General features: G+C 46.7%; 40 protein-coding genes. 9 read left to right on the forward strand and 31 right to left on the reverse strand.

The annotated features are described in order from the left end of the window. The 4 genes from RDW05_RS07795 to RDW05_RS07810 all read right to left on the reverse strand — a co-directional run. Positions 1-5,467, reverse strand: a 5,467-nt coding sequence (locus tag RDW05_RS07795; RefSeq protein WP_307978553.1) for a filamentous hemagglutinin N-terminal domain-containing protein, incomplete at its 3' end; no start/stop codon positions are given. A 48-nt stretch (positions 5,468-5,515) separates the two neighbouring features. Then, positions 5,516-7,231 carry a ShlB/FhaC/HecB family hemolysin secretion/activation protein gene (locus RDW05_RS07800; RefSeq protein WP_293808067.1) on the reverse strand — a complete coding sequence of 572 codons (1,716 nt, stop codon included), beginning with the start codon at positions 7,229-7,231 and terminating at the stop codon, positions 5,516-5,518. Between the two features lie 277 nt (positions 7,232-7,508). Then, on the reverse strand, positions 7,509-8,924 hold the full coding sequence (gene hydG, locus RDW05_RS07805; RefSeq protein ID WP_021720037.1) for a [FeFe] hydrogenase H-cluster radical SAM maturase HydG: 1,416 nt from the start codon (positions 8,922-8,924) through the stop codon (positions 7,509-7,511). A gap of 60 nt (positions 8,925-8,984) precedes the next feature. Then, a complete protein-coding gene (locus RDW05_RS07810) occupies positions 8,985-9,242 on the reverse strand; it encodes a TM1266 family iron-only hydrogenase system putative regulator (protein WP_293388986.1) in 258 nt (85 codons plus the stop codon). 161 nt (positions 9,243-9,403) lie between these two features. Between RDW05_RS07810 and RDW05_RS07815 the strand changes: the two genes are divergently transcribed. Beyond that, positions 9,404-9,604, forward strand: coding sequence for a hypothetical protein (locus RDW05_RS07815; protein ID WP_021720039.1), 201 nt, complete (start codon positions 9,404-9,406; stop codon positions 9,602-9,604). A gap of 182 nt (positions 9,605-9,786) precedes the next feature. On the opposite strand, the gene rbr is transcribed toward RDW05_RS07815, so the two are convergent. From rbr to RDW05_RS07850, 7 genes are all read right to left on the reverse strand, one after another. Next, a complete protein-coding gene (rbr, locus tag RDW05_RS07820; RefSeq protein WP_303711470.1) occupies positions 9,787-10,326 on the reverse strand; it encodes a rubrerythrin in 540 nt (179 codons plus the stop codon). A gap of 66 nt (positions 10,327-10,392) precedes the next feature. Further along, positions 10,393-10,827, reverse strand: coding sequence for a Fur family transcriptional regulator (locus RDW05_RS07825; RefSeq protein ID WP_246869331.1), 435 nt, complete (start codon positions 10,825-10,827; stop codon positions 10,393-10,395). A 279-nt stretch (positions 10,828-11,106) separates the two neighbouring features. Beyond that, entirely contained in the window at positions 11,107-12,171 is a 1,065-nt protein-coding gene (locus RDW05_RS07830) for a copper amine oxidase (RefSeq protein WP_307978555.1), read from the reverse strand. Between the two features lie 95 nt (positions 12,172-12,266). Then, positions 12,267-12,911: a fructose-6-phosphate aldolase gene (gene fsa, locus RDW05_RS07835; RefSeq protein ID WP_303707427.1), complete on the reverse strand. Its 645-nt coding sequence runs from the start codon at positions 12,909-12,911 to the stop codon at positions 12,267-12,269. Positions 12,912-12,982: 71 nt separating this feature from the next. After that, positions 12,983-13,600 carry a hypothetical protein gene (locus RDW05_RS07840; protein WP_307978557.1) on the reverse strand — a complete coding sequence of 206 codons (618 nt, stop codon included), beginning with the start codon at positions 13,598-13,600 and terminating at the stop codon, positions 12,983-12,985. Positions 13,601-13,688: 88 nt separating this feature from the next. After that, positions 13,689-14,990, reverse strand: a complete 1,302-nt coding sequence (locus RDW05_RS07845) for an amidohydrolase (protein ID WP_303711473.1) — start codon at positions 14,988-14,990, stop codon at positions 13,689-13,691. Positions 14,991-15,004: 14 nt separating this feature from the next. Beyond that, positions 15,005-15,196, reverse strand: a complete 192-nt coding sequence (locus tag RDW05_RS07850; protein WP_021720046.1) for a hypothetical protein — start codon at positions 15,194-15,196, stop codon at positions 15,005-15,007. A 233-nt stretch (positions 15,197-15,429) separates the two neighbouring features. On the opposite strand from RDW05_RS07850, the gene RDW05_RS07855 reads away from it, so the two are divergent. Beyond that, positions 15,430-16,143 carry an SIMPL domain-containing protein gene (locus tag RDW05_RS07855; protein WP_307978559.1) on the forward strand — a complete coding sequence of 238 codons (714 nt, stop codon included), beginning with the start codon at positions 15,430-15,432 and terminating at the stop codon, positions 16,141-16,143. 89 nt (positions 16,144-16,232) lie between these two features. On the opposite strand, the gene RDW05_RS07860 is transcribed toward RDW05_RS07855, so the two are convergent. Further along, positions 16,233-16,535: a hypothetical protein gene (locus tag RDW05_RS07860; RefSeq protein ID WP_307770296.1), complete on the reverse strand. Its 303-nt coding sequence runs from the start codon at positions 16,533-16,535 to the stop codon at positions 16,233-16,235. A gap of 369 nt (positions 16,536-16,904) precedes the next feature. On the opposite strand from RDW05_RS07860, the gene RDW05_RS07865 reads away from it, so the two are divergent. From RDW05_RS07865 to trpS, 4 genes are all read left to right on the forward strand, one after another. Then, positions 16,905-17,267, forward strand: coding sequence for a helix-turn-helix transcriptional regulator (locus RDW05_RS07865; protein ID WP_303711475.1), 363 nt, complete (start codon positions 16,905-16,907; stop codon positions 17,265-17,267). Positions 17,268-17,397: 130 nt separating this feature from the next. After that, complete coding sequence (locus tag RDW05_RS07870; protein WP_293808049.1) at positions 17,398-17,832, forward strand: DUF3887 domain-containing protein; 435 nt, start codon at positions 17,398-17,400, stop codon at positions 17,830-17,832. A 115-nt stretch (positions 17,833-17,947) separates the two neighbouring features. Beyond that, positions 17,948-19,318, forward strand: a complete 1,371-nt coding sequence (locus tag RDW05_RS07875; RefSeq protein WP_293808047.1) for a sodium-dependent transporter — start codon at positions 17,948-17,950, stop codon at positions 19,316-19,318. 75 nt (positions 19,319-19,393) lie between these two features. Next, a complete protein-coding gene (gene trpS, locus RDW05_RS07880) occupies positions 19,394-20,476 on the forward strand; it encodes a tryptophan--tRNA ligase (protein WP_210684014.1) in 1,083 nt (360 codons plus the stop codon). Positions 20,477-20,608: 132 nt separating this feature from the next. Here the strand turns inward: trpS and rnc are convergent, their stop codons facing one another. From rnc to RDW05_RS07940, 12 genes are all read right to left on the reverse strand, one after another. Next, complete coding sequence (gene rnc, locus RDW05_RS07885; RefSeq protein ID WP_210684013.1) at positions 20,609-21,328, reverse strand: ribonuclease III; 720 nt, start codon at positions 21,326-21,328, stop codon at positions 20,609-20,611. A gap of 18 nt (positions 21,329-21,346) precedes the next feature. Further along, positions 21,347-22,606, reverse strand: a complete 1,260-nt coding sequence (gene fabF / locus RDW05_RS07890; protein ID WP_293390382.1) for a beta-ketoacyl-ACP synthase II — start codon at positions 22,604-22,606, stop codon at positions 21,347-21,349. Positions 22,607-22,623: 17 nt separating this feature from the next. After that, entirely contained in the window at positions 22,624-23,574 is a 951-nt protein-coding gene (locus RDW05_RS07895) for a nitronate monooxygenase family protein (RefSeq protein WP_021720056.1), read from the reverse strand. Positions 23,575-23,660: 86 nt separating this feature from the next. Then, positions 23,661-23,891, reverse strand: a complete 231-nt coding sequence (locus RDW05_RS07900) for an acyl carrier protein (RefSeq protein ID WP_021720057.1) — start codon at positions 23,889-23,891, stop codon at positions 23,661-23,663. A 56-nt stretch (positions 23,892-23,947) separates the two neighbouring features. Beyond that, positions 23,948-24,691 (reverse strand): 3-oxoacyl-[acyl-carrier-protein] reductase, encoded by a 744-nt coding sequence (fabG, locus tag RDW05_RS07905; protein ID WP_021720058.1) that lies wholly within the window; start codon positions 24,689-24,691, stop codon positions 23,948-23,950. 109 nt (positions 24,692-24,800) lie between these two features. Then, entirely contained in the window at positions 24,801-25,742 is a 942-nt protein-coding gene (gene fabD, locus RDW05_RS07910) for an ACP S-malonyltransferase (protein WP_307978562.1), read from the reverse strand. Between the two features lie 64 nt (positions 25,743-25,806). After that, entirely contained in the window at positions 25,807-26,796 is a 990-nt protein-coding gene (locus RDW05_RS07915; RefSeq protein ID WP_307978564.1) for a beta-ketoacyl-ACP synthase III, read from the reverse strand. Positions 26,797-26,800: 4 nt separating this feature from the next. Continuing rightward, complete coding sequence (gene plsX / locus RDW05_RS07920) at positions 26,801-27,814, reverse strand: phosphate acyltransferase PlsX (protein ID WP_210684008.1); 1,014 nt, start codon at positions 27,812-27,814, stop codon at positions 26,801-26,803. Further along, positions 27,811-28,398, reverse strand: a complete 588-nt coding sequence (gene fapR / locus RDW05_RS07925) for a transcription factor FapR (protein ID WP_210684007.1) — start codon at positions 28,396-28,398, stop codon at positions 27,811-27,813. Before fapR ends, plsX begins: the two co-directional genes overlap by 4 nt. A gap of 221 nt (positions 28,399-28,619) precedes the next feature. After that, positions 28,620-28,799, reverse strand: a complete 180-nt coding sequence (rpmF, locus tag RDW05_RS07930) for a 50S ribosomal protein L32 (RefSeq protein ID WP_021720064.1) — start codon at positions 28,797-28,799, stop codon at positions 28,620-28,622. Between the two features lie 35 nt (positions 28,800-28,834). Continuing rightward, positions 28,835-29,338 carry a DUF177 domain-containing protein gene (locus RDW05_RS07935; protein WP_021720065.1) on the reverse strand — a complete coding sequence of 168 codons (504 nt, stop codon included), beginning with the start codon at positions 29,336-29,338 and terminating at the stop codon, positions 28,835-28,837. A 106-nt stretch (positions 29,339-29,444) separates the two neighbouring features. Beyond that, entirely contained in the window at positions 29,445-30,653 is a 1,209-nt protein-coding gene (locus RDW05_RS07940) for an acetate/propionate family kinase (protein WP_021720066.1), read from the reverse strand. A 159-nt stretch (positions 30,654-30,812) separates the two neighbouring features. Here RDW05_RS07940 and RDW05_RS07945 point away from each other — a divergent pair, with 159 nt between their 5' ends. After that, entirely contained in the window at positions 30,813-31,991 is a 1,179-nt protein-coding gene (locus tag RDW05_RS07945; RefSeq protein ID WP_307978565.1) for a nucleotidyltransferase family protein, read from the forward strand. A 104-nt stretch (positions 31,992-32,095) separates the two neighbouring features. Here the strand turns inward: RDW05_RS07945 and RDW05_RS07950 are convergent, their stop codons facing one another. The 3 genes from RDW05_RS07950 to rsmD all read right to left on the reverse strand — a co-directional run bounded on the left by RDW05_RS07950 (position 32,096) and on the right by rsmD (position 33,884). Further along, a complete protein-coding gene (locus RDW05_RS07950) occupies positions 32,096-32,695 on the reverse strand; it encodes a hypothetical protein (RefSeq protein ID WP_304258558.1) in 600 nt (199 codons plus the stop codon). Between the two features lie 20 nt (positions 32,696-32,715). Then, positions 32,716-33,207, reverse strand: coding sequence for a pantetheine-phosphate adenylyltransferase (gene coaD, locus RDW05_RS07955; protein WP_021720069.1), 492 nt, complete (start codon positions 33,205-33,207; stop codon positions 32,716-32,718). A 119-nt stretch (positions 33,208-33,326) separates the two neighbouring features. Beyond that, positions 33,327-33,884, reverse strand: coding sequence for a 16S rRNA (guanine(966)-N(2))-methyltransferase RsmD (gene rsmD, locus RDW05_RS07960; RefSeq protein ID WP_307978567.1), 558 nt, complete (start codon positions 33,882-33,884; stop codon positions 33,327-33,329). A gap of 540 nt (positions 33,885-34,424) precedes the next feature. On the opposite strand from rsmD, the gene RDW05_RS07965 reads away from it, so the two are divergent. Beyond that, positions 34,425-36,083 (forward strand): DUF4127 family protein, encoded by a 1,659-nt coding sequence (locus tag RDW05_RS07965; RefSeq protein WP_307978568.1) that lies wholly within the window; start codon positions 34,425-34,427, stop codon positions 36,081-36,083. Positions 36,084-36,301: 218 nt separating this feature from the next. On the opposite strand, the gene thrS is transcribed toward RDW05_RS07965, so the two are convergent. Next, the gene (gene thrS, locus RDW05_RS07970; protein WP_307978569.1) at positions 36,302-38,095 is read right to left on the reverse strand and encodes a threonine--tRNA ligase; all 1,794 of its coding nucleotides are present in this window, start codon (positions 38,093-38,095) and stop codon (positions 36,302-36,304) included. Positions 38,096-38,590: 495 nt separating this feature from the next. Between thrS and RDW05_RS07975 the strand changes: the two genes are divergently transcribed. After that, a complete protein-coding gene (locus RDW05_RS07975) occupies positions 38,591-40,165 on the forward strand; it encodes a DUF4127 family protein (RefSeq protein WP_307978570.1) in 1,575 nt (524 codons plus the stop codon). 411 nt (positions 40,166-40,576) lie between these two features. On the opposite strand, the gene RDW05_RS07980 is transcribed toward RDW05_RS07975, so the two are convergent. The 3 genes from RDW05_RS07980 to RDW05_RS07990 form a co-directional block, all read right to left on the reverse strand. Continuing rightward, positions 40,577-41,851, reverse strand: coding sequence for an SLC13 family permease (locus RDW05_RS07980; RefSeq protein WP_307978571.1), 1,275 nt, complete (start codon positions 41,849-41,851; stop codon positions 40,577-40,579). A gap of 65 nt (positions 41,852-41,916) precedes the next feature. After that, positions 41,917-42,066 carry a hypothetical protein gene (locus tag RDW05_RS07985; protein ID WP_307978573.1) on the reverse strand — a complete coding sequence of 50 codons (150 nt, stop codon included), beginning with the start codon at positions 42,064-42,066 and terminating at the stop codon, positions 41,917-41,919. A 213-nt stretch (positions 42,067-42,279) separates the two neighbouring features. Next, entirely contained in the window at positions 42,280-43,554 is a 1,275-nt protein-coding gene (locus tag RDW05_RS07990) for an SLC13 family permease (protein WP_210683997.1), read from the reverse strand. Between the last annotated feature and the right edge of the window lie 139 nt (positions 43,555-43,693).

The following is a 43,693-nucleotide window of genomic DNA, read 5'->3' on the forward strand; positions in this document are numbered from 1 at the left end:
ACTCATGCTTCTCCTGCGCATTATAAACGCTGTTGCTGTTTTCAATGCTGACATTTTCACCAGTTATATTTATATCCTTACCCGCAACAACACTGCTGCCTTTAATATTAGCGTCTTTTTGAGCTTCAAGGTCTACGCTGCCCTTAACGCTGCCAACTGTGCTTCCCACCTGTTCAACGTTCTGATTAGCGTACTGATCCTTCTGCTTTTCCTTGCCAATAGTAAAGCCTAAGCCGCCTCCGCTAAGAAGTCCGCTTTTCTTTACAGATTTTATGTGTTCGCTTCCGCTTGTCTGCTCCGCACTGCCGATATTCAGATTGCCGCCGGTTTTTACGCTTACGTCATTATCTGCAACTACGTTGCTACCTTTGACGTTTGTATCCTTGCCACTTTGAATATCTACGCTGCCTGCGGAAACATTACTGCTTACTACGCCGTTTACATTGCTGTAGTCATAAATATCAGTAGTCTTGGAGGACAGGAAACCATTGGATTTCTCGTGGGATTCGTGGAGCTTTTCGTGGTATTCATTCTCATTGGTAATATTGACGTTGCCACCTGCAGCAAGGCTGGCCTTGCCTTCCTCACTAGTAAGGCTGCTGCCCTTGATGTTAATATCACTGCCTGCCAAGACAGATATATCCTCTTTGCCTGCTATATTGGTTCCTTTTACCTTTTCATCCACTACCTTGTCATGGTAGTAGTTGCTGCCACCACGGCTGCCTACCTGTGTTTCCTCACTATAGCTGTCCTTTACGGCGTTGATATTGACATTGCCACCTGCCTGGATAGCAGTGTCTTTATCTACAGCAATGAGTCCACCTTGGATATTGACATCACTGCCTGCGTTGATATTCACATTTCCACCGGTCATCACGCTCTGCTGGTTCTCAACGCTATGGATTTTCGCAGAGGAACCTGGGCATACTACGCCTACGTGCTTTTCGTTGGCTACTGTTACTATATCAACATTTTGTCCTGCATTCAAGTCAAGGTTCTTATCTGCTGCAAGCACGCTGCCTTTATTTATAATATCCTTTTCAGCTTTGATGCTGAGATTTTGCCCAGCACTAATAGAACCAGCGTTACCTACAGTTTTCTGGTTCAGTCCTTTATACTGGCTTTCTTTCACATTGGCCTCATTAATGATGTTTTCACCTTTGAGGATTGCATCCACTCTGGCACGGATGCTGCCGCCCTTGTTGGTGATTTTCTTGTCCGCATCCAGCTTGACGTTTTCACCATCTATACGGCCACCAATGTTATTGATGTTCTCACCTTTAAGGTCTACTGTTCCGTCAGCCCTGATGGTGCCAATGTTTTCTATATTCTCTTTGGAGTAGATGGCTACATCTCCACCTACGATAAGTGCTCCGTCATTAGTAAGGTCCGCTGCTCTTACAGAAGCAAGGAATACTTCTGGTACAAGCACCTTCTGTCCGTTTACCTCTTCTTCTACCAGCCATACTATATCACTGGTCAGGGATGCCATCTGCTCTGCTGTCAGTGCTACGCCTATTTCAAGGTTCAGCTCCTCAGCTGCTACGGCACCTGCTTCCATGAGAGCCGCAAACTGCTCCATGTCGCTTCCATAGTCACCAAGATACGGTCTTCCTGTGAGCTTTGCAATCTGTTCGATGACAAATTTCTGCTCAAAATAACCGTCACCTAAGCGCTTGCTTATTTTTTCAGGGTCAGACTTCACCCTTTCAAACAGATAGTCGCTGGAAAGGAATTCGTGGTAGTCTGCATACTTCTTGTTGGTTTCAATAAGGTAATTAGCACTGGGGTCATTATTAAGCTTATAAATCTTGCTGTTGATATTAAGGCTTTCAATACCTAAAAGCTTGTCCTGATTCAAAGGATTGTTTTCTGCAGCACTGTTGCCAGAAAGCTTGTCCTCAACATCTGTAGGAACAGTCTTTTCCCTGTCGTCATACTGCTTGCCGTCTGCTTCCAGTGTCTTGTTGACGGTTTTTGCTGCATTGATTTTCACGCTGCCTGTAGCACCAAGCACTGCAAGACGTTCGCTGTACGCACCTGGCTCCTGGTCATATACATTATGATCTTCATAAGGTATGACTGTAGTTCCATATACCCAGTGGCAACCCATATGCCACCTTTTATGCTTCTTATACTTCCAATAATGGTTATCCTGTCCCAGATCATCGTGATGGATTGTACCCTGATAACCAATATTTTCTACTATTCCGCCTGCATTAATGGTCAAATCCTTGCCGGCCATGATCTTGCTGTAATGGTTGGTTACATTATTATCTGCATTGATAGTGATATTGCCACTGGCAATAATGTTGGCATCATTGGTTTCTTCCTTAATGACGCCTGTATGGATTGTCCTTGTAAATTCACGCATAGCATCATAATAACGTGAACCTTCAAGATGGGGAATCTTGTAGGAGATGTATTCATAGGTAACATCCCAGTCAGTAACAAACTTGTCCTTGACGTTTTCTACATTGCCTGCGTTTATAGTGATATTCTTCTCGCTCTCAATATCACTGGAACGGTTGAGAAGAGTATTTTCTGCATTCAAAGTAAGGTCTCCTGCTGCACTTATTACGGAGCCCTGCTTATAATTACTATTATTCCTGTTGTAGATATTATCTGCGCTTATCTCACCGCTGCCGCCTACAGCAATCAGTCCGTCCTCATTAACGAAATCCTTGTCTGTTCTTTCTTTGAGGTTTCCGGATACAAAAATGCTGCCCAGGCTTTGGTTGGTAAAGCTGCCTGCAGAAATATCCGCATCTTTTCCAATACCAATATAGCTACTGTCTTCGTTGGTAAAACGGCCGACTTCAGCTGTCAAATTGCCCTGTACGTCCATGGCAGATCTGGTATTTAGCATATTATCTGCTACGATGATACTGTCATTGCCTATATGGATGCTGCCCATATCCTTATTGACAAGGCTGCCAGCAGTAATCTTGCTGTTGCCGTCAAAATAGATATTTGCTGCAGTATTAGTTACAGTGTGTTTACCATTAAGCTCCAGATCCTGCCCTGTCATAAGGGCAGTATTGGCATTAGTAATATCCATACCACTGACCTTCATGGTCTGGCCTGCAAGCATGGTGGATTTATTGTTGTCTAAGGATGCATCTACTTTTACATCCATATTCTCTGCTGCAGAGATAAGGGAATTCGCTTCATTTACAATGCTTCCTGCAACGATATTGGCATCTGCACCTGATTTTAAGGTAGACTTCTCCTGATGCAGCCTGCCTGCTACAGTAATGTCCATATCCTTGCCGGATTCTATATAGCCATTTGCAGTATTCTCCAAGGTTCCTGCATAGATAGCAACGTTTTCCTTACCGCCTATCTTGCTGGTATTCTCTAAAAGCCCGCCTGCAGAAATATGCAGCTCATTGCCCCACAGCTCGCTGCGGTCTACAGTAAGATTATTGGTAACTATATCAAGCCTTTTAGGATTACGCCCGTTAAGTCCATCTCCGTTTACCAGCATGTCTCCCTTAGAGCTGCTGAACTTCATATTGCCATCTGCCCAGTTAGTTACTTTGCCGGTAGAGATGATTACATTATCCGTATTGATAAAGCCTAAGCCATTAACACTGATGCCATTGGCATTAGCGATTACTACACTGGCCTTGTTGCCTGCCACTTCAAGATAGCCGTTCAGGGTACTTGCCTTGGAGCTGGTTACTTCATTTAGGATTACCCTTGCGCCCTTACCTGCAAGGAACATATTACGGTCTATGTACCCGCCCAGCTCTGTCTTGACGTACTTGGTAGCATTATTAAGGATAAGTCCGCTGGACTTGATATTAAAATCGCTGTACAGGTTGCATGATACGCCATTGGCGTTTACTTCAGCAATCTGGACAAGGTCTACACCGTTTGCGGCATGGTCAATTATGGGCTTGTATTTTCCGTCCGCATTTGCGTCGGCTACAAGTCCTAAGCTTTCATCTTTTACCTTGTTCTGCTTCACTGTACCAGCTACGCCTGAAATATCTGCTATTTCAGGATTTGTAAGCTCATCCGGTGTTCTAGGCGGTTCAGGCTCTGGAGGCTCTACAGGCTTATCGGGGTCTGTTTCCTTTATGGATATACTGCTCTCATCCTTGGCCAGCAGGTTTTCCTTGCTGTATTTTACCTTCTCACCTGCAATTGCGATGCTGCCGTTAGCAGTATAGATACTGCCTTTCACATCCACAATGTTTTTGGCCGCTATATCTATGCTGCTCATAGCATTTATGCTGCCGCCTAGGGTAGCTGCACCTTCATTTACACGAATGGTAAGGTTATTGGAAGCATCTAATGCACCTGTATTATTCAGTCCCTTGGCTGCATTTATAGACAGGTTGGCAGGATTACGTTTAAAATTACCGCTGCCTTCTGCCTCTTCATATTCCTCACCAGCTATAAGCTTACCACTGTTGTCTAAAGTACCACCCAACTCAATATCTACCTTGCCACGGGCAGAAAGAGCCGCCTTGTTTTCTATATCACTGTTATTGGCATCTATGATGATATCGCCACCAGATGTTATGCTTGTCATGACATCTGCCTGAGCACCATCTATTTCTATAGTCTCACGTTTGTTTTCCTCAAATACTATCTTGCCGTTATTGGTGATGCTGAGATTCTTTTGGGCAGCAAGATTGCCACCTATCTTCATTCCCAGTCCCTGATTAGTGCCAACAAGACTGATTTTGCCGGCATACATTCCGCCCAATGCCCCAATATCCAGATTTACCCCGCTGCCCTCGCTATGCAGCGGTGCCGCAGGATTGCCGTTGGCGTCTATCTGATTCTTGCCTGCGATTACGTTTATCTCATCCTGTGCCCAGATTTCTGCGTTAATATCTGCTGCATAGGCATAGATATCCAATTTGCTGGCAGGTGCATATTTGTACTGACCGGTTGCCTCGTCCAATACAGGCATGATACCTGCACCAGCTACATTTATCTTTCCTTTTTCTACAGTAAAGCCATTAAGAGTTCCGTCCGTGTTGATATTAGGCTTACCTGTAGTAAGGACTGCACGATCAACGTTGATAAAGCCTGCTCCATTGACATTAATGCCGTTGGGGTTGGCTATGATAAGGTTCGCCTTGCTGCCTGCTATTTCCATAAAACCGTTAAGGCTTGTAGCACCAGTGCCAGTTACCTCCTGCAGAATGGTCTTGGCTGCATTACCTGCCAGCTTAGCATTGACATTGACCTTGCCTGCAAGAGCTGTATCTACAGGCGCCTTTCCAGCATTATTATTGAATACAAGGCCTTCCTTGCCAACATTAAAGGAACCTGCCTTGTTATGGGACAAGCCTGCAGCATTAGGTGCTGCAATATCCACCACAGGGGCAGATGCCTTGGGAGCAGCAAAGGCAGTATAGCATGGCACTACTGCCTGCATCTGTAACGATACTATTATTGCATAAGCTATAAGCTTCTTTTTACGGCTTGTAAATCTTCCCATGATTACGCACTCCTTAAACCAAATCTAAATTATAGCCATGTGAGGCTGTCAAATCTGTGCTGTGAGAGTAAATCCGTATGTTCTGCTGTCGCAGGTAAATCCATCTGGTTTCTTTATAGGCCAGCCTACAAAAGCATCATAATTAAATATGCCTACCTGACCACGCATACCAATAGCTCCACCTACCAGCTCTGTACCTAAAAGATATTCAGTAGACGGGCCAAATACCTTGCCGTAGTCTATAGCAAGGTAAAGCTGGTGTGGATAGTGTTCTATAGGAAGCCGGAGTTCGTTTCTGATAACGATACCATCTTCTGCAGACAAGGTCTGCTCTCCGTCAAATCCACGTACACTGTACCAACCACCAATAGAAAAATGCTCGCTTCCATAGATTCGCTGATCGGCCTTCTGTGCCCTTACGGTCAGATTGTACTGAGCATCATAGCCTTCACCCATAGAAACAGGTGCTATGAAGTTGGCGTTAAAAAGATACATGTTATATTGTGTGGTAGCTTCACAGCTCATACCATCTGTCGGTCCGGCATCGGAAAACCATGGCATTCCCTTCTGCCATTTCAAAGAGGTATCAAGTACGCTTGGGCCAAGATACTGTCTATGGTTAAAACCAACCTGCATAGCTGTTGTCTTCTGTCTCTGAACCTCAATCTCTGTTCCATCTATGTAGCTGTGACGTGTCTTATGGACAAAACCAAGCTCAAAGTCCGTTTTATAAGTCCTGCCACGATTTACTAAATGAGTCCATGTAAGAGAGGTATTGGTAAATTCACCACTTGATACAAAGGGATTTACAGCATACTCTACAGTCTGGTGATAATCATTCTTACTGTGGCTGAAGCTAATCCTTTCGTTGCCGAAGGGAATAGAATAATACAAGCTGTTGGCACGGGTACCCTTCTTCTCACCAGACTGGGTAGCATCTTCATTCCAGCTTACATAGAACAAATCATTTGCTGAAAAAGGCTGTGACAGCTGAAAACCAGCAGTCATCTGAACCTTACCAGTCTCATCAGTACCAGAATTATCTACAGTTGCAAACAAACTCCACGGCTTGCTGCGTTTTACCTCTATCACCAGCTCACTTTCGCCTTCCTTAGCTCCTGGCTTTATCTTAATGTCTGCATTCTGATTAGGTACATTATTGAAATTATCTATAGCCTGCTCAATCTCCCTGATATTAAGCAGCGAGCCTCTACCCATTGGCATTGCATTATGCCAGGTTCCCCATGTTTCTTCTTTAAAACGGATATCTGAGATAATGCCAGGCATTAAAGTAAAAAACATCTTGCCATTGGACAGATCCTGCTGCTCAACATAGACACGGGTAGTTACATAGCCACGATTCACGATTTCCTCATTAATGCGCCCCATAAGCTCATTAATACCTTTTACGCCAATCCTTTGACCATTAAAATTTGCAAGATATTGATTAATCCAAGCGAATTTATAGCCGAACTTTTCTGCCTTCAGAGAAAATTGCTTTACCAAAAAGGAGTTTTCTTCCTTAGGCAACAAAAAAACTTCTAAACTGCTACCTTGCTGTTGTGTTTTAGTCATAGACTGACCCACACGATACTGCAATTCCTTTTCAGCACGTTTAGAAGCTTGTTCCTGTTCTTTTTGTTGTAATATCTGTTGCTGTTTTTGCACGAGATTATCCTGAGGCGCAGAATATACAGTACCTGCTCCCAGATTCAGGGCACTTATAACAACCAAGAAAAATACCTGCGAGTTCCATCTTTTCATAGCTCTATTCACCTTCACCCATATAGTCTCTTACAAAAGTAACAGCCGTAAAATATTACCAAAACATCTGTATTCTTTTTTAGACTCATTATATCCCAAATAATTAAAAAAGTAAATAAGTTATTTTTATAACAAAAAAAAAGGCTGGGACAAAACCCAGCCTTAAACAGAAAAACTTAGACTCTAGCGATTCTTTAATTTGTCGAAGTTGGTTTTAGCATAGCCTTTTTTACTGTTTACAACGCAAGCCTGCACCCGCAGGCTTGTCTTTATTATTTTAGAAGCGGAAATCTCTTTCGCCTTGAGCAATTTTTTGCAGACGCTCTACACAAACCTCACGCACCTTTTCCTGCGGAATGTTCGGCAGCTCAGCCTGCACCAGCTTTTCGCCCAAAGCCTTCGTTGCCGGGGAAGCATAATCCTCCAGATATTCCTTCAGCGTAAGCAGCGCATTAGGATGGCAGCAGTTTTGAATCTGCTTAGACTTGCACAGCTCCATAAATCTATCACCTGTGCGTCCCGCACGATAGCAGGCAGTACAGAACGAAGGCAGGAAGCCAAGCTCCATCAGCCATTCGATTACTTCATCCAAAGAGCGTTGGTCAGAAACGTCAAACTGCTCGGTATCGGTCGGGCGCACATCCTCGGTGTAACCGCCTACGGAAGTACGCGAGCCGCCGCTAATTTGCGAAATACCAAGATGCAGTGCCTTTTCACGCACAGCCTGATTTTCGCGCGTAGAAATAATCATACCTGTATAAGGAACAGCGATACGGATAATCGCGATAATCTTGCAGAAGGTTGCATCATCAATACCGTTGTCAAAAACGCCCGGATCGATATCATCAGCGCGTTTGATACGCGGTACGCTGATGGTGTGCGGACCTACGCCATGCACTGCCTCCAGATGCTCTGCATGCATCAAAAGGCCGGCCAGCTCGTAGCGATAACGCTCCAAGCCAAACAGTACACCCAAGCCGACATCATCAATGCCGCCTTCCATAGCTCTGTCCATCGCCTCCGTATGGTAAGCGTAATTATGCTTCGGTCCACGCGGATGCAGGTTCTCATAGCTTTCCTTATGATAGGTTTCCTGGAAGAGGATATAGGTACCGATGCCTGCTTCCTTCAGCTTGCGGTAATTTTCTACGGTAGTAGCCGCAATGTTTACGTTTACGCGGCGGATAGCGCCGTTTTTATGCTTAATAGAATAGATAGTCTTGATGCAGTCCAGAATGTATTCAATAGGATTGTTTACCGGGTCCTCGCCGGCCTCCAGCGCCAGGCGTTTATGGCCCATATCCTGCAGTGCGATAACCTCAGCACGTACCTCGTCCTGCGTCAGCTTTTTGCGTCCGATATGCTTATTTGTTGCATGGTAAGGACAGTAAACGCAGTGATTGATACAATAATTGGATAAATACAGCGGAGCAAACAGCACTATACGGTTGCCGTAAAAGTCCTTTTTAATCTGCTCAGCCAGAGCAAACATTTCCTGCACTAGCTTTTCGTCCTCGCAGGCAAGCAGTACGCTGGCCTCACGATGGCTTAAGCCCTTGCGCAGCTTAGCCTTGGCAATAATCTGCTCCAGCAGCTCCTTGTTGTTTTTGTTGGCCTCAGCATAAGCAAGTGTGTCGAGGATTTCCTCATGACAGATAAATTCTTCGGCCTTCATTGATTTTGCATTATACATTTTGTCTCCTCCTTACAGGTCAGTAGTATCTTTCCCGTCAGATAGTTGATATCCAGCAGTCTATTCCTTGGCAGTTACGTTGGAATAAGCAGTTTTAGCATTCACTCCGGCAAGCAGTCCCAGCTTACCGCTCATAGCGCTGATAATATCCTGCGGCGCATCAACGGCAACGCAGATAATATTAACATTCTTCTGGCGATAGGGCAGGCCCATGCGACCGATAATATAACTGCTGTAGGTGTGTAAAATTGCGTTAAGCTCTTCCACAGCCTCAGGCTGCGTTACAATCAGAGAGATAACAGCTACTCTTGTTTCCATACTAATCACCCTTCTCTTTTGGGAACATGGCAGAATCTAAATCTGCTATATTTTGCTGAATATATCTATAATAGTATACCATATTTCACGAAAAGTGTGGTATACTAATCCTATAAATATTTATCTGCTTGTAAACAGCTTATACCAAAGGAGCCATTATAATGCTGAATATATTTTTCTCTTTATTTCTTTTGGGCATGCTGGTCGTTTTATGCGGCAAGGCAATCCGCCGCGCCATGCACCAGCAGCAGCCATTAAACAGCAAGGAAGCTGCCCTGCTCATAGCGCTTTCGCTTGGCTGCCTTTTCGCCCTGAACGCCGGTGTCAGCGCCGTCTACAAAACCCAGCTGCTTTTCTACTGAAAAGAGCGCAGCCTGGCTGCCGCAAATGCGGCAGCTTTTTTGCTTTACGCAAAAAAGAGGCAGACAGCAGACTTGCGCCTCGCTGTTTGCCTCTTATGCTGCTATTTTGTTTTTCGTTCTGTCGCAGAAAAATCCCCATTAAAGCCTTTTCATGCTTCTATAAATAATCCTGCTTCAGAAAATTAATAGTTTGTTACCTTCAGCTCGAAATAACCCTGCGGATGGTCGCATACCGGGCATTTTTCCGGAGCCTTTTCAGCGATAACAATCTTACCACAGTTAGTGCAGATCCAAACCTTTTTCTCTTCACGCTGGAAAACACGGTCATTTTCAATGTTTGCCAAAAGTGCACGATATCTTTCCTCATGCTCTTTTTCAATCTTGCCTACTTCTTCAAACAGGAATGCAATTTTATCAAAGCCTTCCTCTTTGGCAACCTTGGCAAATTCAGCATACATTTCGGTCCACTCATAGTTTTCGCCTGCAGCTGCATCCTTCAGATTTTCAATAGTCTGGGGAACAGCGCCGCCATGCAATGCCTTAAACCATAATTTGGCATGCTCTTTTTCATTACCGGCAGTTTCGGTAAAAATAGCGCCAATTTGGTTATAGCCTTCTTTTTTGGCTGCACTTGCATAATATTGGTACTTAGTGTGAGCCTGAGATTCGCCGGCAAAAGCGGTCTGCAGATTTTTTTCAGTTTTGCTGCCTTTTAACTCCATTTTCAATTCCTCCTCTTGAAAACGACGCAACAGCCTTCCCAAACTAAAGCTTATATAGCCTTAATATCAGTTTTGGTCATCACCCAAAACATCTTCGCTTACAGGGTGCTCTGCCATTTCCTTTTGGCATTCGGGGCAGATACCGCTGAAAACAATATCATGATGATTCATTTTGTAGCCGGTTACAGCAGCTACCTTTTCATCCATATCCGGAATATAATCAAAGTTTTCTACGTTCATGAACTTACCGCATTCAGTGCATTTGATGTGGTAATGTCTTGCGAGGATATGATCAAAACGATCGGCACCGCTCGGAACGGAAACCTTGCTCAGCAAACCGCTTTCAACCAGAGAATTAAGGTTGCGGTAAACGGTACCTTTGCTAATATCAGGATACTCCATAGTAATGCGATCATATACTTCTTCAGCAGTAGGGTGATCTGCTAAAAAACGTACAGCCGCGATAACAAGTTGTCTTTGAATAGTGTTTCTTTTAGCCATTTTCATCATCCTTTATCAAAAATAATTCTCATTTAGAATTATACACCCTCCGTCAAAATTGTCAAGTATTTTTAGCACCAATCTACAAAATAATCACAAATAAATTTATACTTTTTTTGCTGTTGTCTAGCAGATAATCAATTCATTCTTAATTCTAAAATTACTCAATAGGAAAAATATAACAAAGAATAGAAAATGCTTCTCATTAACGCTTGATTCAAGATATAAAAAATACTGTCGAAACTGTGTCCGACAGCATTAGTTAACCTATCTCATTATTTATTCAGTTTTCTCCCAAATCAGCTGCACCGGCAGATTAGATGCACCGGGAGGTGACCAGATAAAGCTATAGTCGCCGGCCTTCAGCTGAGCAAGCTCAATTGCCTCCTCTATCTTTGAGCCTAAGCATACTGTCTGCTCCGGCAATGCCACCAGCTGACGTTCTCCCTTAGTTTTGTTTTCCAGTACGCCGTAGCCCGCAAAAGGACCGCCGATGGGGTTCAAAATAAAGCTTATCGGCTTTTTGCCGGCTACAGTAAAGTTTACCTTGTAGATAACACCGTAGTTGCCATAGTTTTCCGCAGGCAGTCCGGTAGTAGCATCAACGCCCTTGGCATAGCCCTCCTGTGAGGTTGCCAGCTCCAGCATCAGAGGTTTTTCCGGATCCTTGACAGGTTTTTTCAGTGTATAGTTCCAGTCTGCAGCCTCAAAGGTTCCACGCAGCGGATGCTCATCCATCGGCTGGATGGCGGCAGCTTCGTTAAACAGCTCCAGATCACTCTTTGTTTCGCACATCAGCACGCTAACCTCAACAGGCTTGTCAAAGTGCAGGTCAACAGTTGCCGTATAAAGCTTGTCCGTCGGCAGAATAATTCCGCGGCCGCTGAGCAGCTCGTGGCTACCGCCAAAGCCCAGCTTGCCCTCCTGCGGCTTTTGGTTGCTGTCATCAAAATATTCCTTTTGAGAGTTTTTGCCGTCACGCATATAATCATAAGCAAAGCCGGCTGCGCCACTGCGTGTTACCTTGTAATGCACCGGGCGCAGATTATCCGTATTCTTCAGTATTACCGCCAACTTTTTCTTACCGGCAACTCCATTGACATGATGCAGGAACAAACGCACATCACCCTCAACCTTATCACGATAAAGTATACCGTTACGATAAACAGTTTCCGGACTGTCGCTAAAAAGCAGCTTCGGACCGTTGGCGACAAAATCCGCCTGCGCCTGCTCTGTAACATAATCCTCAGGAATAAACACCGGTCGCTGCTGTGCGCCTGCCACGTTCAGCATGCCACAGGATACAGTAACAAGAAAAGCCTGTAAGGCTCTTTTAAAATTCATCAAATCACTCCCTTGAACACACAAAAAAACTTTCCGCAGCCAAAATTATTCCCTATAATTAAGGCTGCGGACTCAGTAACAATATTCTAAGATTTTTACTTCAGGCTGTTTTGATAATCAGCCATAAACTGCGCCAGACCTTTATCTGTCAGCGGATGGACAATCATCTGCTCCAGCACTTTAGTAGGAATAGTTGCAATCTGACAACCGGTCAGCATAACCTTTTCCACGTGCTCCAGATTACGGATGCTGGCAGCAATTACCTCGGTAGTAATGCCATACAGCTTAAAGGCTTTGACAATATTTTCTACCAGCTGTACGCCGTCTTCACCGATATCATCCAAACGGCCGATAAACGGGCTGACATAGCTGGCACCTGCGCGTGCGGCCAGCAAAGCCTGAGCCATGCTGAATACCAGCGTTACATTAGTTTTAATGCCTTCTGCGCTCAGAATTTTTACTGCCTTCAGGCCTTCCGGAATGCAGGGGATTTTGATAACGATGTTATCCGCAATCTTTACCAGCTTGCGTGCTTCCTCTACCATGCCGTCACATTCGGTGCTGATAACCTCAGCGCTGACAGGACCGGCAACCAGCTTGGCAATTTCCGGGATAACCTCAGCCTGTGTACGACCGCTTTTGGCAATCAGGCTCGGATTGGTTGTAACACCATACACAACGCCCCAATCGACAAATTTGGCAATCTCCTCTACATTAGCAGTATCCATAAAAATCTTCATTTTTTAACTAACCCTCTTTACAAATCAAATTCATATTTTTGTTATTTATTATTGTGCTTTATCGCGCGTCCTTACGGAAGTACTACTACCTTCTCAGCGTGAGTCTGCGCCGGCAAGCTCATGGTCATCATGCTGCTCCAAACCAGCAGCTTATCACCTTTTTTAATTTTAGCGAAGTCTGCGCACGCATTTGCATCAATCGTCGCAATAACGTCATTATTGGTATTAAGTACGGTTACATAACTTCCATCCTTAGCAAGGCTTGCCTGTGCTACCTCAAAAAAACTTGCAGGCTCTTCGTTGTCTTCGATAACAATCGCCAGAGCATGGCTTTGCGGCGGCATGCTGCGAGTCATAGTTGCGGAATAATAAGCAGTAACCTTCTGGCCTTCCTTTAAAGCGTAGGGCAGACGCAGCTTACCGCTGGCACCCTCCACAACGTAGGTATCACGGTCAACAATGACTGCAACCATATTTCTGCTGCCCTCACCCTTAATAATGTACATGCCATTCTCTACAGCAACTATTTCGCCACGGGTAACATAGGTTCCCGGTGCGCGCATTACCTCAGGATTTGCCTGCACCTCGTCCAGTGGAGAGGATTGAGCCGCATCAGCGGCGAAAGCACTGCCGGCACCCAACAGCGCCATGCAGGAAAATACTAAAGCGATTTTTTTAAGTGATTTCATAATATATACCTCCAAGATATTGCTTTTGTTTATGTTTATAAGTATAGCATAAGATTATGGCAAAATCATGGCAGTTTTGATTAATTATTTACTTGTTGCTGAAATGTACAGCGATTTCCGTAATGGTAGCAGCAGCCTTCCACAGGCAATCCTCATTGAAATCGAAGTGACTGTTGTGATGACCTGCCGCAATCTTGGTACCGTACATCATGTACAGGGCACGACCGCCGTGCTGCTGTACGCGCTCCATGAAGTAACCGCAGTCCTCGCTGCCGCCCATGTCCACATATTCAACAACCTCGTCATAATGACATTTTTCCTCAATCAGCTCTGCTACCTCATGGCCCAGCTCCTTGTCAGCAAAGCAAGCAGGTGCAGCACCGGCCATAGTGATTTTTACCTTAACGTCATACATAGCGGCGCAGGCATTAAGAATGCGTTTAGCCTCGGTAACCATGTATTCATCAATTTCGGTAGTAGCACCGCGTGTTTCCAGCTTAATAGCAGCGATATCAGGCACAACATTGCGTCCGGTGCCGGCGTTGAGTACGCCTACGTTGATACGGCTGGAGCCCTTGCTGTGACGGGGAATGGTATTCAGGGAAATTGCAGCCTGTGCCGCTGCCAGCAAAGCATTCTTTCCCTGCTCCGGAGCAGCGCCTGCGTGGGCAGATACACCAGTAAATTCCGCATCCAGCTTCGTAGTTGCCAGAAAACCGTCAGTCATCGTTACCAAGCAGTTATCGGCAGTAGCCTTGAAGCCAATATGACCGCCGAACAGGTAATCGACATCATCAACTACACCGGCGTTCATCATAGCGAAAGCCCCGCGTACGCCTTCCTCCGCCGGTTGGAAAATCAATTTAACGGTGCCTGCCAAACGTGCTTTATTAGCAGCAAGCAGCTTTGCTGCCGACAGGCCGATAGTTACGTGACCGTCATGACCGCAGGCGTGCATAGCCTTTTTATGTTCGGAAGCAAAGCCTTCCTTTGCCGGGCGATGCTCGTCGCAGCGCTCCTCTTCTACATCGTTGCAGTCCATATCAAAGCGGAAGGCAACTGTTTTACCCGGTTTATCTGTTTTAAGAGTTGCCACGATACCGGTCTTGCCGCCTGCCATCTTCTTTACCAGCTCCGGATCCGCACCTTCGTTGATTGCTCTTTGCATATAATCAGCCAGCTCTGCCTCGCTCGGCACGCCCATCATAGATTTTTCGTCAATAACGTCAGCGCCGAATTTAACATCATAGCCAAGCTTTTTCAGCTCACCGATAATCATGCTTGCCGTACGGAATTCCGTCCAGCCTGTTTCCGGATGTCTATGCAAATCTCTGCGGCGTTCGACCATTTCATCTTTTAATTCTTCAGCCTGTTGCCAAATTGTTGCCATGTTTCTTACCCCCATTAAAAAAGTACAGTCTGCTCACTGTCTAAAGGCAGATAAACCTCACTCTTATCTTTTAAACGATTGTTATTATCCACCCACTGTCCGCACGGACATTGTATTACAGCGGTAGGCAGCGCCCAAGCCAAATGTTTGCCGCAATCAGGACAGATATATTCTACCTGCAGCCTGTCACGCTCTTTTTTCTTCATAAATAAAGCGCACCTCCTGCTTCTTATTGCGTTTTTTATTATAGCACATTTGTACCATTAAGAAAATGCTTTGACGGCAGTAAGTATTAAAAGTAAGTAAGTTAAGCAACTGCTTCATTTTATTTATCACTGTCCTGCTCCTAGCGGTTCGTGTTTTTTCTGTGTCTTTCAGGTTTAAATTGTATTTATATGCTATAATTAAGCTGATTCAATAACAGTCAGGAGGTTATATTATGACTAAGATAAAACAAATGCTTTGTGCTCTGCTTACCATCTGCCTGCTGCTTATCGGCAGTGCCAATGCTATGGCTGCGCAGCCTGATACACCGAGCATCAGCGTCAGCGCCAACGCAAGCATTGAGGTGGCACCGGATACTGCCGTAATCAGCTTTGATGTCAACGGCAAGGGCCGTACCGCCGCCGAAGCAACAAGCGCATCTGCCGCCAAAATGGATAGTGTTAAGCGTAATCTGCTTGGCTGCAATATTCTTGGTAATGATATTACAACAACAAGCTATACTCTTTATCCAGATACCGATATCAAGGGTAAAATCACCGGTTATACCGCCAGCAACAGTGTGCGCATCAAGCTCAAGGATATCAGCAAGCTTGGTCCGGTAATTGATAAAATCAGTGCTGCCGGTGTTGATACGATCAATAATATTTCCTTCAGCGTCAGCAACAGAGAACTTTACCGCAACAAGCTGCTGGCTCAGGCTGTCGAAAATGCACGCCAGCAAGCTGCCGTTGTTGCCAATGCCGGTGGACGTACGCTCGGCAAGCTGCTGAGCGCCAACATCAGCACCTACAGCGGCGGCATGGAGCGCTCCTATGGCAACATGAAGCTGATGGCTGCTGCCGACAGAGCTGCTGCCCCAGAAACAAGCATCGCTGCGCAGGAAATTACGATTAAAGCCAGCGTTGATACCGTTTTCGCCATGGAATAAATTGCTGCAAGCTAAAAACTGCTGCCTAACGTCACAGACGCAGGGCAGCAGTTTTTGCGTCAGAAGGCAAGCCTTCCGCATTATCAATTTTATTTTTTCGGCAGCTTATATTCCTTCAGTGCCTGAAAAAGTTCTGCACTTCCGGGTGAATATTGAGCACACAGCTCCTTGAGCGCAGCAAAGTTTTTCAGCTCTACGCCCCACAAAAAGCAGTCAGCCTCATCATAGGCAGCAACAACGATAAACTTTTTGGCGTCCAGCGGTGTTTTGCCCAAATCATCCGTCAGCATAATATAATCCGTGCCAAAATCCATACCATAAACCGTAATATTTTCTTCCGGGGTAGAATCCTCCCAAAAGCCAAGTTGATCAAAATCAGCAGCAGTAAGCATAATACACCTCGTTTTCATATAATCTAGCCTTAATATAACACGTTGCGCTGTCATTTGCAACTTTAGCTGTTGCGGCATACAACTTAAATTAAAACTTCACCTTACTGCTACTCCTATAGCAAATGTGTCGTACACCATTTTTTACTATAAGTTAACAAGAAAATATCAAGCATAAAATACATTTTGTAAATAAAATTAGCGTCTTTTTTTATAAAAATAGTGCCCTATCCTACCCGAAATTGCCATTTAGGGTAGGGACATTCAGGTATAAATATGTCATAATATACTTGAAGGACGAAGCAACGGCTCGCGTTCATGTAGAGAACTATAAAATGTTCTATTGTTGAATAACATCTGGAGGTGTAATTTATGGCAAGCTTAACCGTAAACCCCGACTATAAGCTTATCGGCAACAATATCAAACAAATGCGCACCAAATCGCAGGTGTCTCAGCAAAGCCTGGCAAAAGCAATTAATATTTCCCAAACCCACATGAGCAATCTGGAAAACGGTAAGACCGGCGTAAGCCTGGCAATTGCCATCCGTATATCCCAACATCTTAAATGCAGCCTGGATGAGCTGATTTTCGGCACGGATAAAAAATCTTACCCGGCAGCAGGCAAGCCATTGAGCGACCACACTGTTGATGAATTCAACCAGCTTTTGAAGCGCTCTCTGGCAGAAATGATGTTTCAATGCCTGCAGCATCCAGAAGGCAAGCAGGCAAAATAAGCAAGCAGTTTTACTGCACTTCTAAGCTGAATTTGTTCAAAAATCACTTTAAAAGTCTTTACTAAATGAGAAAAAACAGTTATGATTATATATAAGGCTTTTAAGCTATCTATAATTGGAGGTAATGTAAATGAAAAAATTAGTGTTAGTCTTAACTATGCTGCTTGCTTTTGCCTGCAGCAGTCTGGCCTTTGCTGCTGACGGCGGCGATTTGAACAAGGAGCAGAAAACCGCTGAAAAGATGATGACCTCTCTCGATGTGGATGCTGCTGCCGGCTATGCTGCTCTTGCTCCCACACTGAGCGCTGATCTTAACAAAGCTCTGGGCGAGAAAAACTTTGCTGCTATCCAAAGCCAGGTAAAAAAACAATTCGGTTCTTTGAAAGAAACCAAATTCCATAGCTTTGAGCGTTTTGACCAAGGCGACAGAGTAACCTATATTGCAGCCTTCTCTAAAGAAAATGTTGTTATCATGACCTTCATGTTTGGCAAGGATGCCAAACTGCAAAACTTCAGCTTCTCTCCGTACAAAGCTCCGGAAAAAGCTCCTGCTGAAAAGAAATAATTCTCTTTGAACTGCATCCTGCCAAAGTGTGGGATGCAGTTTTTTTATTGCTTATAACCAACCTTTCGCTTATAATTAAATTATCCAAAATTTTTTAGGGAGTAGGTATATATTTATGGAAAGAGAAAGCTTTTCCTCACGCCTTGGCTTTATTTTAATATCTGCCGGCTGTGCTATCGGCTTAGGCAATGTCTGGCGTTTCCCGTTTATTACGGGCTTATACGGAGGTGCATCCTTCGTTTTAATTTATCTTTGCTTTTTGCTGCTTTTAGGCCTGCCTATTATGGTAGCAGAATTTGCTGTCGGCCGTGCAAGTGTGCGCAGTGCGGCAAAATCCTTCGACGTACTGGAGCCTGCAGGTACAAAATGGCATCTGTATAAATATGGTGCGATTGCCGGCAATGTTCTCCTGATGATGTTCTACACCACAGTTTCCGGCTGGATGCTGTATTATTTCTACAAAATGGCAGTCGGCGGCTTCGTCGGCCTTGATGCCAAAGGCGTAGGCAACGTTTTCGGCAGTCTGCTGAGCGACCCTGTAACCATGGCAGGCAATATGATTATCATCGTTCTCTCCTGCTTCGGTGTCTGCTATTTGGGCGTCAAGGCCGGCGTTGAACGCATCACCAAAAATATGATGGCCTGCCTGCTGCTGCTCATGCTGATTTTGGCAGTAAACTCCATTACTCTGCCAAACAGTGCTGCAGGCCTTAAATATTATCTCTATCCTGACTTCAACAGAGTTCTGGAGCACGGTATCCGTGAGGTAGTCTTCGCCGCTATGGGACAGGCCTTCTTTACGCTGAGCCTTGGCATCGGCGCACTGGCTATCTTCGGCAGCTACATCGGCAAGGAACAGCGCCTGACGGGTGAAGCAATGTGGATTATGGCACTGGATACCTTTGTAGCAATTGTTTCCGGCCTAATTATCTTCCCGGCCTGCTTCAGCTTCGGCATCAATCCCGACAGCGGTCCGAACTTGCTGTTCATCACCCTCCCCAATGTGTTCAACGCTATGAGCGGCGGCCGTATCTGGGGTACTCTGTTCTTCCTGTTCATGCTTTTCGCAGCCATGTCTACAGTGATCGCTGTATTCGAAAACATTACCTCCTGCATCTGCGATTTAACCGGTTGGGAGCGCAAAAAAACTATTCGCTTTAACATTATTGCGATTATCCTGCTTTCCCTGCCCTGCGTGCTGGGTTTCAACCTGTGGGGCCACATTCAGCCTTTGGGCAAAGGCACCTGCATTCTTGACCTCGAAGACTTCCTTGTCAGCAACAATTTGCTGCCCTTAGGCAGTCTGATTTACCTCAGCTTCTGCACCAGCCGTTACGGTTGGGGCTGGGATAACTTTATTGCAGAGGCAGATACCGGTAAGGGTATCCCCTTCCCCAAATGGATTCGCTTCTATGCTACCTACATTCTGCCGCTGATAGTGCTGTATATCTTCTTCAACGGATACTATGCTATGTTCGTAAAATAAGCTTGCGTTGACAGTTTACGTCAGTGCATTTATAATTATTATATAAATATAAGAACAAAAAGAGGTAAGACTAATATGAGTAAAATTATCCTGACCGGCGACCGTCCTACCGGACGTCTGCATGTAGGCCACTATGTAGGCTCTCTGCGCCAGCGTGTACAGCTGCAAAATTCTGGTGCATACGATAAGGTATATATCATGATTGCTGATGCCCAGGCGCTTACAGACAACGCTGAGCATCCGGAAAAGGTGCGTAAGAACATCATCGAAGTAGCCCTGGATTATCTGGCCTGCGGCCTTGATCCTGCTAAATCTACCCTTTTCATTCAATCCATGGTACCGCAGCTTACCGAGCTGACCTTCTACTATATGAACCTGGTAACTGTATCCCGTCTGCAGCGTAACCCGACCGTCAAGAACGAAATCAAAATGCGTAACTTCGAAGCAAGCATTCCTACCGGTTTCTTCTGCTATCCTATCAGCCAGGCTGCAGATATCACCGCCTTCCGCGCTACTGTAGTCCCTGTAGGCGAGGACCAGCTGCCGATGCTGGAGCAATGCAAGGAAATCGTGCACAAGTTCAATTCCGTTTACGGCGAAACACTGGTTGACCCGGACATCATGCTGCCGCAAAACGATGCCTGCCTGCGTCTGCCCGGCATTGACGGCAAAGCCAAGATGAGTAAATCCTTGGGCAACTGCATTTATCTTTCCGATGAACCGGAGGATATCAAAAAGAAGGTTATGTCCATGTACACCGATCCTGACCATGTACGCGTAGAGGATCCCGGTAAGATTGAAGGCAACACTGTTTTCACCTATCTGGATGCTTTCAGCACCGAAGAGCACTTTGCCAAATTCCTGCCGGACTACGCTAACCTGGACGAGCTGAAGGCTCACTACAAACGCGGTGGCCTGGGTGACGTAAAGGTTAAGAAGTTCCTCAACAACGTGCTGCAGGACGTTCTGGAGCCCATCCGTGAGCGCCGTCACTATTGGGAGCAACGCATTCCTGAGGTTTATGAAATCCTTCGAGCAGGAAGCAAAGAAGCTGAAGCAGCCGCTGCTGCAACACTGCATGACGTACGCGAGGCAATGCGCATCAACTACTTTGATGACGAAGCTCTGATGAACCAGCCCTACGAAAAACAACACTAAGCAATAAACTGCAATCCCCTCTTTCCGAACAGGAAGAGGGGATTTTTTGTGCGTTGCAAAGCGTAAAGCATTACTGCCTGCGGGCAAAATAAAAGACCTACGGTATTTCTACCGTAGGCCAATATTGTAATGTTATTCCTGATTCCTTACATGCAGCTGTGCCAGCGCCTGCTTAGCAGCATGCTGCTCCGAATCTTTTTTAGTGCGACCGCTGCCCTCGCCGATAACAGTATTACCCAACATTACCTGAGAGGTAAATACCTTATTGTGCTCCGGACCGGTGCTGCCTAAAAGAACATAATGAATATCTGCATCACCGTCACGCTGCAGATACTCCTGCAAACGAGTCTTGTAATCATTAAAGATACCATGACGGCAGATGAAATCTATTTCCGACTGCATCATTCCCAACAGGTAGGTCTGTACAACCTCAAAGCCCTGATCCAGATAGATAGCACCCAAAACAGATTCAAAGGCATCAGCCAGGATGGAAGGACGCTCACGCCCTCCGCTCAGCTCCTCGCCCTTACCCAGCTGCAGATAGTCTCCCAGATGAATCTTTTTGGCATATTCATACAGGGAGCCTTCACAAACCAGATAAGCACGCAGCTTAGTAAGCTGGCCTTCAGCCAAATCAGGAAAGTTCTTATACATGTATGTGCTCACGATAACGCTGAGCACGGAATCACCCAAAAACTCAATCCGCTCATTGTGATGCGGTTTAGGATACTGCTTAGCTTCATGGGCATAAGATGTATGGGTCAGAGCCATATCAAGAAGCTCTAAATCATGCATATGGATACCCAGCCCCTGGCAGAAGCTCTGCAGCTGCTGTGTACGTTTTTCCTGCATTTTAATCAATCCTGCTTATTAATCAACGTATTTTTTGAATACGATAGAAGCATTGTGACCGCCAAAGCCCAGGTTGTCGCTCAGTGCAACATTAACAACTTTCTTACGAGCTTCGTTCGGTACATAATCCAGATCCAGCGGACCTTCCGGATCATCCAGATCCTTATCCTTGTAGTTGATGGTCGGCGGAATGATATCGTTTTCGATAGTCATAACGGTAGCAATAGCTTCTACACCGCCGGCAGCGCCCAGCAGATGGCCAATCATGGATTTGTTGGAGCTGATGCACAGTTCGTAAGCATGCTCGCCAAATACCTTCTTGAAGGCAATGGTTTCGCCCAGGTCATTACGATGGGTGGAAGTACCATGAGCATTGATGTAGTCAACCTCTTCCGGTTTTACGCCAGCGTCAGCAACTGCTGCAGCGATGCAGGCAGCCGGAGTTTCGCCGGTCGGGTCCGGAGCGGTGATATGATATGCGTCGCAGTTCATAGCAAAGCCTGCCAGCTCAGCATAGATGTGTGCGCCACGAGCTTTAGCATGCTCCAGCTCTTCAAGAACCAGAACGCCTGCGCCTTCACCCATTACAAAGCCATCACGCTTTTTATCAAACGGGCAAGATGCTGCTTCAGGGTTTTCGTTATTGGTGGACAGAGCCTTCATGTTAGCAAAGCCAGCAATAGCAATCGGGGAAACCGCAGCTTCGGTGCCGCCTGCCAGCATTACGTCAGCATCACCGTATTGAATGGTGCGCAGAGCGTCGCCGATGCAGTTGGTGCCAGTAGCACATGCAGTTACGATAGCGGTGTTAGGACCTTTCAGACCGGTTGCAATAGCAATCTGGCCTGCAGACATGTTCGGGATTTCCATCGGAATGAAGAACGGGCTGATTTTGGACGGGCCTTTGGAACCCAACTTCAGGGATTGCTCCAGGAAGGTGTGGATGCCGCCGATACCGCTGCCAACGCAAACGCCGCAACGCAGAGGATTTTCCTTGCTCATATCCAGCTTAGCATCTTCGATAGCCAGCTTAGCAGCAGCAACTGCAAAGTGGGTTACACGGTCCATACGCTTGCCTTCTTTTTTATCAATGAAAGCAGTGTAATCAAAATCCTTAACCTCACCGGCAATCTTTACTGTGAAATCAGTAGTATCAAACTGAGTGATAGGGCCGATACCAGATTTACCGGCAACCAGGTTATTCCAGAAGGTATCCTTGCCGATACCGATAGGAGTTACAGGGCCAACGCCAGTTACTACAACTCTTCTTTTACTCAAAATAGTTCACCTCGTAATCAAATTTTTGAAATTTCATCCTTTATGCGCCTGAAGATTTCTTTTACAGGCAGAATTTCCTTGATTTTCCACATATTGGCACCGGTGAAAACAAGACCGGTTTCTACGTCACCCTGCTGTGCACGTGTCAGCGCTCTGATAATACAGAAGCTGTGTGTGCAGTGCTTTAAACACAAATCGCAGGTGGTGGGTTTAGGAGCTTTATTATCTAAAGATAACTGTGCAAACGGATTGCGGATAGCGCGTCCCTTATAGCCTACAGGGCTGTCAATCTGCACAACATCTTCTTTAGTCATTTTAAGATAGAATTCTTTTAAAGCAGGTGCGCCGTTGGATTCCTCACTGGCAGCGAATCTGCTGCCCATCTGCACACCGCTCGCGCCCAGCTTCAGAAGCTCGGCAACATCACTGCCGCAGACAGCGCCGCCGGCAGCAATAACAGGTATATTAACGGATTTAACAATCTCCGGAAGTATCTCTTTAATAGATTGCTGGGTTCCCAGGTGACCGCCTGCTTCGGTGCCTTCGACAACGATAGCAGAAGCTCCCAGCTTCTCAGAAATCTTAGCCAGTTTTACAGAAGAAACAATTGGTACTACTTCGACACCATATTTTCGTCCGACGGCAAAAATATCTCTTGAAAAACCGGCGCCGGCTACGATTAAATCTATTTTCTCTTGTGCAGCGGTAGTAATCAGACCTAAAAACTCTCTTGCCGCAAACATTGCATTAATACCGATAATGCCCTTGCCGCCGGTAAGTTTTCTTGCCAGACGTATTTCTGTACGCAGTTCGTCAAAGCTCATGCCGGACGCTGCGATAAGTCCTATACCGCCTTCTTTAGCTACAGCAGCTGCCAAACGGGCTGTAGACAGCCTGATAGCCATGCCTCCTTGTACAATCGGTACTTCAGCAACAAGTTTACCGATTTTCAGCACTGGTAGTTTCAACAAATATCCCCCATTTCAGGACTAAAGTAGAATAGCTTGTGTCCGGGAACCCACAAGGGGTTCCCTAAACATAAGCAGGTAAAGCATTATTTTTCTTCATCCAGCAGTTTAACAGCGTCAGCTACAGTGCGGATTTTTTCAGCTTTTTCATCAGGGATTTCAACACCGAATTCCTCTTCGAAAGCCATGATCAGCTCAACGATATCGAGGGAGTCAGCGCCGAGATCATCGATGAAAGCGGATTCCATCTTTACTTCGTCAGCGTCAACGCTCAGTTGTTCAACAGTGATGTCTCTTACTTTTTCGAAAGTGCTCATTACGATTCACCTCCTTCCAATAGGTAAAGTTGCAGGTCTCCCAAATGGGCCCCCTATTACATTACCATACCACCGTCAACATGTAAAGTCTGTCCGGTAATATAATTGGCGTCATCGCTCACAAGGAAGACAACAGCCTTGGCAATATCAGTAGTTTCACCCAATTTGTGTAAGGGTATAGAAGTCAGCATACCTTCAACAACCTTGTCGGAAAGTACACTTGTCATATCCGTTTTAATAAAGCCGGGAGCAACAGCGTTCACGTTAATGCCGCGAGCAGCAACTTCCTTAGCAACGGATTTAGTAAAGCCGATTACGCCAGCCTTAGCAGCAGCGTAGTTAGCCTGGCCAGCATTGCCCATCAGGCCAACAACAGAGCTGATGCTGACAATTTTACCGGCTTTTTGTTTCATCATGTATTTGACAGCGGCCTTGGTGCAGTTGAACACGCCCTTCAGGTTAGTGGTCAGAACTGCGTCCCAATCCTCTTCCTTCATACGCATCAGCAGACCATCACGGGTAATGCCTGCGTTGTTTACGAGGATATCAATGCGGCCGAATTCTTTAACAACTTCATCTACCATAGCAGTAGCAGCTTCGTTGGAGGAAATGTCTGCCTGCACTACGAAAGCCTTGCGGCCCATAGCTTCGATTTCTGCAGCAACCTCTTTAGCAGCAGCTTCACTGCCTGCGTAGTTTACAACAACGTCAGCACCTTCTGCAGCGAGAGCCAGTGCGATTGCACGGCCAATGCCACGTGAAGCACCAGTTACGAGAGCTTTTTTACCTTCTAACTTCATTGTAAGTTCTCCTTATCCTTCAATTCATCATCTGTCATTTAGTCTTCACAAATACATACTGCATGTACGTTTAGGGGGAATTGCGAAGCTGACAGTTTAGCCTGGTGAATTATTTATTCAGCTCAGCTAAGGTTTTTTCCAGGCTGGCAGCGTCTTCAACGTTGAGAGCCATCATGCCTTTAGCAATCTTCTTGGTGAAGCCGGTCAGAACCTTGCCCGGGCCAACCTCAACAAAAATGTCTACGCCGCCTGCAACCATGTTGCGTACGCTGGTTTCCCAGAGAACAGGCATAGCAGCTTGCTTAACGAGCAGCTTTTTGATTTCTTCGCCGCTGGTAACCTCCTGAGCGATTACGTTAGCAACAACAGGAATAGTGATATCTTTAATTTCAATCGGAGCCAGAACCTCTGCCAGACGGTCAGCAGCTGGCTGCATCAGAGTGCTGTGGAAAGGAGCGCTTACGGGCAGCAGAACTGCACGTTTTGCACCGGCAGCCTTCAGAGCTTCGATAGCTTTATTTACAGGATTAACTGCACCTGCGATAACAACCTGACCGGGGCAGTTGAAGTTTACTGCTTGCACTGCTTCGCCGGATTCAGCTTCTACGCTGCGGCAGATTTCTACGATTTTGTCGCTGTCCAGACCGAGGATAGCAGCCATGCTGCCTTCGCCTACAGGAACAGCCTCTTGCATGAATTGGCCGCGTTTGTTAACAATGCGTACAGCGTCAGCAAATTTCAGAGCGCCGGTGTTTACCAGTGCGCTGTATTCGCCCAGGCTGTGGCCAGCAGCGATATCGCAGCTTACGCCATGCTCCTTCAGCACTGCTGCACAAGCAGTGCTGGCAGTCAGGATAGCAGGTTGGGTGTTAGCGGTCAGCTTCAGGTCTTCAGCAGGACCTTCGAAGCACATTTTGCTGATGGAATAGCCAAGAGCGTCATCAGCCTCTTCAAAAATCTGTTTTACAACAGGATATTCATCATAAAAAGCTTTGCACATGCCAACGGTCTGAGAACCTTGGCCAGGGAATACGAATGCGATTTTACTCATCGTGTAAATTACCTCACTTTCGATAAAAATCAAATACTATTAAGACAAACGAAAAATGTTTGGATTATTTACTCCACTTGAGGACAATAGCTGCCCAGGTCAAACCTGCGCCAAAGCCATCAAGAATAATGTTGTCGCCTTTTTTCAGGGCGCCAGCCTTTTGAGCCTCGCACAGAGCGATAGGAATAGATGCGGCAGAGGTATTGGCGTATTTGTCTACGTTTACCCAAACCTTATCCATCGGCATCTTCAGACGCTTAGCAGCGGAGGTGATGATGCGGTAGTTAGCCTGATGCGGGAACAGCATATCCAGCTCTTCCGGCTTCATATTCGCCTTAGCAAGAGCACGCTTTGCAGTCTTTCCCATAATCTGGATAGCGAATTTGAAAACCTCCTGACCGTTCATATGGATGGTATGATCTTTTGCCGCAACAGTCTCTTCACTGGCCGGATTACGGCTGCCGCCTGCAGGCTGCAGCAGGAACTTGCCGCCGTTGCCGTCAGCACCCATATCAATACCCAACACGCCATAGCCCTCTTCAACCTCGCCGACTACAGCAGCACCGGCACCATCGCCGAAGAGAACGCAGGTGTTACGGTCGGTCCAGTTCATGATGCGGCTCAAAGTTTCTGCACCGATAATCAGAATCTTGTTATACAGACCGCTCTTAACCATCTGGCTTGCTACAGCAAGGCTGTAAACAAAGCCGCTGCAGCCTGCAGCCAGGTCAAAGGCAGCTGCATTTTTTGCGCCCAGACGAGCCTGTACCAGGCAGGCAGTAGACGGGAAAATGTAATCGCTGGAAGCAGTACCTACGATAACGAGGTCCAGCTCTTCCGGAGTAACGCCAGCGTCCTTCAGTGCTTCTACAGCAGCATTGTACGCCAGATCAGAGGTTGCTTCTTCCGGAGCAGCGATGTGACGCTGCTTGATGCCGGTGCGCTCAGTAATCCACTCGTCACTGGTCTCAACGATTTTCTCCATGTCTGTATTAGTGATAATCTTCTCAGGAACATAATGTCCTAAACCTAAAATACCAACAGCTCTTGTCATTTATCTAATTCCTCATTTCTTTTGATTCCGCAATCTTATCTTTGATGATACTTACAACATCCTGCTCGGCAAAGTCCATAGCTACGTGAATAGCATTAGTGATTGCTTTAGCCTTGGAGCTGCCATGGCAGATAATAAAAGGTGCGCGGATACCTAACAGCAGGGCACCGCCGTATTCAGCAGGGTCAAGACGTTTCTTCAGGCCCTTCAGTGCAGGCTTGATTAAAAGTCCGCCAAGCTTTGCCAGAATGCCGCCGTTCATAATTGCTTCCTTGATCAGCGTCATAATAGCCTTCGCCAGACCTTCACCGAACTTCAGCACGACATTGCCGACGAAGCCGTCGCAGACAACTACATCTACCGTGCCTTTATTGATGTCACGACCTTCAACATTGCCGATAAAGTTTATCGTCCGAGTATCCTTTAAAAGCGGGTAGGTTGCCAATGCTTGCTCGTTACCCTTAGTTTCTTCTTCACCGATGTTCAAAAGTCCTACCTTCGGCTGAGAAATTTTTAAAATTTTTTCTGCGTACACCGTACCCATGATAGCACTCTGTACCATATGCTCAGGCTTGGCGTCAACCTTAGCGCCACTGTCAAGCACTACAGTAGTACCCTTCAGGCTGGGAATCGGCGTTGCAATAGCAGGTCGTTCCACGCCCCTGATGCGGCCTACGCAAAAAAGCGCTGAAGCGACAGCAGCACCAGTGCTGCCAGAGGAAACAAGGGCATCACATTCCTTGTTTCTCAGCAATCCTGCCGCAACTACGATAGAAGCGTCCTTTTTGGACTTAACCGCAATCGCAGGATGCTCGTCCATCGCAATTACCTCGCTGGCATGATGAATAGTAATCTTCGGATTTTTATCCGCACCGTATTTTACCAGCAGCTCACGGATTATTTTTTCATCGCCAACCAAAACAGTTTCGCAGCCATACTCTTTAACAGCGTTGACTGCACCTAAAACAAGCTCTTTGGGACCATAATCGGTACCCATAACATCTACGGCGATTTTCATGCTTCCTGCTCCCCCTCATGCTTAGTTCTGTTATCCAAAGAAACAATAATGAACTTAGCGCGAAAAACCTCTTCGTTATTGTTTTTCACGGAAACAAAAATATAATATTTATCCATGCGGCGGTGTGTAACTACTGCACGGGCTACAAGCACAGCACCTGCATTGACAGGCAGCTTATACTTGACATTGCCTACAGCAGTCAGCGCATATTCCGCATCTACAACTGCCAAAGCCAACGTATTGGCCATGGCAAACATATAATAACCGCGGGCAATCCCGGTACGCTCAAGCACCATATCAGGTGTAATCTTCAGCGTGGAAATACCGATTTTGTTCAGCTCCAGATCTAGCAGCTCGCCCACGATATCCTTTTTATCAATGGCACGCAGCTTGGTCTGAGCTTCTTCGGCCATAGTACGAGTTCTGGCACGCAGCTCAGGAATTCCCAGAGCAACACGGTCCAGACGTATAGTCTGTACGCTGACATCCAGCATCTTTGCCAGTTGCTCATCAGTGCTGAAGGGATTATCCCTAAGCAGCTTCTTCAAGCTTCTGTGACGTATTAATTTTTTAGAAGAAGTCATTCCATCACCTGCTTTTTTAGTACCAGCTCATAATATCTGTTTTTATTATAAAAGCATAGCACGTTTTTGGCAAGGGGTTTTTAGCAAAAAAATTGTAATATCTCTTATATTTCAGCGATTTTTTTAATTACACAATTAAGTGCTGCTTAAACGATAAGCTTCAGCATATCATGTAAAAAGCCTCCGGAATTACTTCCGAAGGCCTTATCAACAGCTTAAAATTATTCAGCTTTAGCAATGACTTGTTTGCCATTGTAGTAACCGCATTCAGGGCAAACGCGATGCGGCATTTTCATTTCATGACATTGCGGGCATTCAACCATGCCAGGAACGCTCAGTTTCCAGTTAGCACGACGTCTGTCACGACGGGCTTTGGACATTTTTCTCTTAGGTACTGCCATTTCTCAATACACCTCCTCAGTGCTATGAAGTGAATTTAATTTTTGATGAATTGCTTCAATGCCGCCAGCCTCGGATCTACAGTGAACCTGTCGCATCCGCAGTCACCATCATTAAGATCAGCGCCACAAACGGGACAAAGTCCCCGGCAGTCTGGCTTACACAGAGCCTGCATGGGCTCTGCAAGCAGCAGCCCTTCACGAAGCGGTTCCGTTATATCAATAACGTCCGAATCGTAGACAAAAGCATCATTTTCAATATGTTCAGCACTTGCCGGATAAAACTTCTCGACAACCTCTGCCCTGGTTTTACCTGTAAAATCCTTCAGACAACGGCTGCAGGTACGTCGTACCTTAGCAGTCATTACAGCCTGCAGTAATAATACATCACCAGCGTTGCTCATGGTGCCTTCTAAATTTACTGTGCCGTCAACAGCAAGCTCTTCAGCTGCAATTTCCAGCTCAGCAGGCGAAAGCTCATAAGCAAGAGTTTTTTCACCGACTAGTCTTTTCTTGATTTCTGCGACATTTATTTTAATCATATTTCACCAATCGTTACAATTATAGCGGTATTACCGCTCTTTGTCAAGTAAAAATGCTTTGTACGGATAAAAACTGTTATCAGTTACTATAACCTCATGCAAATGGCTACAGCTTGATGATTCTGCGACAGATATTATAGGTATCGCGGGCAATAACCAGCTCCTCGTTTGTCGGGATGACGAAAATCTTTACACGCGCACGACGCACGCTGATTTCGCGCTCCTTGCCGCGCACCTGGTTCAGTTCCGGATCAACGCGCGTGCCCAGATATTCCAGGCCATTGCAGATTTTGTCGCGCATAAAGGGAGAATTTTCTCCCAGGCCTGCAGTAAAGACAATCGCATCCACGCCGCCCATTGCTGCTACATAACCGCCGATATATTTTTTTACCTTGTAGGCAAAAACGTCTATCGCCAGCTGGCTGCGGTCATCACCACGGTTAGCAGCACTTTCCAGGTCACGGAAGTCGCTGGACAGGCCGCTGATGCCCAGAATACCACTGCGGCGGTTCAGATAATCATCTATCTGCTGCGCATTCATATTTTCCTTTTCCATCAGGAAGGGAATAATCGCCGGGTCAATCTCGCCGCTGCGGGTGCCCATAATCAGGCCTTCAAGCGGTGTGTAGCCCATGCTTGTATCAATGGATTTGCCGTATTTAATTGCTGCAATGCTGGCACCATTGCCAAGGTGGCAGGTAATAATACGCAAATCATTCATATGCTCGTGCATCAGCTCTGCAGCACGTAGCGCCACATATTTGTGCGAAGTGCCATGGAAGCCGTAACGGCGCACGCCATATTTGACATACATTTCATAGGGCAGGCCGTAAAGATAGGCAACCTTAGGCATTGTCTGATGAAAGGCTGTATCAAACACAGCAACCTGCGGTGTTCCGCGCATAATCTCCATGCAAGCGTTAATGCCGTACAGGTTCGGCGGATTATGCAGAGGTGCAATTTCACAGCAAGCCTCAATACCGTGCAACACATCACTGGTAATCAGCACGCTGTCGGTAAAGCGCTCACCGCCATGCACAACACGATGGCCTACCGCATCAATCTCGGACATATCCTTGATAACGCCATATTCCTTGCTCGTCAGCGCTTTAATCGCCAAGCGGATACCAACCTTATGGTCAGGAATTTCCTCTTTTATATCAATTGTGTATTTGCCTGCTGGCGTATGCTTCAGTGTGGAGCCTTCCATACCGATGCGTTCAATCAGGCCTTTGGCCATGACATGCTCGCCTTCCATGTTTATCAGTTGATACTTGATAGAGGAGCTGCCACAATTTACTACGAAAACAATCACAATAAACCTCCCGGTCAACGCCAAATTTAATTCTAGTCATAAATACCAATATACTATTAGTATACACTATTCGTAGCTAATTGAACAGAAATATTTTCTCAATTCCCAGCCTATGTTATAATAATATTCATAGAGATAAGATATTGCGAGGTAAAAATTATGCAGGCTACAGGCATCATTGCCGAATATAATCCCTTTCATAACGGTCATCTTTATCATATACAGGAAACGAAGCGTTTGACGCAGCAGCCAGTCATCGTCGTAATGAGTGGCAGCTTTATGCAGCGCGGCGAACCTGCCATTTTAAACAAATGGCAGCGTGCCGCCTTTGCTGTACAGGGCGGTGCTGATCTGGTGCTGGAGCTTGGCTGCGCCTTTACGCTGCGCAGTGCCGAATTCTTTGCCAGAGGCGCTGTAGAGCTTCTGGCAGCCACTGGCTGCGTCAATACGCTTGCCTGCGGTACAGAACACCCGCAAAGTGATTTCGTAGCCGCAGCACGCCTTGCCTGCAGCGCTGAAGCGCAGGCAAGGCTGCGTGAGCTGCTGCAAAGCGGCAGCAGCTATGCACAGGCCTGGGAAAAAATTTTAGGCGCACACACCGCCTTCCGCTCTCCCAACGACATTTTGGCGCTGGAATATAGCAAGGCGCTGCTGCAGACTGCTGCAAGCATTAAACCACTTTACCTGCAGCGTACAGACGAAGGCTATAACTCCACCGCCATCAGCAGCAATATAGCCAGCGCCAGCGCAATCCGCCAGGCTTTGGCGTTCGGCAACGGCAGCTGGCAGCAGGCCACTCCCGCCTACACACATGCAGCACTTACACGGGGCGGCTACGACGCGCAGCTTTTATGGCAGCTGCTGAAATATCGCCTGCGGCTGCTTACGCCGCCGCAGCTGGCCGAGCGCTGCGAGGCCAGTGAAGGTCTGGAGAACCTGCTCAGCAAGGCTGGCGACTGCACTTGCCTGCAGGCAGCGCTCGCTGCCTGCATCAGCAAGCGCTACACAGCCAGCCGCATCCGCCGACTGCTGCTGCAAATACTGCTGGACCAGTCCAAAGCAGTATGGCAGCAGCAGGAGCCTGCCTACCTGCGCGTGCTGGCCTTCAACGACACAGGCCGCCAGCTGCTGCATCAGATGAAGACAAGCAGCAGCCTGCCACTCATCACTAAGCTAGGTCAAAACGCCTTAAACAATGATAACGCTGCCTACCAAACGCAATTAGCATTGGAAATAGCTGCTACCGACACATGGTCCCTGCTGCAGCATGACACCGCACTTAACCGCAGCGGCAACGATTTTTATCAATCACCCATCTACGTCCGCAGCCAAAGCTAAATATCGCTGTCAAACAACTAAAATACTGCTTAAACAACAAAAAGCTGTAACGTCAGCATCACACATATGATGCCTCGTTACAGCTTTTATAATGCACTTATTTCTTATTCTTCTTCAGCAGCTTCCGGCTCCGGCGCTTCTGCCGGTGCCTGCGGATGCTGTATGTTATTCATTTCTTCCTTAACACTTTGGATGTTTTCCTTAAGTCCGCCCAAAGCACTGGTCAGATTACCACTCAAAAATTCAAGCATATCATCAGCATACTTCAGGGAAGACTGTTTAACCTGTAAAGCATACTCATCAGCAGCAAGCTTGGTTTCCTCCTGATAGCGCAGTGCATTAGCCTTAATATCCTCGGCTACAGCATTGGCCTGTTTTACAATCTCCTCCTGCTGTACCTTGGCATCAGCCTCAGCCTGAGCAACACTTACAATACGCTCTGCCTCTTCCTTAGCCTGCTGCACAATACGGTCGGCATCAGCATAGGCCTTATCGACAATATTCTTCTGCTCCTCCAGCACCTGGTTGGCACTTTTGATTTCACGCGGAATTGCTTCCTTGAGATCATCAATAATATTCAGCAGATCGTTTTCATCAAGCATAATCTTATCCATCAAAGGAACACGTCTTGCATTAGAAACCAAATCAAGAAATTCGTCAAAAAGTCCATCGAGTGCTACATTAGTTTTGTTGCGTTCAATCATGATATCATCCCCACTCTAATCTATTCAAACTTTTGGTAAACGTGCTTACGAACGCGTTCTTCGATGCATTCAGGCACTAAATCCTTTAATTGACCGCCGAAGGTTGCCAGCTCGCGTACACCGGAAGAGCTGACGAAGGAATATTTTGCATTGGTCATGATGAAAACAGTTTCCAGATCATTATCAATTTTTTTCAGCAGCAGCGCTCTTTGGAATTCGTATTCAAAATCAGTAAAAGCGCGCAGACCTCTGACAATAAAAGGAGCATCCTCCTTTTTGCAGAATTCATTCAACAGACCTGAAAAGCAGGTTACCCTTACGTTAGGAATATGCTTAGTTGCTTCCTTAAGCATTTCCACACGCTCTTCCATAGAAAACATTGCCTTATCCTTACCAGGATTATGAAAAACGCTGATAATCAGCTCATCAAACATCGCACTTGCTCTTTCAAAAATATCAATATGACCCTTGGTAACAGGATCAAAACTTCCTGGACAAACTGCTCTGCGCATAGCCAGACCTCCTAATCTATTCTTAATCGGAAACCGATCAAAGAAAACCCTATTATATATCTTGTTCTCTATTCGACATAAAAGCTGATATTCCTTTTTATTTCCCAAAAATATTATAATTACAATGGATTATAACAAATAAAATCCACCAATGTTTCGCCATAGCGACTGCTACGCACCAGCTCACAGCCCGCCGGCAGCTCCGGCAACGCATTATGCGCACTGCGCTCTACTACCAAATAGCCACCAGAGCGTAAAAAAGAGCGTCTGCCCAAAAGCGCAATAATCTGCTCTATCCAGCCCTTGTTGTACGGCGGATCGCAAAAGGCAAAATCAAACTGCTCCCCTGCTGCCGCCAGCCTTTCTGCAACAGCAGGAGCACTGCCCTGCAGCACTCTGCAATCAGCCTCTGCGCGGCACTTGGCAATATTGCTGCGCACCAGGCGCAGCGATTCCTTACTGGCATCAATAAAAGTAACAGCTGCAGCACCGCGACTCCAGCTTTCCAGCCCCAGATTACCTGTACCTGCAAACAGGTCCAGCACTGTGGCACCAATAATTTTACTGCCTATAATATTAAAAACGGATTCCTTAACCCTGTCCGCAGTCGGCCGTACATCATATGTTTTCGGTACAGTCAGCTGCAGGCCGCGGGCCTTGCCGGTAATTATTCTCATATACTGCTCCTCTGTGTTATAATTGGGTTTAGATAAAAGCAAATTTAGACATAAACATCTGACACATAGCCTCTCCTCGGGGAGACAAGGTGAATTGCCCGTAGGGCAAGAGATAGCGCCCTGGGGCGGGTGGCATCGCTTGCGATGACGGAGAGGGGTTTGTGAAACATAAGCATCAATAATACAATTCCCCTCTCAGTCGCCTTACAGGCGACAGCTCTCCCCAAGGAGAGCCTCTCTGTTTAGCCTAGCTTGCAAATCAGACAACAATAGTACTCACATAAACTTCTTTCAAAGGACACTGCAAGCAATTATTATATCGTGAAGTGAATAAAAATTTTAGCAAATGAGTGTCTGGAACTATCGAAACAAGGCAACGAAAGCCTAGCGGTTATACCCGAACAAAATCGGCGCCGCACGTTTCGTACATAGTTCCACACGAAATTTGCGTTGTGCCTTTAGGCACGGGAAAATTTTTCCTGAGCGGAACGATATATTAATTGCCGTACTCATATAAAATCATTGCAAAGGACACCCTTTATGCGTAACTTAAGCAAAATAATCTTAATAATTTGCTCCATACTGCTAGTGACAGGCCTCTGCTTACACCAGGCCCTGCCCTCAAGCATCCCGCTCAAGCTGAAGCAGCCAACGCCAACGCAAAGCATCCTGCTGCTGCCTCTCGACAGCCGCCCTGTTTGCAGCACCATGGTGCAAAAACTGGGCGCGCTTGCAGGCCTAAATGTAATTTTACCGCCAAAAAGCTATCTTGACAACTACCAGACGCCCTCTGACAGGCAAAAACTTTTCCCATGGCTGCAAAAAAATCAGCCATTATACGATTGCAGCATAATTTCTGCCGATAACCTGCTGCATGGTGGCCTGCTGGCTGCCCGCATGAACACAGCCACTCCGTCTGAGGAAGATGCGTTACTGAAGCAGCTGCAGGAGCTGCCAAAAACAAGGCAGCAGGCAATTTTTTCCGTTATTCCGCGTCTGCTCGTCAGTGACCAGCTTTTACCGGACCGTTGGTATCAATATCAGCTGATGCGCTATTCTCAGCTTGCCGATATAGTGCGCATCACCGGCAGCTTCGCCCTTACGCAGGAACTGCGCCGCACAGAAGCTAAAATTCCTGCCAAGGTTTTGGATAAATACCGCAGCCGTTATCAGCAAAGCGACCGCTTTAACATGGGCCTGCTTAAGCTTGCCACAGATGACAGACGGATAACCTTCGGTCAGGACGATGCTTCACCCATCGGACTGCCGCACGCCAGTGCCGTAAAACTGCAAAGCAGCATCGCTGCCCAAAAGCTGCAGCAGCAGGCACAGCTCACCTACGGCGCAGATGAAATTGCAGCCATGCTGCTCACGCGCTACTATCTGCAGCAAAGCAGCTGGCAGCCCAAGGTCTACCTGCATTATGCTTCTCCCAAAGCAGAAGGTGCGGATATGCCCTATATGGCTGTCTGCGTCGGTGCAGCGCTGCGCAACCAGTTGAAGCTCATGGGAGCTTCAGAAGCAAGCACGCCGGATAGTGCAGACCTCATCTGCTACGTTAACTGCGGTAACGACGATTTCCGTCCGTCTGCCAAGCAAGCGCAGGAGCTGCAGCAAATGCTGGACCAGGACTATAAGGTCGCACTCATCGACAGCAGCGCCAACTTTGAAGCAGCAGAGCTGCTGCTGCCCCAGCTTTTGGCAAACAACGTACCAATCAACAAGCTCGCCGCCTACGCCGCCTGGAACACTTTCAGCAATTCTTCAGGCACTGCCTTGGCACAGGGACTGCTTTTCTGCGGCCGCCTGCGTCAGCTGCAGACAGCAGGCGCGGACACCGAGCGTCTGGCAGCACTCTTCGCTGCCAACCTGAACTTCACGGCAGAACGTATCCTCGAGGACTACTATTATCAAAAGCTGGTGCATCCCCAACTGCGACAAAAACTGGAAGCCTTTGGTATAAATCCCGTAGAGCTGGACAGCGAAGATAAAACGGCAACAGAGCAATATATCCAGGGAAAGCTCAGCCTGCAGGCATATAAGCTGCTGCACGATAATTTGGGACGCACACCCTTTTATCAGCAAAACGGACAAAGCTATTATCTGCGCGACCTCAGCGTCGGCGCTAAGCTCCCTTGGGCCAGAATATTTGAGGTAGAACTGCAGGTATGGACGCATACAGGCGTAAAAACAGAATAAAATACATTACAAGCGTATTTTCTCTCTGTACGCTTAACCAAGCCAAGCCTCTGATATAACTTCATTTAAAAGTATATCGGAGGCTTATTTAAATTTATAAGACCAATCACACAAAATTTATAAAACTAAAATCTTAAATGCCCAGAGAACGAAAAAACGAAGGCTGTACCGCCAACAGCACAGCCTTCGCTCTTTTATCTCAGCAGAAGCTGAAAATATTATTTTTTAGCCTTGGAATCAACTACGTCCTTCAGGATTGCTTCAAATGCTTCAAAGCTCATAGCGCCCATATCGCCCTCGGTGCGGTTACGCGGAGAAACAGTCTTGTTTTCCATGTCGCGGTCGCCGACAACCAGCATGTACGGAATTTTCTCCAGCTGACCTTCACGAATCTTCTTGCCGATTTTTTCGTTGCGTGCATCAACAGTTACGCGATAGCCATTAGCCTCCAGCTTATGAGCCAGCTCATAGCAATAGTCAACAGCACGGTCGGTTACCGGCAGGAAGCGAACCTGCTCCGGAGCCATCCAGGTCGGCAGTGCGCCTGCATAAGTTTCGATGAGGTATGCCAGAGTACGCTCGTAGCAACCCAGGGAAGTACGGTGGATGATGTACGGCAGCTTCTTCTCGCCGTTTTCATCGACATAGTACATACCGAATTTTTCTGCCAGCAGCAGATCAATCTGAATAGTAACGATGGTGTCTTCTTTGCCGAATACATTGTGGAACTGGATATCCAGCTTCGGACCATAGAAAGCAGCCTCGTCAAAGCCAACCTCATATTCAACACCGAGGTCATCAAGTATTTTCTTCATAACAGCCTGTGCATGATCCCATTGCTCAGCGGTGCCTTCATATTTGTTGTTCGGATTTGCAGGATTCCACTGGCTGAAGCGGAAGGTACATTTATCCAGCATACCAACAGTTTCCAGGCAGTATTTAGCCAAATCCAGGCAACCCTTGAATTCTTCTTCCAATTGGTCAGGACGAAGAATCAGATGGCCCTCGGAAATAGTGAACTGGCGCACACGAATCAGGCCGTGCATTTCGCCGCTGTCCTCGTTACGGAACAAAGTGGATGTTTCGCCCAAGCGCATCGGCAGCTCACGATAGGAGCGCTGACGGTTCAGGAAAACCTGATATTGGAACGGACAGGTCATAGGACGCAGAGCGAAGCATTCTTTAGTTTCATCATGCGGATCGCCCAGAATGAACATACCATCAAGATAATGATCCCAGTGACCGGAAATACGATACAGGTCACGTTTTGCCATCAGCGGAGTTTTAGTCAGCAGATAGCCACGTTTTTGTTCTACGTCCTCCACCCAACGCTGCAGCAGCTGGATTACACGAGCGCCTTTCGGCAGCAGGATAGGCAGACCTTGGCCGATATAATCAACGGTAGTGAAATATTCCAGGTCGCGGCCCAGCTTGTTATGGTCACGCTTCAAAGCCTCTGCCTGCTGTTCCAGATATGCGTCCAGCTCTTCCTTCTTCGGGAAAGCAATACCATAGATACGTTGCAGCATCTTGCGGTTAGAATCGCCACGCCAGTAAGCGCCGGTAGCGGAGGTCAGTTTAATAGCGTTGCCTTTAATACGGCCGGTAGAATCAAGATGCGGGCCTGCACACAGATCAGTGAAGTCGCCTTGTTTGTAGAAGCTGATAACCGCATCCTCAGGCAGGTCGTTAATCAGTTCAACTTTATAAGGTTCTTCTTTTTCTTCCATGAATTTTACAGCCTCTGCACGCGGCAGCTCAAAGCGCTCTAATTTCAGCTTTTCTTTGCAGATTTTACGCATTTCGCCTTCCAGTGCAGCAAGATCCTCCGGAGTGAACGGAGCCGGAGTATCGAAATCATAATAGAAACCGTTGTCAATGCTCGGACCGATGGCCAGCTTAACATCGGGATGAAGTCTCTTCATAGCCTGCGCCAGCACATGGGAGCAGGTATGCCAATAGGTTTGGCGGTATTCCTTGTTTTCAAAGCTAAATTTGTTTTCCTCAGACATTTTTGTTTCCTCCTAACATAATGTATCGTAAACAGTGCAGTCCGGGCAAAAAAATAAACCCCGGTCCCACACCAAAGGGACGGAGTTATCCGCGGTTCCACCCTCATTGACATATGTAGTGACATATGCCCACTCGGTACCGTTAACGCCGGTAATACGGACTGGCATACTTGCTTGCGCGTTCCGCAGTCAGTTTGAAGGCGGTGCGCCCTTCGTTTCCTTCCTGCTGCTCTCAGCCACGGCAGCATTTTCTGTAGAACCCTCCACGACGGCAATTCCTTCGCATTACTGTTACTATTTTCATTTACCAGTTTATTATAGCACACCGGCAATGCTTGTCAAGCTTCCACTGGAAAAAATTTTTATTTCATAGTATAATAAGAAAATAAATTCTTTTACTTGTAAACATGCCAAACAACAAGTCCTTTGTGCATGTATATTAACCTTTATAAAACGTATATATTCAGAACTGTTAATAATCAAGGAGGCGTACGCATGGCAAAATTCACATTTCGGCACCATAAGCTGGCAGCAGCCATCTGCACAGCTGCTTTACTGATGCCGGTTTCCGTCCAGGCCAAACGCCTGACTATTCTTTATGTACCCTTAGATAACAGACCTGTCTGCTCCGCCTATGTTCAACAAACGATGGAGGCAGCAAACTGCAAAATTATTCTGCCGCCCGAAAAATATATTGCCACTAACGAAAAAAACGGTAATCCCGACGCTATCTGGGACTGGCTGGAGCACAAGGCGCCCAAGGCCGATGCTGCTGTTATCAGCACCGACAGCCTGATTTACGGTGGCCTGGTTGCCTCGCGTACACACAATATCAGTCAAGAAGAGCTGCAAAACCGCGTTAAGCATCTGTACGAATTAAAAACTACTTTACCGATAAAGCTTTATGCCTTTTCGACGATTATGCGCACACCGCGTGCCAGTAGAGGACGTGTAGAGCCGCCTTACTACAGTAGTATTGGCCCCAGCATCTTTGCCTACAGCCAGCTTTTAGACAAGCAGGACCAGGGCAAGCTGTCGCCCGCCGAAAGGCTGACCATGCAGGCACTGGAGCGCAACATGAAAAAAGCGGAGTTAGGCGACTGGCTGGAGCGACGCGAAAAAAATTTGCTTGTCAACCAGGAGCTTACACGCATGGCCCGTAACGGCAAATTTCATTATTTCGCCATCGGTAAGGATGACAATGCTACTCTTTCCGCTACGCACATGGAAGGACGCAAAATCAGCCTTAGCACCTTTGATATGAGCAGAGACAGCTTCCAGATTTTAGACGGTGTAGATCAGCTAGGCCTGCTTTTAATTGCCCGTGCCTATAACGAAGCTAACGGCAGCAAGCCATCCGTATATCCCCTGTACAGCACAGGTGTAGGCGCCGGAACTCTGCCTCAGTACAGCGACGCACGTCTGCAGGACAGCGTACCGCAACAGATTATAGCTGCCGGTGCAGTACAGGCACAATCAGCTGACAGTGCTGACCTGATTTTGGCACTTAACACACCGCAGGACGGTATCGTCAAGGATTCCACCGCTGACGACAATCAGCCCTTCGCTTCCGTTGCCAACAAAAATTTTGTAGGGCTTATCGGAAGGCAGCTCCAAGCTGGACGCAGCGTTTCACTGGCTGACATCAGCTATTCCAACGGTGCCGATAATGGCTTCATGCAGCTATTGGCAAACAGCGGTGAGCTTGAGCACTTAACGGCCTACAATGGCTGGAACACCGGCGATAACGCCGTAGGCTACGCCATCGCCCAGGGACTTATCGCCCGCGACATGAGCAGTGAAGCACGCAATGTGCTGCTGCGCCAACGCCTTATCGACGATTGGTTTTACCAGAGCAATGCCCGCCGCAGCATTTCCAACGAGCTGGAAATGCATAACCGTGAGGATTTGAAATATGATCTTGCTACAGAGGAAAAATTAATCCTGCAAAAGGTTACTGCAGACTGTCAAAGAATGGTTAATGATTGTCCGCTGACCAAAGGTACTAAGTTCTCACTTTCCTTCCCCTGGAAGCGTTTATTTGAGGTAGATGTAAAAATAAAGAAATAGAAAAACAAAGCGCAGAGAATTGCAGCCAAAAACTGACAAGCTCTGCGCTTTTATTATGTCAACGTTTTTATATAACAGTCGCTAAGAAAAATTTAGGCAACAAAAATCCCCGTCACTTTCGCGACGGGGATTGATTTGCATTTGTGACAAAGCATATGATGCTTTATTCGTCTTTTGTTCCAGTCACTAGGCTGGCGAGAAAGTGCCAGAGGCGAGGAACGGATGCCGCCGGCGTACTTCTAGTACGTCAAGGCATTTGTGACGAAGCATATGGTGCTTTATTCGTCATTAGTTCCAATCACCAGGCTGGCGAGAAAGTGCCAGAGGCGAGGAACGGATGCCGCCGGCGTACTTCCAGTACGTCAAGGCATTTGTGACGAAGCATATGGTGCTTTATTCGTCAGACTGGTATTATTTGCCGGGGAAGAACGGCCATACCATCGGAATAACAACCAGGGATACTACGAAAGCTACCAGAACCAGACCGGTACCAGCTTTAACATAGTCCATGAATTTGTATCCGCCAGGGCCAAGTACCAAGGTGTTCGGAGGAGTACCTACCGGAGTTGCGAATGCGCAGGATGCTGCAACAGCGATAGCCATCAGAACTGCTTTCGGGTCAGCGCCCAGGTTTTTGGAGATTGCAATACCGATCGGGCACAGCAGAGCTGCGGATGCGGTGTTGGACATGAACTGAGTCAGGCCGCAGGACAGGATGAACAGAACTGCGGTTACTACCAACGGAGAAGGAGAGCCGCCCATCAGGCTAACGGTCCATTCAGCGATGAGTTTGCCAGCGCCGGTTTTATCCATAGCGGTGGATACAGGCATCATACCTGCGAACAGGAAGATGGTTACCCAGTCGATGGAAGCATAAGCTTGTTTTTCAGTCAAGCAGCCGGTCAGTACGCAAACCAAAGCGCCGATGATAGCAGCCATCTCCAGGGTTACGCCTTTGATACCCAGTGCCATTACGATAACAACTGCCAGCAGGATAACGCCGGAAATAACCATTTTCTTGGAATCGGTGCTATTAGCTTCGATTTCCTGTTCGATTTCCTGATCAGCGCTCAGCTCAACCTTCGGGAGCAGATGTTTGCCGATGAACATCATGTAGAGCATACCAGCAACAGATACCGGAATACCGATCCATGCGAATTCGAAGAAGCCGAATGCAGGTAGACCGGCAGCGGTCATTGCACCAGTTGCAATGATGTTAGGAGGTGTACCAACCATGGTGATGATACCGCCCCAACCGCAGGCAAATGCCAAAGGCATTAACTGACGGGAAGCAGGAATCTTAGCTGCAGAGCAGATACCTAATGCTACAGGCAACAGGCAAGCTGCAGTACCGGTGTTGGAAAGCACGGAAGAAAGTACGGTGCCAACAACCATCAGACCAAACATCAGGCTGTTTTCACCAGTGCCGCACAGATGAACTACTTTGTTACCGATAGCCTGAGCTAAACCGGTGTAGAACATTGCTGCACCAACAACGAACATGCCGGCGAACAGTACAACGGTGGAGTTAGACAAGCCGCTAAATACTTGCTTAGCAGGAATCAGGCCTAACAGGCCGCACGCAATAGCGCCAGCGGTTGCAGTAATTGCCAAAGGAATGAGTTCGGTTACGAAGAATAACGCAACTACTGCCAAGAGGATTAAACACTTAATTGCAGGGGACATTTTAAGTTCCTCCTTTGTAAAAAAAATTTTATATACAATGTCATCTGGACATTATATAACTTTAATTATAGCTTTGTGAAAGTACATGTCAAAGCAATCTTTTTTACTTTATTAAGTATTGTTATTTGCTTTGTTGAATTTATAATAACAGCATTTTTTCTGCGCTTCTGTTGCGCAAGCAACACATTTTTTAGCACCAGCTCTTCATATTCCATATATGACCACGCTATCATAAATCCCTAGGCGTTATTTTTTTCTTTTAGAATTAATTGCATATATTTCAAAACCCCTTTTATCAACTGTATTTCACCCAACTATCTCATTTTTATTAAAGCAAAAATGCCATGCAATAACGCACGGCATTTTTACCACTTTCTTTAGTTTTTTAAGTAAAGTAAGTACTAATTTGTCAAAATATTACATTCAACTCACTTGCCTGGGAAGAACGGCCATACGATAGGAATTACAATCAGGGATACGATGAAGCATACGATAACCAGACCAGTACCAGCTTTAACATAGTCCATGAATTTGTAGCCGCCAGGGCCAAGCACCAGAGTATTCGGAGGAGTGCCTACAGGAGTTGCAAATGCGCAGGATGCTGCAACAGCGATTGCCATGATAACAGCCTTCGGGTCAGCGTTGAGCTGCTTAGCAATTGCTACACCAATCGGGCACAGAAGAGCTGCGGACGCGGTGTTGGACATGAACTGAGTCAGGATGCAGGAGAGTGCAAACAGTACAGCAGTTACAACCATCGGAGAAGGATCGCCGCCCATCAGACCAACAGTCCATTCAGCAATGAGCTTGCCGGCGCCGGTTTTATCCATAGCGGTGGATACAGGCATCATACCTGCGAACAGGAAGATGGTTACCCAGTCGATAGAAGCATAAGCCTGTTTTTCGGTTAAGCAGCCGGTCAGTACGCAAATCAGCGCGCCAATAATAGCAGCCATTTCCAGAGTTACGCCTTTGATATCGAGAGCCATTACCAGAACAACGGCAATCAGGATAGCACCGGAGATAATCTGCTTTTTACTGTCAGTGCTGGTAGCTTCGATTTCCTGCTCAATATCCTGGTCAGCATCAAGCTCAACCTTCGGCAGCAGGTGTTTACCGATAAACATCATGTACAGCATGCCAGCAATGGATACCGGAATACCGATCCAGGCAAATTCGAAGAAGCCAAAGCTCGGCAGGCCGGCAGCAGTCAGAGCGCCGGTTGCAATGATGTTAGGTGGGGTACCTACCATAGTGATGATACCGCCCCAGCCGCAGGCAAATGCCAAAGGCATTAACTGACGGGAAGCAGGAATCTTTGCTGCGGAGCAGATGCCTAATGCTACAGGCAGCAGGCAAGCCGCAGTACCGGTGTTGGAGAGCACGGAAGAGAGTGCAGTGCCGACAATCATCAGACCAAACATCAGGCTGTTTTCACCGGTTCCGCAAAGATGTACAACTTTGTTACCGATGGACTGTGCCAAACCGGTGTAAAACATCGCTGCACCTACAACGAACATGCCGGCAAACAATACTACGGTAGAGTTAGATAAACCGCTAAAAACTTGCTTAGCAGGCAATAACCCCAACAGACCGCAGGCAATAGCACCGGCAGTAGCAGTGATTGCTAATGGAATAAGTTCTGTAATGAAAAATAATGCAACCACAGCCAACAGAATCAAACACTTAATAGCAGGGGACATAGTAGTTTCCTCCTTTTGTAAGTATTTAGAAAATGTATAATTATAACTTTTTATGAGTTATTTCTACATTTCCTTTGTCTTAATATTAACGTAAAAGCAGCAATCCATGTGTGACTTGAGCAACATTTTAAACTGTTTT

It is taken from the genome of uncultured Phascolarctobacterium sp. (genome assembly GCF_902463975.1).
Lineage (GTDB): Bacteria > Bacillota > Negativicutes > Acidaminococcales > Acidaminococcaceae > Phascolarctobacterium_A.

What these genes read in the sequence shown, in the direction of transcription:
- RDW05_RS07975 (WP_307978570.1), top strand. Translation starts at nt 38,591, where the DNA reads ATGGCAAAATTCACATTTCGGCACCATAAGCTGGCAGCAGCCATCTGC.
- RDW05_RS07935 (WP_021720065.1), bottom strand. Translation starts at nt 29,338, where the DNA reads ATGATTAAAATAAATGTCGCAGAAATCAAGAAAAGACTAGTCGGTGAA.
- hydG (WP_021720037.1), bottom strand. Translation starts at nt 8,924, where the DNA reads ATGTATAATGCAAAATCAATGAAGGCCGAAGAATTTATCTGTCATGAG.
- RDW05_RS07850 (WP_021720046.1), bottom strand. Translation starts at nt 15,196, where the DNA reads ATGAAGAAAAAAGAGCGTGACAGGCTGCAGGTAGAATATATCTGTCCT.
- RDW05_RS07870 (WP_293808049.1), top strand. Translation starts at nt 17,398, where the DNA reads ATGAAAAAATTAGTGTTAGTCTTAACTATGCTGCTTGCTTTTGCCTGC.
- RDW05_RS07875 (WP_293808047.1), top strand. Translation starts at nt 17,948, where the DNA reads ATGGAAAGAGAAAGCTTTTCCTCACGCCTTGGCTTTATTTTAATATCT.
- fapR (WP_210684007.1), bottom strand. Translation starts at nt 28,398, where the DNA reads ATGACTTCTTCTAAAAAATTAATACGTCACAGAAGCTTGAAGAAGCTG.
- fsa (WP_303707427.1), bottom strand. Translation starts at nt 12,911, where the DNA reads ATGAAGATTTTTATGGATACTGCTAATGTAGAGGAGATTGCCAAATTT.
- fabD (WP_307978562.1), bottom strand. Translation starts at nt 25,742, where the DNA reads ATGAGTAAAATCGCATTCGTATTCCCTGGCCAAGGTTCTCAGACCGTT.
- RDW05_RS07825 (WP_246869331.1), bottom strand. Translation starts at nt 10,827, where the DNA reads ATGGCTAAAAGAAACACTATTCAAAGACAACTTGTTATCGCGGCTGTA.
- RDW05_RS07830 (WP_307978555.1), bottom strand. Translation starts at nt 12,171, where the DNA reads ATGAATTTTAAAAGAGCCTTACAGGCTTTTCTTGTTACTGTATCCTGT.
- rnc (WP_210684013.1), bottom strand. Translation starts at nt 21,328, where the DNA reads ATGCAGGAAAAACGTACACAGCAGCTGCAGAGCTTCTGCCAGGGGCTG.
- thrS (WP_307978569.1), bottom strand. Translation starts at nt 38,095, where the DNA reads ATGTCTGAGGAAAACAAATTTAGCTTTGAAAACAAGGAATACCGCCAA.
- RDW05_RS07855 (WP_307978559.1), top strand. Translation starts at nt 15,430, where the DNA reads ATGACTAAGATAAAACAAATGCTTTGTGCTCTGCTTACCATCTGCCTG.
- RDW05_RS07815 (WP_021720039.1), top strand. Translation starts at nt 9,404, where the DNA reads ATGCTGAATATATTTTTCTCTTTATTTCTTTTGGGCATGCTGGTCGTT.
- coaD (WP_021720069.1), bottom strand. Translation starts at nt 33,207, where the DNA reads ATGCGCAGAGCAGTTTGTCCAGGAAGTTTTGATCCTGTTACCAAGGGT.
- RDW05_RS07900 (WP_021720057.1), bottom strand. Translation starts at nt 23,891, where the DNA reads ATGAGCACTTTCGAAAAAGTAAGAGACATCACTGTTGAACAACTGAGC.
- RDW05_RS07865 (WP_303711475.1), top strand. Translation starts at nt 16,905, where the DNA reads ATGGCAAGCTTAACCGTAAACCCCGACTATAAGCTTATCGGCAACAAT.
- RDW05_RS07845 (WP_303711473.1), bottom strand. Translation starts at nt 14,990, where the DNA reads ATGGCAACAATTTGGCAACAGGCTGAAGAATTAAAAGATGAAATGGTC.
- trpS (WP_210684014.1), top strand. Translation starts at nt 19,394, where the DNA reads ATGAGTAAAATTATCCTGACCGGCGACCGTCCTACCGGACGTCTGCAT.
- plsX (WP_210684008.1), bottom strand. Translation starts at nt 27,814, where the DNA reads ATGAAAATCGCCGTAGATGTTATGGGTACCGATTATGGTCCCAAAGAG.
- RDW05_RS07860 (WP_307770296.1), bottom strand. Translation starts at nt 16,535, where the DNA reads ATGCTTACTGCTGCTGATTTTGATCAACTTGGCTTTTGGGAGGATTCT.
- RDW05_RS07915 (WP_307978564.1), bottom strand. Translation starts at nt 26,796, where the DNA reads ATGACAAGAGCTGTTGGTATTTTAGGTTTAGGACATTATGTTCCTGAG.
- RDW05_RS07950 (WP_304258558.1), bottom strand. Translation starts at nt 32,695, where the DNA reads ATGATTGAACGCAACAAAACTAATGTAGCACTCGATGGACTTTTTGAC.
- RDW05_RS07810 (WP_293388986.1), bottom strand. Translation starts at nt 9,242, where the DNA reads ATGGAAACAAGAGTAGCTGTTATCTCTCTGATTGTAACGCAGCCTGAG.
- rbr (WP_303711470.1), bottom strand. Translation starts at nt 10,326, where the DNA reads ATGGAGTTAAAAGGCAGCAAAACTGAAAAAAATCTGCAGACCGCTTTT.
- fabG (WP_021720058.1), bottom strand. Translation starts at nt 24,691, where the DNA reads ATGAAGTTAGAAGGTAAAAAAGCTCTCGTAACTGGTGCTTCACGTGGC.
- RDW05_RS07980 (WP_307978571.1), bottom strand. Translation starts at nt 41,851, where the DNA reads ATGTCCCCTGCAATTAAGTGTTTAATCCTCTTGGCAGTAGTTGCGTTA.
- RDW05_RS07990 (WP_210683997.1), bottom strand. Translation starts at nt 43,554, where the DNA reads ATGTCCCCTGCTATTAAGTGTTTGATTCTGTTGGCTGTGGTTGCATTA.
- RDW05_RS07965 (WP_307978568.1), top strand. Translation starts at nt 34,425, where the DNA reads ATGCGTAACTTAAGCAAAATAATCTTAATAATTTGCTCCATACTGCTA.
- RDW05_RS07985 (WP_307978573.1), bottom strand. Translation starts at nt 42,066, where the DNA reads ATGGAATATGAAGAGCTGGTGCTAAAAAATGTGTTGCTTGCGCAACAG.
- RDW05_RS07800 (WP_293808067.1), bottom strand. Translation starts at nt 7,231, where the DNA reads ATGAAAAGATGGAACTCGCAGGTATTTTTCTTGGTTGTTATAAGTGCC.
- rsmD (WP_307978567.1), bottom strand. Translation starts at nt 33,884, where the DNA reads ATGAGAATAATTACCGGCAAGGCCCGCGGCCTGCAGCTGACTGTACCG.
- RDW05_RS07840 (WP_307978557.1), bottom strand. Translation starts at nt 13,600, where the DNA reads ATGAAATCACTTAAAAAAATCGCTTTAGTATTTTCCTGCATGGCGCTG.
- rpmF (WP_021720064.1), bottom strand. Translation starts at nt 28,799, where the DNA reads ATGGCAGTACCTAAGAGAAAAATGTCCAAAGCCCGTCGTGACAGACGT.
- RDW05_RS07945 (WP_307978565.1), top strand. Translation starts at nt 30,813, where the DNA reads ATGCAGGCTACAGGCATCATTGCCGAATATAATCCCTTTCATAACGGT.